Origin of the sequence: Janthinobacterium sp. KBS0711, from assembly GCF_000988085.1 — a bacterium.
Lineage (GTDB): Bacteria > Pseudomonadota > Gammaproteobacteria > Burkholderiales > Burkholderiaceae_D > Janthinobacterium > Janthinobacterium lividum_E.
The window spans coordinates 310,794-368,464 of record NZ_LBCO01000024.1 but is presented as its reverse complement, the minus strand read 5'-3'; the positions used below and the strand labels follow the sequence as shown (position 1 = coordinate 368,464).

General features: G+C 64.2%; 50 protein-coding genes (2 of these 50 cut by a window edge). 17 read left to right on the top strand and 33 right to left on the bottom strand.

Annotation, left to right across the window (positions count from 1 at the left end; genetic code table 11):
* The 13 genes from VM94_RS14265 to VM94_RS14205 form a co-directional block, all read right to left on the bottom strand.
* Positions 1-915: the 5' portion of an NAD(P)/FAD-dependent oxidoreductase gene (locus VM94_RS14265; RefSeq protein ID WP_046684048.1), read on the bottom strand. The gene continues 384 nt to the left of window position 1, outside the view; 915 of the gene's 1,299 nt are visible here — the first part of the coding sequence; its start codon is at positions 913-915; its stop codon lies beyond the left edge, outside the window.
* Between the two features lie 15 nt (positions 916-930).
* A complete protein-coding gene (locus VM94_RS14260; RefSeq protein ID WP_046684047.1) occupies positions 931-1,446 on the bottom strand; it encodes a hypothetical protein in 516 nt (171 codons plus the stop codon).
* A gap of 90 nt (positions 1,447-1,536) precedes the next feature.
* Complete coding sequence (locus tag VM94_RS14255) at positions 1,537-2,310, bottom strand: transporter (protein ID WP_235432916.1); 774 nt, start codon at positions 2,308-2,310, stop codon at positions 1,537-1,539.
* Between the two features lie 77 nt (positions 2,311-2,387).
* A complete protein-coding gene (locus VM94_RS29395; RefSeq protein WP_052755767.1) occupies positions 2,388-4,043 on the bottom strand; it encodes a methyl-accepting chemotaxis protein in 1,656 nt (551 codons plus the stop codon).
* 160 nt (positions 4,044-4,203) lie between these two features.
* Positions 4,204-5,586, bottom strand: a complete 1,383-nt coding sequence (locus VM94_RS14245; RefSeq protein WP_046684046.1) for a multicopper oxidase family protein — start codon at positions 5,584-5,586, stop codon at positions 4,204-4,206.
* 2 nt (positions 5,587-5,588) lie between these two features.
* A complete protein-coding gene (locus tag VM94_RS14240; RefSeq protein ID WP_082127712.1) occupies positions 5,589-6,962 on the bottom strand; it encodes a TolC family protein in 1,374 nt (457 codons plus the stop codon).
* Complete coding sequence (locus tag VM94_RS14235; RefSeq protein WP_046684044.1) at positions 6,949-7,311, bottom strand: hypothetical protein; 363 nt, start codon at positions 7,309-7,311, stop codon at positions 6,949-6,951. Before VM94_RS14235 ends, VM94_RS14240 begins: the two co-directional genes overlap by 14 nt.
* Positions 7,312-7,422: 111 nt before the next feature.
* Positions 7,423-7,848, bottom strand: coding sequence for a hypothetical protein (locus VM94_RS14230; protein ID WP_046684043.1), 426 nt, complete (start codon positions 7,846-7,848; stop codon positions 7,423-7,425).
* A gap of 41 nt (positions 7,849-7,889) precedes the next feature.
* Positions 7,890-8,426, bottom strand: a complete 537-nt coding sequence (locus VM94_RS14225; protein WP_046684042.1) for a hypothetical protein — start codon at positions 8,424-8,426, stop codon at positions 7,890-7,892.
* 116 nt (positions 8,427-8,542) lie between these two features.
* On the bottom strand, positions 8,543-10,117 hold the full coding sequence (locus tag VM94_RS14220) for a sensor domain-containing diguanylate cyclase (RefSeq protein ID WP_046684041.1): 1,575 nt from the start codon (positions 10,115-10,117) through the stop codon (positions 8,543-8,545).
* A gap of 142 nt (positions 10,118-10,259) precedes the next feature.
* Positions 10,260-10,817 carry an NADPH-dependent FMN reductase gene (locus VM94_RS14215; protein ID WP_046684040.1) on the bottom strand — a complete coding sequence of 186 codons (558 nt, stop codon included), beginning with the start codon at positions 10,815-10,817 and terminating at the stop codon, positions 10,260-10,262.
* A gap of 88 nt (positions 10,818-10,905) precedes the next feature.
* Positions 10,906-12,021 (bottom strand): alanine racemase, encoded by a 1,116-nt coding sequence (gene alr, locus VM94_RS14210; RefSeq protein ID WP_235432915.1) that lies wholly within the window; start codon positions 12,019-12,021, stop codon positions 10,906-10,908.
* Positions 12,022-12,034: 13 nt separating this feature from the next.
* Positions 12,035-13,324: a D-amino acid dehydrogenase gene (locus VM94_RS14205; RefSeq protein WP_046684038.1), complete on the bottom strand. Its 1,290-nt coding sequence runs from the start codon at positions 13,322-13,324 to the stop codon at positions 12,035-12,037.
* Positions 13,325-13,430: 106 nt separating this feature from the next.
* Between VM94_RS14205 and VM94_RS14200 the strand changes: the two genes are divergently transcribed.
* From VM94_RS14200 to VM94_RS27295, 3 genes are all read left to right on the top strand, one after another.
* Positions 13,431-13,931 (top strand): Lrp/AsnC ligand binding domain-containing protein, encoded by a 501-nt coding sequence (locus tag VM94_RS14200; protein ID WP_034754979.1) that lies wholly within the window; start codon positions 13,431-13,433, stop codon positions 13,929-13,931.
* A gap of 148 nt (positions 13,932-14,079) precedes the next feature.
* Complete coding sequence (locus VM94_RS14195; RefSeq protein ID WP_034754978.1) at positions 14,080-14,427, top strand: hypothetical protein; 348 nt, start codon at positions 14,080-14,082, stop codon at positions 14,425-14,427.
* 77 nt (positions 14,428-14,504) lie between these two features.
* Positions 14,505-15,365, top strand: coding sequence for a tetratricopeptide repeat protein (locus VM94_RS27295; RefSeq protein WP_052755766.1), 861 nt, complete (start codon positions 14,505-14,507; stop codon positions 15,363-15,365).
* Here the strand turns inward: VM94_RS27295 and VM94_RS14185 are convergent.
* A complete protein-coding gene (locus VM94_RS14185; RefSeq protein WP_409929628.1) occupies positions 15,342-16,310 on the bottom strand; it encodes a GlxA family transcriptional regulator in 969 nt (322 codons plus the stop codon). The genes VM94_RS27295 and VM94_RS14185 overlap by 24 nt on opposite strands.
* A gap of 142 nt (positions 16,311-16,452) precedes the next feature.
* Here VM94_RS14185 and VM94_RS14180 point away from each other — a divergent pair, with 142 nt between their 5' ends.
* A complete protein-coding gene (locus tag VM94_RS14180) occupies positions 16,453-17,085 on the top strand; it encodes a cysteine hydrolase family protein (protein WP_046684036.1) in 633 nt (210 codons plus the stop codon).
* Between the two features lie 54 nt (positions 17,086-17,139).
* Positions 17,140-17,700: a YdcF family protein gene (locus VM94_RS14175; RefSeq protein ID WP_046684035.1), complete on the top strand. Its 561-nt coding sequence runs from the start codon at positions 17,140-17,142 to the stop codon at positions 17,698-17,700.
* A 10-nt stretch (positions 17,701-17,710) separates the two neighbouring features.
* Here VM94_RS14175 and glpK read toward each other — a convergent pair whose 3' ends face one another.
* From glpK to glpD, 8 genes are all read right to left on the bottom strand, one after another.
* Positions 17,711-19,204 carry a glycerol kinase GlpK gene (gene glpK, locus VM94_RS14170; RefSeq protein ID WP_046684602.1) on the bottom strand — a complete coding sequence of 498 codons (1,494 nt, stop codon included), beginning with the start codon at positions 19,202-19,204 and terminating at the stop codon, positions 17,711-17,713.
* 75 nt (positions 19,205-19,279) lie between these two features.
* Positions 19,280-21,007 carry an ABC transporter substrate-binding protein gene (locus tag VM94_RS14165; RefSeq protein WP_034754970.1) on the bottom strand — a complete coding sequence of 576 codons (1,728 nt, stop codon included), beginning with the start codon at positions 21,005-21,007 and terminating at the stop codon, positions 19,280-19,282.
* 72 nt (positions 21,008-21,079) lie between these two features.
* The gene (locus tag VM94_RS14160; RefSeq protein WP_034755012.1) at positions 21,080-21,355 is read right to left on the bottom strand and encodes a DUF2160 domain-containing protein; all 276 of its coding nucleotides are present in this window, start codon (positions 21,353-21,355) and stop codon (positions 21,080-21,082) included.
* Positions 21,356-21,383: 28 nt separating this feature from the next.
* A complete protein-coding gene (locus tag VM94_RS14155) occupies positions 21,384-22,190 on the bottom strand; it encodes a carbohydrate ABC transporter permease (protein ID WP_034754968.1) in 807 nt (268 codons plus the stop codon).
* Complete coding sequence (locus VM94_RS14150) at positions 22,187-23,071, bottom strand: carbohydrate ABC transporter permease (protein WP_034754965.1); 885 nt, start codon at positions 23,069-23,071, stop codon at positions 22,187-22,189. Before VM94_RS14150 ends, VM94_RS14155 begins: the two co-directional genes overlap by 4 nt.
* The gene (locus VM94_RS14145; RefSeq protein ID WP_046684034.1) at positions 23,071-24,171 is read right to left on the bottom strand and encodes an ABC transporter ATP-binding protein; all 1,101 of its coding nucleotides are present in this window, start codon (positions 24,169-24,171) and stop codon (positions 23,071-23,073) included. The genes VM94_RS14150 and VM94_RS14145 overlap by 1 nt, the downstream gene beginning before the upstream one ends.
* 1 nt (position 24,172) lies before the next feature.
* A complete protein-coding gene (locus VM94_RS14140; RefSeq protein WP_046684033.1) occupies positions 24,173-25,267 on the bottom strand; it encodes an ABC transporter ATP-binding protein in 1,095 nt (364 codons plus the stop codon).
* Between the two features lie 74 nt (positions 25,268-25,341).
* Positions 25,342-26,898, bottom strand: coding sequence for a glycerol-3-phosphate dehydrogenase (gene glpD, locus VM94_RS14135; RefSeq protein ID WP_046684032.1), 1,557 nt, complete (start codon positions 26,896-26,898; stop codon positions 25,342-25,344).
* A gap of 192 nt (positions 26,899-27,090) precedes the next feature.
* Between glpD and VM94_RS14130 the strand changes: the two genes are divergently transcribed.
* From VM94_RS14130 to VM94_RS14120, 3 genes are all read left to right on the top strand, one after another.
* Positions 27,091-27,849, top strand: coding sequence for a DeoR/GlpR family DNA-binding transcription regulator (locus tag VM94_RS14130; protein WP_185982124.1), 759 nt, complete (start codon positions 27,091-27,093; stop codon positions 27,847-27,849).
* A 355-nt stretch (positions 27,850-28,204) separates the two neighbouring features.
* On the top strand, positions 28,205-28,708 hold the full coding sequence (locus VM94_RS14125) for a MarR family winged helix-turn-helix transcriptional regulator (RefSeq protein WP_046684031.1): 504 nt from the start codon (positions 28,205-28,207) through the stop codon (positions 28,706-28,708).
* A gap of 85 nt (positions 28,709-28,793) precedes the next feature.
* A complete protein-coding gene (locus VM94_RS14120; protein ID WP_046684030.1) occupies positions 28,794-29,711 on the top strand; it encodes a pyridoxal-phosphate dependent enzyme in 918 nt (305 codons plus the stop codon).
* 3 nt (positions 29,712-29,714) lie between these two features.
* Here VM94_RS14120 and VM94_RS14115 read toward each other — a convergent pair whose 3' ends face one another.
* Genes VM94_RS14115 through VM94_RS14085 form a run of 7 tightly spaced genes read right to left on the bottom strand, consistent with a single transcriptional unit; the run spans position 29,715 to position 40,480 of the window.
* Positions 29,715-31,730, bottom strand: coding sequence for a diguanylate cyclase domain-containing protein (locus tag VM94_RS14115; RefSeq protein WP_082127711.1), 2,016 nt, complete (start codon positions 31,728-31,730; stop codon positions 29,715-29,717).
* A gap of 4 nt (positions 31,731-31,734) precedes the next feature.
* On the bottom strand, positions 31,735-32,304 hold the full coding sequence (gene cysC, locus VM94_RS14110) for an adenylyl-sulfate kinase (protein WP_046684029.1): 570 nt from the start codon (positions 32,302-32,304) through the stop codon (positions 31,735-31,737).
* Between the two features lie 24 nt (positions 32,305-32,328).
* The gene (locus tag VM94_RS14105; RefSeq protein ID WP_046684028.1) at positions 32,329-34,998 is read right to left on the bottom strand and encodes a nitrate reductase; all 2,670 of its coding nucleotides are present in this window, start codon (positions 34,996-34,998) and stop codon (positions 32,329-32,331) included.
* Positions 34,999-35,020: 22 nt separating this feature from the next.
* Positions 35,021-36,259: an NAD(P)/FAD-dependent oxidoreductase gene (locus VM94_RS14100; RefSeq protein WP_052755763.1), complete on the bottom strand. Its 1,239-nt coding sequence runs from the start codon at positions 36,257-36,259 to the stop codon at positions 35,021-35,023.
* Positions 36,256-36,609: a nitrite reductase small subunit NirD gene (gene nirD, locus VM94_RS14095; RefSeq protein WP_046684027.1), complete on the bottom strand. Its 354-nt coding sequence runs from the start codon at positions 36,607-36,609 to the stop codon at positions 36,256-36,258. Before nirD ends, VM94_RS14100 begins: the two co-directional genes overlap by 4 nt.
* 12 nt (positions 36,610-36,621) lie before the next feature.
* Positions 36,622-39,174, bottom strand: a complete 2,553-nt coding sequence (nirB, locus tag VM94_RS14090; protein ID WP_046684026.1) for a nitrite reductase large subunit NirB — start codon at positions 39,172-39,174, stop codon at positions 36,622-36,624.
* A 10-nt stretch (positions 39,175-39,184) separates the two neighbouring features.
* Complete coding sequence (locus VM94_RS14085; RefSeq protein ID WP_046684025.1) at positions 39,185-40,480, bottom strand: MFS transporter; 1,296 nt, start codon at positions 40,478-40,480, stop codon at positions 39,185-39,187.
* A gap of 391 nt (positions 40,481-40,871) precedes the next feature.
* Between VM94_RS14085 and VM94_RS14080 the strand changes: the two genes are divergently transcribed.
* Positions 40,872-42,494 (top strand): CehA/McbA family metallohydrolase, encoded by a 1,623-nt coding sequence (locus tag VM94_RS14080; RefSeq protein WP_235432914.1) that lies wholly within the window; start codon positions 40,872-40,874, stop codon positions 42,492-42,494.
* Here the strand turns inward: VM94_RS14080 and VM94_RS14075 are convergent.
* A complete protein-coding gene (locus VM94_RS14075; protein ID WP_046684598.1) occupies positions 42,478-43,410 on the bottom strand; it encodes a LysR family transcriptional regulator in 933 nt (310 codons plus the stop codon). The two genes, VM94_RS14080 and VM94_RS14075, sit on opposite strands and share 17 nt — an antisense overlap.
* 128 nt (positions 43,411-43,538) lie before the next feature.
* Between VM94_RS14075 and VM94_RS14070 the strand changes: the two genes are divergently transcribed.
* The 4 genes from VM94_RS14070 to VM94_RS14055 all read left to right on the top strand — a co-directional run bounded on the left by VM94_RS14070 (position 43,539) and on the right by VM94_RS14055 (position 47,630).
* Positions 43,539-43,934 carry a RidA family protein gene (locus VM94_RS14070; protein WP_046684597.1) on the top strand — a complete coding sequence of 132 codons (396 nt, stop codon included), beginning with the start codon at positions 43,539-43,541 and terminating at the stop codon, positions 43,932-43,934.
* 125 nt (positions 43,935-44,059) lie between these two features.
* Positions 44,060-44,695 carry a DUF4304 domain-containing protein gene (locus VM94_RS14065; RefSeq protein WP_046684023.1) on the top strand — a complete coding sequence of 212 codons (636 nt, stop codon included), beginning with the start codon at positions 44,060-44,062 and terminating at the stop codon, positions 44,693-44,695.
* On the top strand, positions 44,688-45,347 hold the full coding sequence (locus VM94_RS14060) for a hypothetical protein (protein WP_046684022.1): 660 nt from the start codon (positions 44,688-44,690) through the stop codon (positions 45,345-45,347). The genes VM94_RS14065 and VM94_RS14060 overlap by 8 nt, the downstream gene beginning before the upstream one ends.
* A gap of 177 nt (positions 45,348-45,524) precedes the next feature.
* A complete protein-coding gene (locus VM94_RS14055; RefSeq protein ID WP_046684021.1) occupies positions 45,525-47,630 on the top strand; it encodes a prolyl oligopeptidase family serine peptidase in 2,106 nt (701 codons plus the stop codon).
* An 80-nt stretch (positions 47,631-47,710) separates the two neighbouring features.
* On the opposite strand, the gene VM94_RS14050 is transcribed toward VM94_RS14055, so the two are convergent.
* Entirely contained in the window at positions 47,711-48,334 is a 624-nt protein-coding gene (locus VM94_RS14050) for a glutathione S-transferase family protein (RefSeq protein ID WP_046684020.1), read from the bottom strand.
* 251 nt (positions 48,335-48,585) lie between these two features.
* On the opposite strand from VM94_RS14050, the gene VM94_RS14045 reads away from it, so the two are divergent.
* The gene (locus VM94_RS14045; RefSeq protein ID WP_046684019.1) at positions 48,586-51,285 is read left to right on the top strand and encodes a M1 family metallopeptidase; all 2,700 of its coding nucleotides are present in this window, start codon (positions 48,586-48,588) and stop codon (positions 51,283-51,285) included.
* Between the two features lie 482 nt (positions 51,286-51,767).
* On the opposite strand, the gene VM94_RS14040 is transcribed toward VM94_RS14045, so the two are convergent.
* Complete coding sequence (locus tag VM94_RS14040; RefSeq protein ID WP_082127709.1) at positions 51,768-52,649, bottom strand: LysR substrate-binding domain-containing protein; 882 nt, start codon at positions 52,647-52,649, stop codon at positions 51,768-51,770.
* 112 nt (positions 52,650-52,761) lie between these two features.
* On the opposite strand from VM94_RS14040, the gene VM94_RS14035 reads away from it, so the two are divergent.
* Complete coding sequence (locus VM94_RS14035) at positions 52,762-53,658, top strand: alpha/beta fold hydrolase (RefSeq protein WP_046684017.1); 897 nt, start codon at positions 52,762-52,764, stop codon at positions 53,656-53,658.
* 92 nt (positions 53,659-53,750) lie between these two features.
* Entirely contained in the window at positions 53,751-54,515 is a 765-nt protein-coding gene (locus VM94_RS14030) for a YceI family protein (RefSeq protein WP_235432913.1), read from the top strand.
* Here the strand turns inward: VM94_RS14030 and VM94_RS14025 are convergent.
* Positions 54,478-55,107, bottom strand: a complete 630-nt coding sequence (locus VM94_RS14025; RefSeq protein WP_046684015.1) for a LysE family translocator — start codon at positions 55,105-55,107, stop codon at positions 54,478-54,480. The two genes, VM94_RS14030 and VM94_RS14025, sit on opposite strands and share 38 nt — an antisense overlap.
* 156 nt (positions 55,108-55,263) lie before the next feature.
* On the opposite strand from VM94_RS14025, the gene VM94_RS14020 reads away from it, so the two are divergent.
* Positions 55,264-57,671, top strand: the 5' portion of a protein-coding gene (locus tag VM94_RS14020) for a hybrid sensor histidine kinase/response regulator (protein WP_235432912.1). Its footprint extends 481 nt past the window's final position; only the first 2,408 of its 2,889 coding nucleotides appear in the window; its start codon is at positions 55,264-55,266; the stop codon falls past the right edge of the window.

Sequence of the window (57,671 nt, the reverse complement as noted above, 5' to 3'; positions counted from 1 at the left end):
ATTCGCATGGCCCTGCACATTGAGCATGCCCGTCACTTCCAGCTGGCCGGAACGGTTGGTCGGCAAGCCCAGGGTAGCGAGGAATTCCGGCGCGCGAATGCCTGCGGCCCACACGCAGATGTCGGCTGCGTAACTGGTGCCGCTGGCCACCGTCACCTTGTCCGCTTCGATCGTGGTGACGCGCGTATCGGTCACCACCGTGATGCCATGCTGGTGCAGCAGTTTCCAGGCGGCAATCGAGACGCGCTCGGGCAGCGGCGCCAGAATGCGCGGCGCCCCTTCGAGCAGGGTGATGCGCACATCCTTGATGGCGTTGAGATTCTGGAAACCATACGCGGCATACACGCCGCTCGCTTCGCGCAATTCGGCCGCCAGCTCGACGCCCGTGGCGCCGCCGCCGATGATGACGATGTCGACGCCGGGATGGCCCGCGTCCCCTTGGCGCTGCTCGGCCATGGCCAGCAGTTTCAGCAGGGTCAGGCGGAAACGTTCGGCGTCTTCCGTGGCATTCAGGGAAATCGTGTTTTCCTTGGCGCCGGGCACGCCGAAGTAATTCGACGTGCTGCCCACGGCCAGCACCAGCTGGTCGTAGCTGACTTGGCGCTGCGGCAAGAGCTGCTCGTCCTTGTCGGTGGCGATGGCGCCCACGGTGAGGCTGTTCGACGCGGCGTCGAGCGCGATCAATGGACCATAGACATAGGTAAAACCATTGTCATGCGCCAGCATCTGGTACGACAGGCCCTCTTGATGAATGTCCAGGGTGCCGGCCGCCACCTCATGCAGCGACGGCTTCCAGATATGGTACAGGCGGCTGTCGACCAGGGTGACATGGCCTGGGCCGAGCTTACGGCTGAGTTTGCAGGCCAGCTCCAGGCCGCCTGCACCTCCCCCTACGATAACGATTTTACTGTGCAAAGATCCTCCTGCTTGTTAATCCCTGTGCCCGTTGCCGTTGCCATTCCCGCGGCCATTGCCGTTGCCATGGCCTTTGCCCGGATGGTCATCATGCTTGTCGCGCTTGCCTTCATGCTTGTCATAATGCTTGTCGTAATGCTTGTCATGCTTGTCGTCGTGACGGCCGCGGTCGCCGTAATCGGGACGGCCATGGTCGCCATGCTGCTGGCGGTAACGGGGCACATATTGGTTGTTATACCAACTATCTTGGACGAAATATACCTCTTGGTTGCAGGCATTATACTTGCGGCAGTGCTTGGACCAGTGTTTGGCATGGCCGGGCGGCACGCGCAGGTAGATCGGACGGGCCGAATAGTATTGCGGACGCTGCACGATGACGGGCTGGGCATAGATCAGTTGCGGCGCGGGATAGTCGCCGATGTCGAGGCGTCCGTAAAAGCCTGGCTGGCCGACGGTAACGGAGACGCCGACCTGGGCGACGGCGGCGGTGCCTGCCGACAGCAAGACAGCAGCAAGAATCAGGGTTTTCATGGTGACACTCCTTTTAGTTATGCCATCATTGTAGACCTTGTGTGACCAACTGTTTGTTCGCAAGGACACATAAGGATTGCCGTGGCAATCTCACCACAGCTTGCCCAAGGGCACGACCAGGCCGCTGAACAGGGACCAGTCCGGCGACGCCGCCGTCAAGCCGCGTGCCATGCCGATGTCGATGGCCAGCCGTGGCGTGGGACTGTAGGTGGCGGCCAGCAGCAGCTGCGCCGTGGCCGGCGCGCCGCGCAAGCGCGTGCCCGACACTTCGGCCGTCGCGCCCCAGCGCTCGCTGACGGGCGTGGAAAAGGACGTCGCCCAGCCCGTTTGCACCCTGCCGGTATTCGGGTCGGATGCCCCCAGACGCGTGGCGTTCAGGTTGGCGTCCACGTGCACGGCGCCCAGGTCGCGGCTGACGATGCCGTTCAGCGACACGTCGCTCTTGCCGCTGCCGATGCTGTCCTTGGCCGTCGGCAATTTCCACCCCAGTTCCAGGCCCAGCGCCGTGGCGCTGTCGAGCAAGAATGCGCGCTTGAGCACGACCGTCGTGTCGCCCACGCCCGTTTCGCGCCGCCCCGTGTCGTCGCGCGCACGCACGAATCCCTCGCCTTCGAGCAGCACGCCCCACTCGGGCGTGAACGCCAGCTTGAACGTGTACGGCAGGCTGGCGCGGCGCGTGTCGTCCGTTTTCGACAGCAGACCGCCGGCCTCGAATTCCAGCTGGCCCGGCACGGGCAGCTGGGCGGGGCTGGCCACCGAGGGCCGGTAAGGCAGGACGGGATCGCCCTGCTGCGCCTGCGCCAGGGGCGCCAGGGAGACCAGCAACAAGGAGAAACATAACAGCGGCAAGGAAGGAGACGGCATGGAAAACCCGGAAGTGGCAAACGCGCAATAGCGACAGCCTACCACCGCCGCGCCAATTGCGCCGGCGCCCGCCGTTGTCAGGCCAGGCGCCGCACGTCCTGCCTGGCGGCCTGCACCGACCGGCGCAGCGGCGTGACGTTGCTCGCTGCCGGCATGGCCATCTGTTGCGCTTGGGCGTGCAGGCGGAATACGCCCACCAGTTCCGTCAGGGTCTGTGCCTGGTCCTGCAGCGATTCGGCGGCCGCCGCCGCCTCTTCCACGAGGGCCGCGTTTTGCTGCGTCACCTGGTCCATCTGCAGCACGGCCTGGTTGACTTGCTCGATGCCGGCGCTTTGCTCGGCACTGGCGGCCGTGATTTCCTGCATGATGTCGGCCACCTGGCGCACGCTGGCCACGACTTCATCCATCGTCTTGCCCGCGTCATGCACGAGCTTGGAGCCGATCTCCACCTGCTCGACGGAGTCGCCGATCAGCGTCTTGATTTCCTTGGCGGCACTGGCCGAGCGTTGCGCCAGGTTGCGCACTTCGGACGCCACGACGGCGAATCCGCGCCCCTCTTCGCCCGCCCTGGCAGCTTCCACGGCCGCGTTCAAGGCCAGGATGTTCGTCTGGAAAGCGATGCTGTCGATGACGCTGATGATATCGACGATCTTGCGCGACGATGCATTGATCGATTCCATCGTCTGCACCACCTGCCCCACCACGGCGCCGCCCTTGCCGGCCACGTCGGACGCGGCGCCCGCCAGCGCATTGGCCTGGCGCGCATTGTCCGCGTTCTGCCGCACGGCCGACGTCAGTTGCTCCATCGACGACGCCGTTTCTTCCAGCGAACTGGCCTGCTCTTCCGTGCGTGACGACAAGTCGAGGTTGCCCTGCGCGATTTCGCCCGAAGCCGTGTTGATGGTGTCCGTGCCCGAGCGCACCTGGCTGACGATGCCCACAAGCTTGTCGCGCATGGTCTTCATGGCAAACAGCAGGCTGGCGCTGTCGTGGCTGGCAGTGCGGATATCGACAGTAAGGTCGCCCTCGGCGATGGCGCCGGCGATCCTGACGGCATACGCCGGTTCGCCGCCCAGCTGGCGCGTCAGGCCGCGCGTGATCAGCGCCCCCAGCGCCAGGCCGGCCGCCACACTGCCCAGCACCAGCGCGATCATGAAACTGCGGCTGGCCTGGTACACCCCGGACGCCTGCTCGGCCGCCGCCTTGGCCCGTTCTTCTTTCTGCAATGACAATTTATCGAGCACGCCGTCCAGCTCGTCGGCATGCTGGCGCGTCTTGGCCAGCAGCGCCGTCAGCTGCGCGCTGCGCTGCGCCAGCGGTTCGGCCGCCGCCAGCGCCAGCGACTGCTGCAAGGCGCTCACATATTCGGCCTCAACGGTGGCGAAGCGGGCAAACAGCTCCTTGGCGGCCGGCGTGACGAACAGCGGCTGGGCCTTGGCCAAGTTGCTCTTGTTCTGTTCCAGGTATTTGGCGATATCGGCCTGGCGCCCCGCGCGCTCTTCGCTGGTGGTGGCCAGCAGGAAATTGCTGCGCGCCCGGCCCACCTTGATGAGGGCGATATTGGCTTCCTTGATATATGACAGCCCCAGCAGCTCATGGTTGTACATCTGCCCCGCCATGGTGTCGATCTTGCCCATGTTGAAGATGCCGATGCCGGCCACGATGGCCCCCATCAGCGCCACGCAAAAGAAGGCCGCGAGCAGGCGCGTCCCCACTTTCATTTGATTCAACATGTTTCCTCCTGGACAAGACGGTAGCCAATAATTTAAGCGTATGACTTGAATATAAGGAAAAAACAGGCACTAAAATGCTCGGATTGTCACTAAGCAATAATTCCTTGATCTAAAGCAACATGTCCTGGGGCTTGCCGTGCTAGCAAGCCCCGGGTGAACGTCAATGCCCGCTGTGTCCGCCCGGCTTGCGCACCGTCATCTCCACGCCACCTTTCACCACCTGCTTGCCCGCGCCCTGCCCGCGCACCGGTTCCGGCAAGGCGCCCGTCCATTCATAGGCCACGCTGCCGGCCGGATGCTTGTACCAGCCTGGGTCGCGGTAGTCGCCCCGTTTCTGGTCCTTGCGCACCTTGACCGTGGTAAACATGCCGCCCATGCCGATGGCGCCGAACGGGCCGTCGCCGGCCATCATCGGCAAGGTGTTGTCGGGGATGGGCATCTGCATCTCGCCCATGTCGGCCATGCCCCGTTCGCCCATCACCATATAGCCGGGCACGAGCTGGTTGATCTTCGCCGCCACGCCCTGGTGGTCGACGCCGATCATGGTCGGCACGTCATGCCCCATGGCATTCATCGTGTGGTGCGACTTGTGGCAGTGGAACGCCCAGTCGCCCAGGTCCGTGGCGGTAAACTCCACGGCGCGCATCTGGCCTACGGCCACGTCCGTGGTGACTTCGGGCCAGCGCGATTCGGGGCGCGTCCAGCCGCCATCCGTGCCCGTCACCTCGAATTCATGGCCATGCATGTGGATCGGGTGGTTCGTCATGGTCAGATTGCCCACGCGCACGCGCACCTTGTCGCCCTGGCGCACGACCATGGGGTCGATGCCCGGGAAGACGCGGCTGTTGAAGGTGAACAGATTAAAATCTGTCATGGTCATGATCTTCGGCGTGTAGCTGCCGGGATCGATGTCATAGTTGCTGAGCAAGAAGACGAAATCGCGGTCCACCTTCATGAAGTTCGGGTCTTTCGGGTGCGTGACCCAGAAACCCATCATGCCCATGGCCATCTGCGTCATTTCATCGGCATGCGGGTGGTACATGAAGGTGCCGGGCCGCTTGGCGACGAATTCATAGACGAAGGTTTTACCGGGGGCGATGCCCGGCTGGGTCAGGCCCGTGACGCCATCCATGCCGTTGGGCAAACGCTGACCATGCCAGTGCACGCTTGTGTGTTCCGGCAATTTGTTGGTGACAAAGATGCGCACGCGGTCGCCCTCCACCACTTCGATGGTCGGGCCTGGCGACTGGCCGTTGTAGCCCCACAGGTTGGCCATCATGCCGGGCGCCAGTTCGCGCACGACGGGTTCGGCCACCAGATGAAATTCCTTGACGTTGTTGTTCATGCGCCAGGGCAAGGACCAGCCGTTGAGGGTGACGACGGGGTTGTACGGACGCCCGTTCGGCGGCGGTGGCGGCGCCTTGGTGTCGGCGCCAGCCATGCTGACGGCTTCCGGCAACGACGCCGCGCCGACTCGGCTGACGGCTGCGGCACTGAGGGCGACGGCGCCCGCGTTCATGAAAAAGTTTCTACGTGTAATCATTATTATTCCTTGTTGGCTGGGCCGCTGCCATTGATGGCGCCTTGCAGTTCAGTTTGCGCGATCCAGAAGTCGCGCTGGGTTTCGATGGCGCTGTTGACACTGGCGACCTGTTCGCGCGCGTCGGCCAGCAACTCGAAGACGCTGGCCAGCATGCCGTTGTAGCGCAGCAGCACCTCGTGCGAGATCGTCTTGCGCAGCGGCACGACTTCATCGCGGTAGTGACGCGCCAGGTCGTAGGCCGTGCGGTAGCTCGAATACGCCTCGCGCACTTCCGAGCGGGCTTTGACAGCCGTGCCCGCCGTGCGCTGCAGCGACTGCTCGTACAAGGCTTGCGCCTTGGCATTGCGCGCCGAGCCCCAGTCGAACAACGGCAGTTCCAGCGACACTGCATAGCCGTTTTCGCGCGGCGCCTCGCTGCTGCTCTTGTTGGTGTAGCCCACGTCGAGCACGTTGACGAAGCCCGTCACCTTGGACAAGCCCAGCGCATCGGCCGTCGCATGCGCATCAAGTTTGCTCATCTGCACGTCGAGGCGCTGCTCCATCGCCTGCGCCTCGATATTGCCGGCGTCCACCGCCTGGGCCGGCAAGTCGGGCAAGCGCGACGGTAAAGTAAAACTAGTCTGCTTGCCCCACAGGCCCAGCAAGCGCGTCAGGTGCTCGCGCGTCACCAATGCCTGGTGGCGCGCGCGCGCCAGGTCGCCGACGGCGTCCGCGTAAAACACTTGCTGGCGCGCCTGGTCGAGGCGGCTCCAGTTGCCCGCCTGCTGCAAGCGCGTGGCCAGTTCGGCGCCCGCCTCGGCCGACAACAGCGCACGCTGCATGAACGCTTCCGTCTGCACGGCGGCCACGGCGTTGAAATAGGCGCGGCGCGTATCAAGCGCCAGTTGCACGGCGCTGCTGGCGGCCTGCACCTTGGCTTGCTCGAAACGGCCCCGCTCGATGTTCACGCGCATCGGCATGGTCAGCAAGCCGGCCAGGTCAAAGCTGACGCCGCGGTCGATTTCATTGCCGTGGCTGCCGTGCGAGCGGCCGAACGACAGGCCGGGATTGCGCAAGCGCCCCGCTTGCACGAGGTCCGCTTCGGACGCACCCAGTTCGGCCAGCGCCACTTTCATGCCGTGATTGTTCATCAGGGCGATGCGCACGGCGCTGTCGGCGTCCAAGGGCTGGGCCAGCAGGCTGGCCAACTTTTCCTCGCCGCCCTTGTCCGCCAGCGCTGCGGGGGCGCCAGTGCGGGCGTCGGCCAGCGCGGACACCGTCTGCATGCCGCCATCCTGGCTGAAGCTGGCGCAGCCGCTGAGCAGCAGGACGGCCGCCAGGGCCAGCGGCGTGAGGCCGTACGAGTTCTTGAAACGCGCCATGTCAGTGTCCTTCATGCTGGTGGTGCTGATGTTGCGGGGCAGGCTTGGCATCCGGCTTGGGGCTGGGCTGAGCCATCGGCATCTTGTGTCCTTCCATTTTGTGGCCATCCATCTTGTGGCCATCCATTTTCATCATGCCCATGTGGCCGCCGGCCTTGCCGACTTTGTCGTTGACGGCGCGCCAGGTCTGGTCGGGCGTAGCCTCGTCCTCGGTGGCGGGACGGTAGCCGGCAAAGGCGGAGCGGTAAGTGGTGGCCGGCACGGATGCTTGCGCCTCTTGCGGGGAGGACGGGGACGGCGACGGGGATTGCGCTGCGGCGGCCAGCGGCAGCACGGCCAGCGCAAGGCTGAACAGGTATTTCATGGTATTCCTTGAATGACAGGGTATGACGCGGCGGGCGCGACTGGAACGCTGGCGCGGCCGGTGCAACGCGCAGGGACGTGCGACGGCGGCACCGCCAGGTTCAACGGGCGGTCAGGCGGAGCGCGTGCTTCTCGGGGGACGTTCGGGACCAGGCGGGATATGCCCGGCGAACAGGGACTCGGGCGCCAGCGCCGGAGGCGGCGCGCGCAGGGTCAAGGCGTGCAAGGCGGACATGCCTGGCGGCGCCGTGGCGCCCACGGTACACGCGCCGTGGTTGCTGCAATCGTGGCCGTGGTGCGTGGCGCCACTATCGTCCATGGCCATTTTCATCGGCTGATCCTGCATGTGCATGCCGGCCATGTCGCCCATGTCGTGGCACTGGGGCGCCTGCATTGCCTCGACGGCGACCGTGACCGTGATCGCCAGCTCATCCACGCAGCAGCTGCGCATGGCCGACGCAAAGCCCTGCAAGGGCAGCGTGACGGCTAGCAGCCAGAGCAGCGAGCGGGCGAGAAAGCGGGAAAAGGCACGGTTCATGGCACAACTATAAACCTTCCCACATGAGGAAGGTCAAGCCCCTATTTACGGACGTAGCCGTGCGTCAGCCAGATGACGTAGGTGCCGTAGTAGCCCTGCCCTTCGAATATGACCTGACCATCGGCAAAGGAGACTGTCTCCACTTCATTGACGATGAAATACGCGCGGTTGTCCGCCGCCTCCACGTCGCCCCAGTAGCGTGGAACCTGACTCCGATAGCCGCTGGCTCGCCCGATCGCGTCCATTAAATCGCTGATCATGAAGTCGTACAGCATGTCGGCCAGCAGCTGCCGGTGGCCCGCCAGCATGGCCGTGATGTCGGGGTAGCCCGCTTCCTTCAGCGCGGGCAAGTCGCTTTCCTCGTCCTGCAGGTCGTCTTCGCGGCAAGTCTGGATAAAACTGTTGAACGGTTCGTCGAGCAGTCCCGCCAGCGCCGCTTCCGGCACGCTCAGGCGGAACGGATGCAGCGGCAGCACGCTGTGCTGGCCATAGTTGAGTCCGCGGCAGCCGAGGAAGGCCAGCGGGTGCGGCTGTCCAGCGACTTCGCAGCGGATGCCAGGTGCTTGCTCAAACGTCATCAATATCCATCCCTGCCATCCCCTTGTCCTCGTTGTAGCTGATCAGGGTCACATGGTAAGCGCTGGCGGGCAAAGCGGACAGGCTCAGATGCAACAGAAAACAGCGGATCAGTTTATCAAGCAGGCTCCGTGATGCCCACGCAATTGCGCCCGTTTTCCTTGGCTACGTACAGGGCCGCATCGGCGGCCAGCAGCACGGCGTCCGTGGCGCCCGCCTCCTGTTCCGACGACACGACGCCCAGCGAGACCGTGATGGGCCCCGCGCCGGGAATCACGGCGGCAGCCACCCTGGCGCGCAAGCGCTCGGCTACCTGCAGGGCCGCGTCCAGGTCGGCGTCGGGCAGCAGCATGATGAATTCATCGCCGCCATTGCGACACAGCACGTCGGCATCGCGCGAACAGGCGCGCATCAGCTGCGCCAGGCGCAGGATGACGTCGTCGCCCACGGCATGGCCCCACTGGTCGTTGACTTGCTTGAAATGGTCGATGTCGATGGCGATGACGGAAAACGGCCGCGCCTGCGCCTGCCAGACATCGAGCGCCGCCGCCATGCCGCGCCGGTTCGACAGGCCCGTCAGCGGGTCCGTCTGCACGTCGGTCTTCAATTTGCCGATCTTGTTCTGCAATAACATCAACCCCTTCAGCAGGGCTTTCTTGATCTGCGCCGCCTCCACATACCAGGCGCGGATGGCGGCGATGTGCTCGGTCGTGCCGGGCGCATCCATGCGCCGCGCGCCGTCGGCCAGCTGCATCAGGGGGCGTGAAATCAGGCTGGCCAGCCACCAGATGAATGGCAGGCTCAGCAAGGCGATCGGCAGCGAATGCCATACCGTGTCGGCCATCAGCTGGTTCAGCGGGGCCAGAGTCATGGCCGTGGGACGCTGCGCCACGATGCCCCAGCCCGTCGACGGCATGACGGCGTAGCCGGCCAGCATGTCCACGCCCAGGCTGTTGTGCATGCGCCGGTTGCCGCCGCCCTGCTGCGCGATGATGTTGTCGATGACGTCATTCTTGCCGGCCAGGTCGCCCAGGCGCTCGGGGTCCGGGTGGTACAGCAGGCGCCGGTTCTGGTCCACCACGTACAGGTAGGAGCCGTCGCGGTAGTAATGCTGGCCCAGCATGGTGTACAGGATGTTTTTCTGTTTCAGGTAGATGCTGCCGCCCACATAGCCGAGGTAGCGGCCATCCTTGCCAAGGATGGGATGCGAAATGAAGATCACCAGGTTGCCGGCCGAGGAGACGTACGGCTGCGTCACCAGCGGTCGCCGCTCGCGTAGCGCCTGGATGGCACCGGCCGAATCGAGCGTGCGGTTTTTCAGGGCCAGGGTTTCCGGCGACACGCCCAGCACCTTGCCGTCCGCATTGACGATGAGCACGGAATTGAAGCTGTTCGTTTGCAAACGCAGCCGTTGCGCCTCGTCCGTCAGCCAGGCGTCGTCCCCCATGCGCGATGCCAGGCTGCCGGCGCTGTAGGCCAGTTGCTGGCGCGCCGACTGCAGGAAATCCTCGGCCGTGCTGGCCAGCTTGCTCGCATACGCGTGGTTCGCTTCCAGGGTGGTGTCGATCAGCAACTGGCGCTGGACGCTGTAGCTGGCATAGAAGGTATTGGCGAGGGACACCAGGGCGCTGGCAAAGGCCACGAGCACGATCAAACGGCGCAAATTCATGCGCAGAACAGGTTTAGTCCACATGGAGTCGGCAAGATTTGGAAAGTATTGCGCTAAAGAAAGAGCGCATTATACCGAGACACCCGTGCCAATATTGAAATATTGGCATCCATGGTCAAAGAAAATGTACTAGCGGCAACGCAGAACGCTGCCGCTTTGACCTGCATCAAGCGTGGATCGCGTGCTTGCGGACCCAGTCCACATAGCGCTGCATCCAGCCCTGGAAGAAACCGAGGCTGGCCGGGCCGATGCCGCCATGCTCGTCAAACAGGCCGTCCTTGGCCTGAATAAACATCTCGGGCTGTGCCAGCAGCGGCACGTCAAGGTAAGCGAGTACATTGCGCAAATGCTGCTGCGCCAGGGCCGTCCCCGTTGCGCCCACGGACACGCCGAGCACGGCGCCCGGCTTGCCGCCCCATACGCTCTGGCCATACGGACGCGAACCGTGGTCGAGGGCATTTTTCAGCACGCCGGGGATAGAGCGGTTGTATTCGGGGGTGAGGAAGAGCAAGGCTTGCGAAGCGGAAATGTCGGATTTGAGGCGCAGCACCTGCTCGGCCTGCGCGCCATCGTCATCCTGGTTATACAGCGGCAAATCGCCGATTTCGATGTGTTTGAAGGAAAATTCGGGCGGCGCCAGCTTGATGATGGCGTCAGCCAGCTTGCGGTTGAAGGAATCCTTGCGCAGGCTGCCGACGATGATAGCAACGTTATATTGACTCATATAAATCCCCGATCTTGGTAAAAGAATAGCCCTGGAGTGAAGCTCACTACAGGGCTATCTTGCCACACAATCATGGGTTTCGCGCTGTTTAGCGTGCGCCGGCCAATCCCCGATATTCGCGATAGTAGCGTCCGCCCAAATTGGTCAACACCTCGTAGCCGATGGTATTGGCCATGGCCGCCACGGCGTCGACCGGGTGTTCGGCGCAGATCAGGTCGACCAGGCTGCCCGGTGCCACGCGCTCCTCGGCGATGGCGCTCACGTCGAGCGTGATGGAATCCATCGAGATGGCGCCGATCTGCGGCACTTTCACGCCGTCGACGATGGCCAGGCCCTGGTTGCTCATGCTGCGCAGCCAGCCATCGGCATAACCGACGGAAACAGTCGCCACCTGGCGCGGCTCGCTGGCCGTATAGCGGCGGCTGTAGCCCACGTGGTCGCCGGCGGCGATCGTGCGCGTCTGTAGCACCTTGCCTTGCAGGCGCACTACCGAGCGCAGGGGATTCGGTTCGCCGCCCTGCGGCCCGATGCCGTACAGGGCCGCACCGGGGCGCACCAGGTCGAAGTGATAATCGGGCGACAAAAAGATGCCCGAGGAATTGGCCAGGCTGGCGCGGTATTGCGGCAAACGGGCGCGGATGGCGAGGAAGCGGGCCAGCTGCTCGCTATTCATCGGGTTGCTGCGTTCGTCGGCGCAAGCCAGATGGCTCATGAGGTAGCGCACTTTGATGCCATCAAGGAAGTGTTCGTCCAGCAGCCAGGCGTCGATTTCCTGCGGCGACAAGCCCATGCGCGACATGCCCGTGTCGACCTGCACATTCGCTTCCAAGGTTTTGCCCAGCGCCTTCGCATGCGCGCGCCAGCCAGCCACCTGCGGCTCGCTGTTGAGCACGGGAATCAGGCCATGGGCCGTGAATTCGCCTTCCGTGCCGACGGGCGGACCGTGCAGCACGAAGATGTCGGCGTCCTGCGCCATGTGCGGGCGCAGGCTGATGCCCTCTTCCAGGTGCGCCACAAAAAAGTGGCGGCAGCCTTCTTCGTACAGGGCCGCGCCCACTTGCGCGGCGCCCAGGCCATACGCGTCGGACTTGACGACGGCCGAGCAGGCGGCCGGGTGCGCCTTGTCGCGCAGCAAGCGGTAGTTGGCGCGCACGGCGTCCAGATCCACCGTCAGGATGGCGCCGCTACGTTCCTTTGGAGGCATGCTGGCCGCCATCTCAGGCCGCCGCGTGTTGCAGTTTGCCATGGCCCTGCGCGCCGCTGTAGCGGCTGACGGACAGGTCGTCGGCCAGGATGGCCGGCTTTTTCGACGACATCAGGTCGGCCAGCAATTGCGCCGAGCCGCAGGACATGGTCCAGCCCAGGGTGCCGTGACCCGTGTTGAGGAACAGGTTGCGCATCGGCGTGCGGCCGACGATAGGCGTGCCGTCCGGCGTCATCGGGCGCAAGCCCGTCCAGAATGTCGCTTCGGCCGTGTTGCCGCCGCCGGGGAACAGGTCGTTGACGACCATTTCCAGGGTTTCGCGGCGGCGCGGGTTCAGGTTCAGGTTGTAGCCGGCGATTTCCGCCATACCGCCCACGCGGATGCGGTCGTCGAAACGGGTGACGGCAATTTTATAAGTTTCATCGAGGATGGTCGACACGGGCGCCTTGGCCGCGTTGACGATAGGCACGGTGATCGAATAGCCCTTCAATGGATACACGGGAATGTCCAGCAGCGGCTTCATGAAGCCCGTCGAATAGGAACCGAGTGCCACCACGTAGGAGTCGGCCTTGACGATTTCCGCGCCGCATTGCACGCCGGCGATTTCATCGCCCTGCGTCAGCAGCGCGTCGATGGACACGCCGTAGCGGAACTTCACGCCCAGCGCCACGGCCATCTCGGACAGGCGCGTGGTAAACAGCTGGCAATCGCCCGTTTCATCGTTGGGCAGGCGCAAGCCGCCGAACAGTTTATCCTTGACCGCTTCCAGGGCCGGTTCGGCGCGCGACAGTTCGTTTCGCTGCAGTACTTCGTACGGCACGCCAGCGTCTTTCAACACTTCGATATCCTTGGCGGCGTCGTTGTATTGCTTTTCGGTGCGGAACAATTGCATCGTGCCTTGCTGGCGGCCTTCGTAGGTGATGCCCGCCTCGGCGCGCAGCACCTTGAAGCAGTCGCGGCTGTATTCGGCCAGGCGCACCATGCGTTCCTTGTTCACGGCATACGCTTCCGGTGTGCAATTACGCAACATCTGCCACATCCATTTCAGCTGGGCGGCGCTGCCGTCGAGCGAGATGGCCAGGGGCGCGTGGCGCTGCATCATCCACTTCACGGCTTTCAGGGGAATACCGGGCGCAGCCCATGGCGAAGCGTAGCCGGGCGAGATTTGCCCCGCATTCGCGAAGCTGGTTTCCAGTGCAGGGCCCGGCTGGCGGTCGATGACGGTCACCTCATGTCCTGCCTTGGCCAGATAGTAAGCACTGGTGACGCCGATGACGCCGCTACCCAGAATCACGATACGCATAGTTTCCTCATTATATTTTTTTAGGCTGACGCCAGATTAACCGCTATCATATTGGGAAAGAGCCAGTATTTGTTCACGTATAAATCGAGATATTCAGCAATAAATCATGAGAATCCTTAAAGAATCGGCACGTGGCCTCGACAAGCTGGATCGCCACATCCTGCGCATCCTGCAACAGGATGGCCGCATCTCGATGAAAGACCTCGGTGAACAGGTGGGCCTGTCCATCACGCCCTGCATCGAGCGGGTCAAGCGCATGGAGCGCGACGGCGTCATCACGGGCTACCATGCGAAGGTGAACCCGGCCGCGCTAGGGGCCAAGCTGCTCGTCTTTGTAGAGATTACGCTCAATCAAAAATCCGCGTCCGCCTTCGAGCAGTTCCGCCGCGAAGTGCTGCAGATTCCCGAGGTGCAGGAATGCCACCTGGTGTCGGGCGACTTCGATTACCTGATCAAGGCGCGCATCCATGAAATGGCCGAGTACCGCAAATTGCTGGGCGACATGCTGCTGCAGCTGCCCGGCGCCGCGCAATCGAAAAGCTATGTGGTGATGGAAGAAATCAAGGAAACGCTAGCGCTGTCGACCGACGTATTGCAGAGCCGGTAAAAGTACCGGCTGCCGGCACCAAAGGCATCGTTTTGTGCACCTTTGTATAATCTTGTAGCACATTGCCTGGTTCGCAAGCACACTCCTCTCCTGACATCACGCCCGTCCCCTCTGAGATTGGAAGCAGTGATGCACACTGGGAGTCCGTATGAACACATTGATAAAACTGGCAGCTTCCTGCCTCGCGGGCCTGGCCGTGGCCATGTGCACCGCCAGTGAATACAAGGTCAACCGCGCGCCGGACAATGGCGCCATCTATCAGAACATCAAGGTGGGCAAGACCACCCGCCTCGACCTCGACGCAGCCCTGGGCAACGCCACCGTCGTCAGCTTCGATCCCGGCTATGAAGTCTGGGTCTACAAGAACCAGCTGCAAGCGCCCAAGGTGACGCGGCTGATCCCCCTGCTGGGCGAAAAAGGCACGCGCGAAGTGGCCGTCATGTTCGACCAGGCTGGTATCGTCAGGAAATTCCGGATACACGAGCCGCGCAAGTAGGCCGCGCAAGCAAGCCATGGGGACGCGCCCGCCGCGTCCTCTTGTTTTACACTGGCGTTTTATCCTCCGGTGCCTCCATGCAATTACCCGCAAGCCTCGCCCACATCTCGGCGGAACCAGACTGGCAACACACGACAGCGTATCCACCGCTCGGTTTTATTCCCTTCTCTGAAGGCGCACTGGGCAATGGCGACACCTTCGGCCTGTACTGGCCCATCGGCCGCGAAGCGAGCGAGCCTATCGTCGTCGAGACGTGGCACGACGAGTGGCGCATCCAGCCGCACTTTTCCAGCCTGGCGGCGTTTCTGCAAGCCCACGCGGCCGCGGAAGACGAGTATGTCGGTACGCCAACGCTGGCCGACGACACCGCCTCGCCGCGCGCCGCCTTCCTGGAAGCCAAGGAACAGATCGCGCAGCGCAACCCAGAGGCGGCCATCGCCCTGCTGGAAGCGGCGCTCGCCATCGTTCCCGAATATACGGATGCCCTGGCCTTGCTGCACGGCCAGTATGTGCGCGCGGGAAGAACCGATGACGCCGTCAGGGTGGCCATCCAGGCCATCATCTCGCCGCCCTCATTTGGCGGCCCGCCCCTGAAAGCCTTGCAATGGCTGCGCACGCAGCCGGTGCCGGACGGAGAACCTGATCCCATCTGGCGCGCCTGCGGGCAGTTATCGTTCAACTTTGGCGGCAGCAAGGAAAATGCCGATTACCCCGTGCTGCTGGCCGCCATCGGCGACTACCTGGCCCAAGGCGACTCGATACGCGCCTCGACCCTGATGCAAACCTACGCCGAACTGATGAGCGCGGAAACCGTCTCGTTCCAGGAGCGCTACGCCTTCGAGCCGGCCGCCTTCATCGCGCGGCAAATCGCCGTCAGCGCGGGGCTGCCGCAGGGCAGCCGGGACCCGGTGGCGCTATGGTCCAACGACCTGGCCTAGCTGCTGCCGGAACAGCTTGCGATACGCCGAAGGCGACGTCTGCAAGTTCGCGCGGAAATGCTGGCGCAGCGACAGGGCCGTGCCAAAGCCGGCCTCTTGCGCCACGACGTCGATCGAAGCCGCGCTCTTTTCCAGCAAGCCTTGCGCATGCGCCAGGCGCTGGTTCAGCAGCCACTGCTTGAACGACGTGCCCATGGCCTGGCGGAAGTGGCGCGTGAAATTGCGCCGGCTCATGGCGGCCTGTTCGGCCAGCGCATCGATGCTGTGCGCCTGGCCCAGGCTGGCCGTCACGCCAGCGAGCACGTCGGCAAAGCGCCCTTCGCTGCCGGACACGGGCAGCGGGCGCTCGATGAATTGCGCCTGCCCGCCTTGGCGGTGCGGTGCCACGAGCAGTCGGCGCGCCACCCGGTTCGCCACTTCGGCGCCCGCCAGCTGGCGCAGCAGATACAGGCAGCAATCGAGGCCTGCCGCCACGCCGGCCGACGTCAGCACGGCGCCATCGTCCACGTACAGCACTTCCCGGTCCACCCTGACCTTGGGATAACGGGCCGCCAACCGGTCCGCCATGCCCCAGTGCGTGGCCGCGCTCTTGCCATCCAACAAGCCCGCCTGCGCCAAAGGAAATGCGCCCAGGCACAGGCCCACCATGCGCGCGCCGCGCCGGCTCGCCATCTGCAGCGCAGCGACCAAGGGCAGCGGCGCATCGCGGCAATCGTCGTGCCAGGCCGGCATGATGACGATATCGGCCCCGTCCAGTCCTTCCAGGCCGAACTCGGGCGTGATGCCGAAACCGGCCGCCGTGCGCAAGGGCACGGGATCGGCGGCGCACACGCGCACGTGGAAAGGCGGCAGATCGGCCTCGTCGGTCTGGGCGCCAAATACGAGGCAAGGCACGGACAAGTGAAACGGCGTCATGCCGTCGAAGGCGATCACGGCCACCGTCAACGGAGCGGGCAAGGCAAGAGAAGTAGTCATGGCCCGATTTTATCGCAGATAGTCCTTCGGGCCACTTTTTATTTGCGGCCCGCAGCCTGAAAATAGCTGTATCGAGGAGCTGTTTCCTCTTTCAACCACTCAAGGAGAACCCATGTCCAGCACCCCACGCCGTGCCCTGCTCGTCATCGACGTACAAAATGAATACTTCACGGGCGACATGCCCATCGAATATCCATCCGTCGACATTTCCCTGCCGAACATCGTCCAGGCCATGGCCGCCGCCCGCGCCGCCAGCGTGCCCGTGATCGTCGTCCAGCACGATGCGCCGGAAGCTTCCCCCATCTTCGCCAAGGGCAGCGACGGCTGGCAGCTGCATCCGCAAGTGGCAGCGTTTGCCGCCGACCACCGTATCAACAAGACCATGGGCAGCGCGTTTGCGGGCACGGACTTGCGCGCATGGCTGGCCGGCCACGGCATCGACACCCTGAGCGTGATCGGCTACATGACGCACAACTGCGACGCGGCCACCATTTACCAGGCCGCGCACGACGGCCTGCAAGTCGAGTTCCTGCAGGACGCCACTGGTACCCTGCCCTACGCCAATGCGGGCGGAACGGCCAGCGCCGAGGAAATCCACCGCGTCTTCAGCGCCGTATTCCACTCGAATTTCGCCGCCGTGGCCAGCACGCAAGACTGGCTCGATGCCGTGCGCGAAGGCAAGCCGCTGGAAATCGACAATATTTATCTGTCGAACCAGCGCGCGCGCAAGGCGCAGTCGAACTGACGCCGGCGGGAATGGACGGGTATCATGCGTCCATTCCCAACTTAATGATGAACGATGCGAAAAATAATTGTGCTCGGTTCAAGCGCTGTCGGTGTTTTCCTGCTGGCCACCGCCGCCCTGGTGCTGGCGGGCCTGAACGACAAACTTACCCCCGCCGACGTGATCGTCGTGCCCGGCAACACAATCCTGCCCGACGGCACGCCCAGCCCCCGCCTGCAGGCGCGGCTCGACGTGGCGCTGAAACAGTTCCAGGAACAGCGCGCGCCGCACATTCTCGTCAGCGGGGCAACGGGCAAGGAAGGTTTTGACGAGGCTGCTTCGATGGCCCGCTACCTGCAGTCGCGCGGCGTGCCGGCTGGCGCCATCATTGAAGATAATCAGGGCTGGACGACGGACGCCACGGCCCGCAACGCGGCGCAACTCATGCGCGCGCATGGCTGGAAGACGGCCATGGTTGCCACGCAATATTTTCACGTGCCCCGCTTCCGGCTGGCGCTGGAGCGCAGCGGCATCGCCGTCAGCGGCAACGTGCATGCGCCTTATTTTGAGATGCGCGACCTGTATTCCGTGCCCCGCGAAACGGTAGGTTATGCCGTGTATTTCATGCGCCACTGAGCACGAGCTTTCACTCGCTCCAGTCGCGCGAGCGTTCCACTGCCCGCTGCCACTTGTGCAGCCGCGTCAAGCGTTCATCGGCCGCCATGGCCGGCTCGAAACGGCGTCCCACCTGCCACTGAGCCGCGATTTCTTCCTGCGACTCCCAGTAGCCCACGGCCAGGCCCGCCAGGTAGGCGGCGCCCAGGGCCGTCGTTTCCGTCACCACGGGGCGCACCACGGGCACATTCAATATGTCGGCCTGGAACTGCATCAGCATGTCGTTGCGGGCAGCGCCGCCATCGACGCGCAGCTCGCTCAAAGCGATGCCCGCGTCGTCCTGCATGGCGGACAATACATCCACGTTCTGGTAAGCCACACCCTCCAGCGCCGCGCGCGCGATGTGGGCCTTGCCCGTGCCGCGCGTGATGCCGATCAGGGTGCCGCGCGCATACGGGTCCCAGTACGGCGCGCCCAGGCCCGCGAACGCGGGCACGAAGACCAGGCCGCCCGAATCGGGCACGCTGGTGGCCAGCGCTTCCACTTCGGACGAATCGCGGATGATGCCGATGCCGTCGCGCATCCATTGCACGGCAGCGCCCGCGATGAAGGCGCTGCCTTCGAGCAAGTAATCGGTCTTGTCGCTGCCGGCGCCCAGGCTCCAGCCTACCGTCGTCAACAGCCGGTTTTTCGATGGCAAGGGACGCTTGCCCACGTTCATCAGCATGAAGCAACCCGTACCGTAGGTATTCTTGGCCATGCCCGGCTTCAAACAGGCCTGGCCGAACGTCGCCGCCTGCTGGTCCCCCGCGATGCCGGCGATCGGTACGGAGATGCCCAGCAGATCAACGTGCGTGTGTGCGGCCACGCCACTCGAGGGCACGACGTCGGGCAGCAGCGAGGCGGGAATGCCGAGCAGCGCCAGCAGGTCCGTGTCCCATTGCAAAGTGTGAATGTTGAACAGCATGGTGCGCGACGCGTTGCTCGTGTCCGTCAAGTGGGCGCCGCTCATCTTGTAAATCAGCCAGCTGTCGACGGTGCCGAAGGCCAGCTCGCCCCGTTCGGCGCGCGCGCGGGCACCGGCAACGTTGTCGAGCAGCCATTTGAGTTTGGTGGCGGAAAAATAGGCGTCCAGCACGAGACCCGTCTTTTGCTGGATCATGTCCGCCTTGCCCTGCTCGACCAGTTGCTCGCAGTAAGCGGCGTTTCTGCGGTCTTGCCAGACGATGGCGTTGGCGACGGGTTCGCCCGTGGCGCGGTCCCACAGCACCGTCGTTTCACGCTGGTTGGTGACGCCGATGGCGGCCACGTCGGAAGCGGCCACGCCGCTGTCGCGCAGCACCTGCTGCAGCACGCCTTCTTGCGAAGCCCAGATTTCGTTCGCGTCATGCTCGACCCAGCCAGGCTGGGGGAAAATCTGGCGAAATTCGCGCTGCGCGCTGGCGTGCGGCCGGCCCGCATGGTCGAACAGGATGGCGCGCGAACTGGTGGTGCCCTGATCTAAAGCAAGTATGTATTTGGTCATTGTCTGGTGGTGCGAATCGGGTAAAAACAGGCACGGAGCCATCAAGCTCCGTGCCCTCAGCACTGCGGCGGCAGTTTACCTTACCTTGCCTTCTTTCCAGGCTTGCAGCAGCTTGTCGTAGGCTATCGTTTCACCCTTCGGCTTTTCATTCGCCAGCTTTTTCCATGGGGCGTGCTGGTCCGACAGATACTGGTTCGGATCGACCTTGGGATTGAGCTTCGGCGCGCACGCCTTCATGCCGGCACGCTGCAAACGCGCCATGACCTGGTCCATTTCCTCGGCCAGGTTATCCATGGCGGCCTGTGGCGTTTTTTCCGCCGTGATGGCCGTGGCCACGTTTTTCCACCACAGCTGCGCCAGCTTCGGATAATCGGGCACGTTGTTGCCCGTCGGCGTCCACGCCACGCGGGCGGGGCTGCGGTAGAACTCGATCAAGCCGCCGTATTCGTTCGCGTGTTTCGTGAAGTAATCGTGGCGGATGTCGGAATCGCGGATAAACGTCAGGCCGACGATCGATTTCTTCAGCGACACGGTTTTCGACGTGACGAACTGCGCGTACAGCCAGGCGGCCGCCTTGCGGTCGTCCGGCGTGGACTTGAACAGGAACCAGGAACCGACGTCCTGGTAGCCGTTCTGCATGCCCTCTTTCCAGTACGGGCCGTGCGGCGACGGCGCCATGCGCCATTTTGGCGTGCCGTCCTTGTTGACCACTGGCAAGCCCGGTTTCGTCATGCCGGCCGTAAATGCCGTGTACCAGAAGATTTGCTGGGCGATTTCGCCCTGCGCCGGCACGGGGCCCGATTCCGAGAAATTCATGCCGTTCGCCTGCGGCGGCGCGTATTTCTTCATCCAGTCGATGTATTTCGTCAGCGCAAAGACGGCCGCCGGCGAATTGGTGGCGCCGCCGCGCGACATCGAGGCGCCCACGGGCGTGCACTTGTCGGCCGCGACCTTGATGCCCCACTCATCGACAGGCATGCCGTTCGGAATGCCCTTGTCGGCCGCGCCAGCCATCGACAGCCACGCATCGGTGAAGCGCCAGCCCAGGGACGGATCTTTCTTGCCGTAATCCATGTGGCCATAGACTTTCTTGCCGTCCAGTTCCTTCACGTCATTCGTGAAAAAGTCGGCGATGTCTTCATAGGCGGACCAGTTTTGCGGCACGCCCAGCTCGTAGCCATATTTGGCCTTGAACTTGGCTTGCAAATCCTTGCGCGCGAACCAGTCTGCACGGAACCAGTACAGGTTGGCGAATTGCTGATCGGGCAACTGGTAGACCTTGCCGTCCGGCGCCGTCGTAAAGCTGATGCCGATGAAATCTTTCAGGTCCAGGCCGGGATTGGTAAATTCCTTGCCCTTGGCGGCCATGTAGTCGGACAGCGGTTCGACGGCGCCGTAGCGGTAGTGGGTGCCGATCAGGTCGGAATCGGAAATCCAGCCGTCATAGATGCTCTTGCCGGACTGCATCGACGTTTGCAGCTTTTCCACCACGTCGCCTTCCTGGATGATGTCGTGGCGCACCTTGATGCCCGTGATTTCCTCGAAGGCCTTGGCCAGGGTCTTCGATTCGTAGACGTGGGTGTCGATGGTTTCCGAGACCACGGAAATTTCCTTGATACCCTTGGCTTTCAGCTTGGCCGCCGCATCAATGAACCATTTCATTTCAGCAAGCTGCTGCTCCTTGCTCAGGCTGGATGGCTGGAATTCCTTGTCGATCCAGGTTTGCGCCTGCTTGGCGTCGGCCAGGGCCGCATTCGACACGAGCATGGCCGCAGCCGCGAAGACCGTGAACTTCAATTTCATCGTGAATCTCCTTTTATAGTTTTTACCGGCCGCCTGCTGGCGGTACGGCATCCATCAACACCGGCAAGCCGGTTATCCCCAACGCATGACAATCAACAACAACACAAAACTGATGGCAGCCCCTATCGCCTGCTGCATTTCCGTAAACCCCGCCCACGCCAAGTTCACATAGGCCGCCGTGAGCAAGCCGATGAACAGTCTGTCGCCACGCGTCGTCGGCATGGGCAAGAAACCCTTGCGTTCGATGCTGGGCGAACGGATTTGCCACACCGTCATGCCGGCCAGCATCAAGCCGATGCAAATGAAGAAGATGGCCACTTCCGGCGTCCACGCCATCCAGCCGAACAGGCTGGCTGTGCTATCGGTATTTTCCATGTCACACCCTCCCCATCGCGAAACCCTTGGCAATGTAATGCCGCACGAACCAGATCACCAGCGCGCCGGGCACGATGGTCAGCACGCCCGCGGCCGCCAGCACGCCCCAGTCCATGCCGGCCGCCGACACCGTGCGCGTCATGGTGGCGGCAATCGGCTTGGCATTGACGGAGGTCAAGGTGCGCGCCAGCAGCAATTCCACCCAGCTGAACATGAAGCAGAAGAAGGCCGTCACGCCCACGCCCGACTTAATCATCGGCAAGAAGATGCGGATGAAGAAGCGGGGAAAGCTGTAGCCGTCGATATATGCCGTCTCGTCAATTTCCTTCGGCACGCCGGACATGAAACCTTCCAGTATCCACACGGCCAGCGGCACGTTGAAGACCATGTGCGCCAGCGCCACGGCCAGGTGCGTATCCATCAGGCCGACCGTCGAATACAGCTGGAAGAAGGGCACGAGGAAGACGGCGGGCGGCGTCATGCGGTTGGTCAGCAGCCAGAAGAACAGGTGTTTATCGCCGACGAAGTTGTAGCGCGAGAAAGCATACGCGGCCGGCAAGGCCACCGTGACCGACATCACCATGTTCAAGGCCACGTAAATCATGGAATTGATGTAGCCGCTGTACCAGGACCGGTCGGTAAAAATCGTGTGGTAGTTGGCGAACGTCAGTTGCTGTGGCCAAAGGCTCAGCACGCCCACGATTTCCTCGTTGGTCTTGAGCGACATGTTGAGCATCCAGTAGATGGGCAACAGGGACGCGAGCAAGAAGACCACGAGGATGGTGCTGCTCATTTTCTTGTGCATCATTTCTGGTCTCCCGTGCCAACGCGCTGCATCCACGTGTACAGCACAAAGCAGAACAGCAGGATGATGAGGAAATAGATCAGGGAAAACGCGGATGCCGGTCCCAAGTCGAACTGGCCCACGGCCTTTTGCGTCAGGTATTGCGACAAAAAGGTGGTGGCATTGCCGGGACCGCCGCCCGTCAGCACGAACGGTTCCGTGTAGATCATGAAACTGTCCATGAAGCGCAGCAAGACAGCGATCATCAGCACATTGCGCAGTTTCGGCAGCTGGATGTAGCGGAACACGGCCAGGCGCGAGGCGCCATCGATGCGCGCCGCCTGGTAATACGCGTCGGGAATGGCGCGCAAACCCGCATAGCACAGCAGCACGACGAGCGGCGTCCAGTGCCAGATATCCATCACCATCACCGTCAGCCACGCGTCGAGCGAATTGCCGTTGTAGTTGTAGTCAAAGCCCAGCTGGTTCAGGGTATAGCCCATCAGGCCGATGTCGCCGCGGCCAAAGATTTGCCAGATGGTGCCCACCACGTTCCAGGGTATCAAGAGGGGCAGCGCGATCAGCACCAAGGCGAGGGACGCCTTCCAGCCATCGGCCGGCATGCACAGGGCAATCAAAATGCCCAGCGGAATCTGGATGGCCAGCACGGAGCCGGAAAACAGCAGTTGGCGCAGCAAGGCGCTGTGCAAGTCGCCGTCCAGCATGACCATGCGGAACCACTCCGTGCCCACGAACACCTTTTGCGTGGGACTCAGAATATCCTGCACGGAATAGTTCACCACCGTCATCAGGGGCAGGATGGCGGAAAAGGCCACGCACAGCAACACGGGCAGGATCAATAGCCAGGCGCGGCGGTTGTTATCGGTTTTACCGTTATGTATCATCAGGCCACCCGCTTATCGTTGACATAGTAAAGGGTGCGTTGCGGCGGAAAGCGCAGCCGCACAGCATTCCCGGCGACGGCATCGATGGTACGCAGCTTGGCCGCCACCGTCGCGCCGCCCAGCTGGAATTCCGCCAGGTAATGCGTGCCCATGTTGCGCACGGCCGTGACCGTCGCGTCCAGGCAATGGTCGCCACCTTCGCCGCCCTCGCCCGCCTGCACGCATTCGACGAATTCCGGCCGCACGCCCACCGTGATCTTCCCTTGCGCGCCAGACAGCGCCGCACGGGCGTCAGCGGACACGGCCAGTAGCTGTCCCGCCACGCGCACGCCGCCGTCGTCCAGGGTGCAATCGAGCAAGTTCATGCCCGGGTTGCCGATGAAATAGCCGACAAACGTGTGTTCGGGCTCCTCGAACAGCGCTTGCGCGCTGCCCGTCTGCACCACTTCGCCCTGCGTCATGACGACCACCTGGTCGGCAAAGGTCAAGGCTTCCACCTGGTCGTGCGTGACGTAGATCAATGACAATTTCAGTTCGTGGTGGATTTCCTTCAACTTTCTGCGCAACAGCCATTTCAGATGCGGGTCGATCACCGTCAGCGGTTCGTCGAACAGCACGGCCGCCACGTCGGGGCGCACGAGGCCGCGTCCCAGCGAAATCTTTTGCTTGGCGTCCACGGACAAGCCACTGGCGCGCAGCTTCAAGTCGCCCGTCAATTCCAGCATCTGCGCCACTTGCTGCACGCGCTTTTTCACCTCGATCTCTTTCCAGCCGCGATTACGCAGCGGAAACGCCAGGTTGTCGTGCACGGTCATGGTGTCGTAGATGACGGGAAACTGGAACACTTGCGCGATATTGCGCGCCTCGGTCGGCAGCTGCGTGACGTCCTTGCCGTCGAACAGCACCTTGCCATGCGACGGCTTTACCAGGCCGGAAATAATGTTGAGCAAGGTCGTCTTGCCGCAGCCGGACGGCCCCAGCAAGGCGTAGGCGCCGCCGTCATGCCACGCCATGCTCATCGGCCGCAGCGCATAGTCGGCGGGGGCCGTCGGGTTCGGTTTGTAGGCGTGGGCCAGGTCGACCAGTTCGATGCGCGCCATATCATGCCCCTCCTTGCGCAGGAGCGAACAGCAGGCCGCCGTCTTGTGCGAAGATCAGCAAGGCATGCGGCTGGCAATACACGGTGCAGGCGCTGCCGATCTCCAGGTTGTGCACGCCGCCCAGCTGCGCCACCAGGGCCAGGTCGCCCCGGCGCGCATGCACATAGGTTTCCGAGCCGCTGATTTCCGCCAGATCCACCGTAGCTGCGATGGCCACGTCGCCATCGGACTGCGGTGACAAATGCAGGCTGTGCGCGCGCACGCCGAGGATCACGTCGTGATTGCCGCCCAGGCGGGCGCGCTGCGCGCCGCTCAGGCGGATCGACAGGCCATCGGCCGCCTGCGCCACACCGGCAGCATCCACGCGGGCGGGGATCAGGTTGATGGGCGGATCGCTGAAGGTGCGCGCCACGTCGATGGAGTTGGGGGCGTTGAAGACGTCCAGGGTCGGCCCCTGCTGCAGCAAGCGTCCCTCGTGCAGCACGGCCACGTGGCCGCCCAGCTGCAGCGCTTCCAGCGGTTCCGTGGTGGCGTACACAACCGTCGTGCTGCCGCTGGAAAACAGTTCCGTCAATTCGCGGCGCAATTCCTCGCGCAGCTTGTAGTCGAGATTGACGAGTGGTTCGTCGAGCAGCAGCAAGGATGCATCCTTGATCAGCGCGCGCCCCAGCGCCGTGCGCTGCTGCTGGCCGCCGGACAATTCGCCCGGCGTGCGCTGCAGGTAGGGCGTGATGTGCAGGCGCTCGGCCAGCGCCAGCACTTTCGTGCGTATCTGCTCCTCTGGCTCCTTGCGCAAGCGCAAGGGCGAGGCGATATTGTCATAGACGGTGAAAGCCGGATAATTGATGAATTGCTGGTACACCATGGCCAGGTTGCGTTTACTGACGGGCACGCCCGTCACGTCGACGCCATCGGCCGTCACGGTGCCCCCGCTGGGCTTGTCCAGGCCCGCCATCACGCGCATCAGGGTCGTCTTGCCGGCACGCGTGGTGCCCAGCAAAACGTTGATGGCGCCCGGCACCAAGGCCAGCGACATCGGATATAAAAAGTCGTCAGCCCCCTGCTTCCTGCTGATCTTGTCCAGTACCAGTTGCACGCGCTTCTCCTCCAGTGATGGTTTCTTATTCTTCGCCGCACCCTCTGCGGGGAGCGGTCGCCAACGTTTTGTGCTTACGGCAAAGGGTGCTGCAACAGCCAGGCGTCGAGCGTGTCCGCCGTCTCGCGCGGCAGGTGCAAGCCCAGCTTGGAGCGCCGCCACAGGATGTCGGCCGCGCCGACGGCCCATTCATGGCGCCGCAAATAGTCCACTTCCGCCGCGTACAGGCCGGCGGCAATTTCCTCGCCCATGGCCGCCACGTCCGCCCTGCCATCGAGCAGCACATGGATGCGCGTGCCGTAGGCGCGTGCATAGCGCGCTACCAGCGCCGCCGGCAGCCACGCATATTCGCGCTGCAAGCCTTGCACGAACTGGCCGAACTCGCGCACGGACCGGTTCTGCGGCACGGCGCCATACACGTCGCCGCCGGGCAGGCAAGCCTGCTGCGTCCAGGCCGGACGCGCGTTGCCCAGCAAGGGCGCCAGCATGTCCATCGCTTCCTCGGCCAGCTTGCGGAAAGTCGTGATCTTGCCGCCGAAAATGCTCAGCAGCGGCGCACCTTCCCGGTCCAGCTCGAAACGATAATCGCGCGTGACGGCCTTGGCGTCGGCCGCCGCGTCTTCCACCAGCGGGCGCACGCCCGCATACGTCCAGACCACATCGGCCGGCACGATTGGCTTGCTGAAATAGTAACTGGAAAGCTCGCACAAGTAACGAATTTCCTCATCATCGATTTCCACCTTGCCACGGTCGCCTTGGTAGTCAAGGTCGGTGGTGCCGATCAGGGTGAAATCGTGCTGATACGGAATGGCAAACACGATGCGCCCGTCCGGATGCTGGAAGATATACGCGTGATCATGCTCGAACAGGCGCTTGACGACGATATGGCTGCCCTTGATCAGACGCAAATGCCGGCCCTGGCCGCCCGGCGCCGCCTGCTGCAGGAACTCGGCCGTCCACGGCCCGGCCGCATTGACGACGCTGCGCGCACGCACGGTCGTCTGCCTGCCGCTGGCGTGCTGCAAGGTGGCCAGCCAAGAAGCGCCCTCCCCCTCGCCTTCGCGCGCCAGCATCGTGCAGCGCGTGCGCGTCAGCACGTGCGCCCCGTTGTCGGCCGCGTCGATGGCGTTCAGCACCACCAGGCGCGCATCGTCGACCCAACCGTCGGAATACACGAAACCGCGCTTGAATTCGGGTTTCAAGGGTTTGCCGGCCGCATGGCGCGTCAGGTCGATGCCGCTGGAGGCCGGCAGGATTTCCCGCTTCGCCAGCATGTCGTAGAGGAACAGGCCGGCGCGTATCAGCCAGGCCGGGCGCTGGCCCTTGGCGTGCGGCATGACGAAGCGCAGCGGCCACATGATGTGCGGCGCCGAGCGCAGCAGCACTTCGCGCTCGATCAGCGCCTTGCGCACGAGGCCGAATTCATAGTATTCGAGGTAGCGCAGGCCGCCATGTATCAGCTTGGTGGAAGCGGACGAGGTGTGGGAAGCCAGGTCGTCCTTTTCGCACAGCACCACGGACAAGCCCCGTCCCGCCGCGTCGCGCGCGATGCCGGCGCCATTGATGCCGCCGCCGACCACCAGCACGTCGCATTTGATCGCTGTCTCCACACCCTGTTGTGCTGCGGCCATCGGGACTCCATGTCTGTCGGGGACACGCCGGCGCGGAAAGACTAGGCATCGCCGGCGACTGTCGTTAAGATCACCATTTCGTAATACGCATGCAATATGAATAAGGTTACGCCAGAATACGAACCCATAGCAACATATTTTTAGTACTATTTGTTCGTTTCTGTTCGTTTTGTGATTTTTAAAGAGAGCACCATGATCTTGAATCCCCGCCAGCGCCGCCTGCTCGAAGTGGTGCGCCAGAAGGTCACCATGTCCGTCGAAGAGCTGGCCCAGCAGCTGGACGTGACGCCGCAAACCGTGCGCCGCGACGTCAAGCAGATGGAAGAAGCGCGCCTGCTGGCCCGCTACCACGGCGGCGTGGGCTTGCCCTCGTCCGTGGAAAACATCGATTACAGCCAGCGGCAAGTGTTCAACAGCGACGCCAAGCGGCGCATCGCGGCCGCCGTCGCCGCGCAAGTGCCGCACGGCTGTTCGTTGCTGATCAATATCGGCACGACGACCGAGGAAGTGGCCCGCGCGCTGGGCCGGCACACGGGCTTGCACGTGGTGACGAACAACCTGAACGTGGCCGCCATCCTGGCCGACAACGCGGCCTGCGAAGTCATCGTGGCCGGCGGCGTGGTGCGCGGGCGCGACCGCGGCATCGTGGGCGAAGCCACCATCGACTTCATCCGCCAGTTCAAGGTCGACATCGGCATCATCGGCATTTCCAGCATCGACGAGGACGGCAGCCTGCGCGACTTCGACGCGCGCGAAGTGAAAGTGGCGCAAGCCATCATCGAACAGTCGCGCGAAGTGTGGCTGGTGGCCGACCAGCATAAATTCGGCCGCAAGGCACTCGTGCGCCTGGCCGACCTGGCGCAAGTCGACATCTTGTTTACGGATGCGCCACCGCCGCCCCGCTTTGCCGAAGTGCTGCGCGAAGCGGGCGTGAAAGTGGTGCTGGGCTGAGCGGGCTGCATTTCTGCGGGAAAACCTCGCCCTGTCGCGTGGGCAATACGTCTTGTGTGGGCCAGCATACAGAATGATATGAAATGTTTATCAATTCGGCAAAAATGCTGTTACCATTGATGCAACATGAGTTATTTTTTTAATCTTCCTCTCTAGCAATACGATTATTTGCTTGATATTGCTTTTTATGCACCTAGAGCAAGAAAAAAGGAAAAACTCTTTGCCGCTGAGTGTTTTCCTGTGAAAACAGTGTTAAAAATACCTCAAGTACGATGATTGTTCCCAAACAAACCACTCGACAGCAAGCGTGAAGGCCTTAACCATGCCGGCAACGCCGCCCAGTGAAGGAAGAGAAATGAGCCATAATTTTGAATCGGCCGCCATGCCGCAAGCCGCCCATCCCAACAGCGTCCCCGTCAGCGAGCTGGAAGCCCACCTCGGTTACTGGCTGCGTTTCGTTTCCAACCACGTTTCCCACAGCTTCCAGAAGAAGGCCGAAGCCAATGGCGTGACCGTGTCCGAATGGGTGGTGCTGCGCGAAATGTTCCGCCTGGGCTGCACCTCGCCCACGGTGCTGGCGCAAGTGTCCGGCATGAGCAAGGGCGCCGTCTCGAAACTGATCGACCGCCTGGAAAGCAAGGGCATGGTCAGCAAATCGATCCTGCTGGCCGACCGCCGCCAGCACTCGATCGAACTGACGACGGAAGGCGAAGCGCTGGTACCTGTGCTGGCCGAGATGGCCGACCAGAACGACGAGGAATTCTTCGGCAAGCTGCCGCGCCAGCTGCGCGACGACCTGCTCGAAGCGATGAAGGAAGTGGCGCGCACGCACCAGCTCAAGAGCGCCCCGCTGAACTGACAGCAGTAACACATACGGCAAGGGTGACGCGGCGGCGCGCGCGCTTCGGCTATGATGCTGGCCTGACTGTTTACCAGGAACACGCATGGCCCTGCACATCGAAACTCCCTTGCTCAACTCGCGCGCGCTGAGCCTGCACAGCGAACGCGCCATCTGGCTCAAGCTCGAAGCCTTGCAGCCGCCCGGCTCCTTCAAGATCCGCGGCATCGGCCTGGCCTGCGAAGAATACGCGCGGCGCGGCGCCAGCCGTTTCATCTCCTCTTCCGGCGGCAATGCCGGCATCGCCGTCGCCTATGCGGGACGCCAGCTGGGCATTCCCGTCATCGTCGTCGTACCGGAAACGACCAGCGAACGGGCCAAGGCCCTGATCGCGCAGGAGGGCGCCGAAGTCATCGTGCACGGCGCCGCCTGGCAGGAAGCGAACGCGCTGGCCCAATCGATGCTCACACCGCAGGACGCCTTTTTGCATCCGTTCGACGACCCGCTGCTGTGGCAGGGCCATGCCGGCATGATCGATGAAGTGGCCAGCGCGGGCCTGAAACCGGACGCGGTGGTGCTGTCGGTGGGCGGCGGCGGCCTGCTGGCGGGCGTGGCCGAAGGCTTGCAGCGCAACGGCTGGGATGACGTGGCCATCGTGGCCGTGGAAACGCAAGGCGCCGCCTCGCTGGCGGCGGCCGTGGCCGCGCGCGAACACGTGGCCCTGCCCGCCGTGAGCAGCATCGCCACGTCGCTGGCCGCGCGCCAGGTGTGCGCGCAGGCATACGCCATCAGCCAGACGCGCCGGCTGCACAGCGTGGTGGTGTCGGACCGGGCCGCCGTCGACGCCTGCCAGCGTTTTATCAGCGACCAGCGCCTGGTGGTGGAGCCGGCCTGCGGCGCGGCCCTGGCGGCCGTCTACGGCAAGGCGCCGGAGCTGGCGCCCTACCGCAATGTACTCGTCATCGTGTGCGGCGGCGTGACGGCCACCACGCAGCAGCTCGACCACTGGACTGCCACCCTGTAGTCGCTACGGCGCCGCCTCGAGCAGCGCCACGCCATCGCGGCCCTGTCCCTTGGCGGCGTACAGGGCCTGGTCGGCCAGGTCCAGCAACTGCGCCGCCGTCAGCCCGCCTTCGCGGAAGATGGCGATGCCGATGCTGGTCGTCACCGGCAGCGGGCCGCTGGCCAGCTCGAAGGGCTGGCGGATGGCGTCGATGATCTTGGCGCCAACCTGGCGCACTTCGGCCGCGCCGTTCACGCCTTCGAGAATGATCACGAATTCATCGCCTGCCAGGCGCGCCACCAGGTCGCTGGCGCGCACGCTGCGCACCAGGCGCGCGGCGAATTCTTTCAGCACCTCGTCGCCCGCCTTGTGTCCCAGGCTGTCATTGATGGCCTTGAAACGGTCGATATCGAGATAGGCCAGCGCCATCGGCGCGCGCGCGGTCCGCGTGCGCTGCATGCTTTGCGCCAGCTGCTCGTCGAAGCGGCGGCGGTTGGCGATGCCCGTCAGGGTGTCGGTGGCGGCGGCAAACTGCAGCGCCGTGTGCATCGCCTTGGTCTTCGTGATTTCGTGAATCAGGCCATACACGCCTTCCACTGCGCCGCTCTCGCCCACGTCGGGCACGTAACTGGTCTGGAAGGCGCGCCGGCCGGCGTCCCCCTCGCCATCGATGGTAAATTCATACTCGACCTCCTCGCCCGCGAAGGCGCGCAGCAGGTATTGCTCGCGCAGCTGGTAGGCTTCCTCGCCCAGCACCTCGCGCATCGACTGCATCAGGCTTTCCTGCTGCGACGTGCCGAACCATTTTTCAAACGTCGCGTTGATGAACTGGTAGCGGTGCTCGCGGTCGATGTAGACGATCACCACGGGCACGTGGTCCGTCAGCAGCTTCAGGCGCCGCTCGCTGTCGCGCGTCTGCGCCTCGGCCATTTCGCGCTCGGCCACCAGTGAGTAAAAATCGCGGCTCAAGTCGCCGATCTCGTCGCGCCGCTCGATTTGCAGCACGTCGATACCCAGGCGATGGCGGCGGATCTCATGCACCTGGTGGCGCAAGCGCGCCAACGGCTGCAACAGGCGCAGCACCACGCGCCAGCCGGCCAGGCCCGCCAGCGCGGCCAGCAGCACGGCGGCCAGCAGGATCTTGCTGCGGATGGCGTGCAGCGGCGCGAAGGCTTCGCTCATCGGATACACGGACGCCAGTATCCAGCCCGTCGAGGCGATGCGATGGTAGGCGAACAGGGCATCGATGCCTTGCGTGGTGGTGCCCGTCATCCAGCCCTCGTAGCCCTGCATGGCGCGCCGCGTGGGCACGCTGACGGGGCCATGGGCTTCGATATGCTGCATGATGCGCGACTTGTCGGGGTGCTCGACGATGACGCCCTCGCTGGTCATGATGTACAGGTAGCCGCCCGGGCCAGGCTTGAGCGAACCGAGACGGCCGAGGAAATCGGGCTGGCGCAGGTTGACGCTGGCCGCCAGCACATAGCGCACGCCGCCCTGCGCGTCGAACACGGGCTGCGTCACCACCACGATGGGCATGCCGGAAATACTGCCGTTGAGCGGCGCGGAGATCACGGAGCGCCGCGTCGCCAGCGTCTGTTCAAAGTAGGGACGCCCCTTCACGTTCAACCCCGCCTGCGGCTTGAAGGGACTCACGCTGGCCAGCACAAAACCGTCGACACCGACCACGCCGGCCGAATAGAACTCCTTGCTCAGCACTGTTTGCGCGGCCAGGAAGCGCTGCAGGCTGGCGCCGTCGTGCGCGCCGCCGGCCGCCAGGCTGTCCGCCATCGCGCGTAGCACATTGCGCTTCGCGCCGAGTTCCTCGTCGATGAAGACGGCGGCGCTGGCCAGGGACACGTACTGCTGGCGCCCCATCACGTCGCGCATGCCGCGCTCGGCCACGGCCAGGGTGGCCAGCGCCAGCGAAGCGACCGCGCCCAGCACGAGCAGGAAGACGACCATGCTCATGCGCGCTTTCAGGCTGGCTGGCAGGCGCCGGCGCAGCCATTTACGCAATGTATCCCTTGTCGCCGTCATGCCGTCACATCCGCCGCTGCAAATGCCGGCACAGGCGCTCGACCGATTCGTCCAGCACCAGGACGCCTGTGTCCAGGGTCAGTGCGGCCGCCAGCGGCGCTTCGTAAGGCGAGGAAACGCCCGTGAATTGCGCGAGCTGCCCCGCGCGCGCCTTTGCATACAGGCCCTTGGGGTCGCGCGCCTCGCATGTGGCCAGCGGCGTGCTGACGTGGACTTCAATGAAATGCGCCGCGCCGATGATGGCGGCGGCCATGGCACGGTCGACGCGGTACGGGGAAATGAAGGCGGCGATGACGGTCAGGCCCGCGCCGTTCATCAGGCGCGCCACTTCGGCCGCGCGGCGGATGTTTTCATGCCGGTCTTCCGGCGTAAAACCGAGGTCGCGGTTCAAGCCGTGGCGCAGCTGGTCGCCGTCGAGCACCGCCACGGCGCGGCCCTGCGCCTTGAGCCGGCGCGCCAGCGCGTCGGCGATGCTGGACTTGCCGGCGCCGCTCAAGCCCGTCAGCCAGACCGTGTCGTGTTGTCCTGCTGTCATCACACTGTCTCTCTCCTTGTAGAGCTGGCAATATAACAAAGCCGCGCAGGAAAGGACAGATGATCAGGCAGCGCTGCGCGCCTCAAGCAGCAACTGTCGTATCTCCGGCACGCAGGAGCCGCAATTGCCGCCCGCCTTGACGCAGGCCGTCACCTGCGCCGTCGTCGTCAATTTTTGTTCCCGGATGGCGGCGCAAATGGTGTTGCGCCCCACGCCAAAGCACGAGCACACGGTAGGACCGGCGTCCACGCCCTTGCCGATGGGCTGGCCCAGCAGCACGCCGGCGCGGTCCGCCGCATCCATTTGCGCATGCGCAAACAGGCCCGCCAGCCAGCTGCGCGACGGCAGGTCTGGCCGCGGCGAGACATACACGCATTGCACGATGCGTCCCTCGTCCAGGTGCACGGCGCGGTACACGCCGGCGCTGGCGTCCGCGTAATCGAGCCAGTCCGCGTTGTCGTCCGAGACGCCGAGCAGCGCGCGCGCCCAGGCGCCCAGGTCTTCGATGCGCTGGCGGCCGGCCAGCTCGTAGCGCAAGAACTGCTCGCCCTGGATGCGCGTCCAATGCGCCACGCCGTCCAGGTTCAAGGGCGTGCGGCTCAACACGAACGCATGCCAGTGTACGCGGAACTGCTCGATGCGCACGGGCGTATGCTTGAATTCGGGTTCGCCCGAGACGGGGTCGACGACGGGATTGACGACGGCGCCCACGCGCGCGTCCGATGCATTCGCGTCGCTCCAGTGGATCGGCACGAAGACTTGGCCGCGCGCGATGCCGCCGCCATGCACGACCCTGGCCACCATCGCGCCCCAGGCGCTGGACACGCGCGCCAGCTCGCCTTCGCGCACGCTGTACAGCAGCGCATCCTGCGGGTGGATATCGATGAACGCTTCGGCGACGTGGCCCGACAGTTTCGCCGCCTTGCCCGTGCGCGTCATCGTATGCCACTGGTCGCGCACCCGGCCCGTATTCAGGATAAGCGGGTAGTCCTCGTCGGGCACGTTGCGCGGCGCGCGCGGCGCCGTCGGCACGAAGCGCGCGCGGCCGTCCGCATGTGCGAAGCGGCCGTCGCCGAACAGGCGCGCCTGGTCCTGCGGCCACTGCTGCGGCACCAGGGCATCGTAACGCGCCGCATCCAGGCCGGTCAGGTGGCCCAGGTTGAACAGGCGCTTTGTGGCACCTTCGTTGCGGAAGGCGGACAGGCGCGCGTGTTCGTCGAAGATGGCTTGCGGCGCCGTGAAATCGAAGCCGGGATAACCCATGCGGCGCGCCACGTCGCACAGTACGTCCCAGTCGGCGCGCGCTTCGCCGGGCGCCGGCAAAAAGGCCCGCTGGCGCGAGATGCGGCGCTCGGAATTGGTCACCGTGCCATCCTTTTCACTCCAGCCCAGGGCCGGCAGCAGCACGTCGGCATGGGCATTCGTGTCCGAGCCGGCGCTGATGTCCGACACCACCACCAGCTCGCACTTGGCCAGCGCGCGGCGCACCTGGTCGGCGTCCGGCATGCTGACCAGCGGATTGGTGGCGATGATCCACACGGCCTTGACCTTGCCCGCCTCGATGGCGTGGAACAGCTCCACCGCCTTCAGGCCAGGCTTGTCGGCCATGCGCGGAGAGTCCCAGAAGGTTTGCACGGTCTCGCGGTGCGCCGGCTTGTCGAGATCCAGGTGCGCCGCCAGCATGTTGGCCAGGCCGCCCACTTCGCGCCCGCCCATGGCGTTCGGCTGGCCCGTGAGGGAAAACGGTCCCATGCCGGGCTGGCCGATGCGCCCCGTCGCCAGGTGGCAGTTGATGATGCTGTTGACCTTGTCCGTGCCGGAAGACGACTGATTCACGCCCTGCGAAAAGGCCGTGACGACCTTGCGCGTGGCGGCAAACGCCTGGTAGAACGCCAGCAAGGCTTGCGGGTCGACCTTGCAGATTTTCGCCACCTGCAAGGGATCGGAGCAGTCGACATGGGCGGCTGCCAGCGCGTCATCGAGGCCGCTGCTGTGGCGCGTGACGAAAGCATCGTCGATCACGCCTTCCTTCGCCAGATAGCACAATAGCCCGTTGAACAACCACACGTCGGTGCCCGGTTTCACGGGCAGGTGCAGGTCGGCCAGGTCGCAGGTGGCCGTGCGGCGCGGGTCGATCACCACCAGTTTCATCTCCGGCCGGGTTTCGCGGATGCGGGCGATGCGCTGGAACAGGATCGGGTGGCACCACGCCGTGTTCGAGCCCACCAGCACCACCATGTCAGCCAGTTCCAGGTCTTCATAGCAGCCCGGCACGATATCCTCGCCGAACGCGCGCTTGTGGCCGGCCACGGCCGACGACATGCACAGGCGCGAATTGGTGTCGATATTCGCGCTGCCCACATAACCCTTCATGAATTTGTTGGCGATGTAATAGTCTTCCGTCAGCAGCTGGCCCGAGACGTACAGGGCGACGGCGTCGGGGCCGTGCTTGTCGATGGTGGCGCGCAAGCCGCCGGCCACCTGGTTCAGCGCGGCATCCCAGGAGGACGGCTGCAAGACGCCATCGACGCGTACCTGCGGCTGCAGCAAACGCTTGTCGAGGTCCAGCGTGTCGCCGAGGGCCGAGCCTTTCACGCACAGCTTGCCCAGGTTGGCAGGGTGAGTGGCATCGCCGGCAATGCGGATGGCGCCGTCGGGCAGGCGTGTCGCTTCCACGCCGCAGCCGACGCCGCAATACGGGCAAGTGGTTTTCACGGGCGTGCAGCTTGTCATGGGCGTATCCTGTTGGTCGCTGTCAGGCGGCCTGGGCGCACAGCGCCTGGCCAAACAATAAATGGGCGCGCAGCTTGCTGATGTCGCGGCGCTGCTGAATCAGGTCGAAATACCAGGGACCGTCCTGCACGTCGCCATACAGCACGGCGCCGGCCAGGCGGCTGCCCTGCACCACCAGGCGCTTGTAGACGCCGCGGCGCGGATCGCGCAGCACCAGGTCTTCGCTGCCCTCGCCGCCAATGATGTCGCCGGCCGAATACAGGTCGATGCCCGTCACTTTCAATTTGGTGGCGCTGGCCTGCTGCACGTAGCGGCGGTGCCCCGCGCCGGCCAGGTGCGCGCCGCACACGCGCGCCTGCTCCCAGATGGGCGCAACGAGGCCGAAGGTGGCGCGCCGGTGCTGCACGCATTCGCCCACGGCGTACACGCGCGGGTCGTAGCTTTGCAGGCAGTCGTCGACGACGATGGCCCGTTCGCAATGCAGGCCGGCCGCTTGCGCCAGCGCGATATTCGGGCGCACGCCGGCCGTCATCACCACCAGGTCGGCGGGGATGCTGCTGCCGTCCGCAAACTGCACGCCTTCCACGCGGGTGCTGCCGATGACGGCGGACGTTTGCGCGTGCATCAGGAAACGCAGGCCGCGCGCTTCCAGCGCCGTTTTCAGCAGCATCGATGCGGGTGCGTCCAGCTGCTGGTTCATCAGGGCGCCGCTCATGTGCACGACGGTGACGTCCATGCCCTGGCGCTGCAAGCCGTTGGCCGCTTCCAGTCCCAGCAAGCCGCCGCCGATGACCACCGCATGGCGGTGCGTGCGCGCCGCCTGCAGCATGGTGTCGACGTCGCTGATATCGCGAAAACCGATCACGCCCGGCAGATCATGCCCGGGCACGGGCACGATGAAGGGCGTGGAACCGGTGGCCAGCAGCAGGCGGTCATAGGCCACCGTGATGCCCGACAGCGCCTCTACCTTGCGCGCCTTGCGGTCGATGCGCACGACGGGGTCGCCCGCGTGCAGGGTGATGCCGTGCTGCGCATACCAGTCGCGCGTGTGCAGCATGATGTCGTCCACCGACTTTTCGCCTGCCAGCACGGGAGACAGCAGGATGCGGTTGTAATTGCCGTGCGGTTCGGCGCCGAACACGGTGATGTCGTACAGGTCCGGCGCCAGTTTCAAGAGTTCCTCGACCGTGCGCATGCCGGCCATGCCGTTGCCGACCACCACGAGCGAGGGACGCGCAGTGGCCTTGACTGGCGGATTCACAGGGCCACCCACACCATGTCGGCAAACACGCGCGCCGGCCATGCGGCAACCGAATGCTCGGGCGCTTCGATGCACTCGCCGCTGGCCAGGTCGAAGTGCTGTTTGTAGATCGGCGAGGCGACGACGACGCGCTCGCCGATGCTGCCGACCAGGCCCCGCGACAGCACGGAGGCACCCGCATTCGGGTCGATATTGTCGATGGCGTACACGCGCGGCGCCGCATCGCCGACGCGGAACACGGCCACGTGGCGGCCACCCAGCAACGCGCACACGCCCGTGTCGGGCACGATATCGGTCAAGGGACAGATGGCCACCCAGTTGTCGGCGGTGGCGCCGGAAAGTTCATTCATCGCATTCATGGCTCACGCCTCCACGGCAAGGATGGGGATCACGGTGCTGCGGCGTTCCATCTCGGTGGCGGGCCGGATCTGGCCCCGCTCTTCGACGAACACCACGTTTTCATCGCTCTTCTCGCTGTTGACGAAATGGCGGAAGCGCTGGCGCACGGCGGGATTGGAAACGGCTTCCTTCCACTCGCAGGCGTAGGTGTCGACCACGTGCTGCATGTCCGCTTCCAGCTCGTGGGCGATGCCCAGGCTGTCGTCGATGATGACGTGCTTGAGGTAATCGAGACCCCCTTCCAGGTTGTCGCGCCACACGCTGGTGCGCTGCAGGCGGTCGGCCGTGCGCACGTAAAACATCAGGAAGCGGTCGACATAGCGCACCAGCGTGGCTTCATCGAGATCGGAGGCGATCAGTTCCGCATGGCGCGGCTTCATGCCGCCATTGCCGCACACGTACAAGTTCCAGCCCTTTTCCGTGGCGATCAAGCCAATGTCCTTGCCCTGCGCCTCGGCGCATTCGCGCGTGCAGCCGGAGACGCCGAACTTGATCTTGTGCGGCGTGCGCAAGCCCTTGTAGCGGTTTTCCAGCTGGATCGCAAAGCCCACGCTGTCGGCCACGCCATAGCGGCACCACGTGGAGCCGACACACGATTTCACCGTACGCAGCGACTTGCCGTAGGCGTGGCCCGACTCGAAACCGGCCGCGATCAGTTCTTCCCAGATGGCCGGCAATTGATCGACGCGCGCGCCGAACAGGTCGACCCGCTGGCCGCCCGTGATCTTCGTATAGAGACCATATTTTTTCGCCACCATGCCCACGGCGATCAAGCCATCGGCCGTCACTTCGCCGCCCGGCATGCGCGGCACCACGGAATACGTGCCATCCTTCTGGATATTGCCGAGGAAATAATCATTACTGTCCTGCAGGCTGGCGTGTACGGGAGACAGCACGAAATCGTTCCAGCACGAGGCGAGGATATTTGCCGCCACAGGCTTGCACACGTCGCAACCGAGACCCTGGCCATGCGCGCCCAGGAGTTCGCCGAAGCTGCGGATTTTGCCCACGCGCACCAGGTGGTGCAATTCCTGGCGCGAGTACGCAAAGTGTTCGCACACGTGGTTGTTCACTGTCAGGCCCTGCTTCTGCATTTCCGCCTTCATGATCTGCGTGACCAGCGGCACGCAGCCGCCGCACGCGGTGCCCGCCTTGGTGCAGCTTTTCAGGGCGCCGATAGTCGTCGCACCTTCGGCGACGGCCGCGCACAGCGCGCCTTTCGACACATCGTTGCACGAGCAGATTTGCGCCGCCTCGGGCAAGGCGTCCACGCCCAGGCCCACCTTTTGCTGGCCATCGGCCTGCGGCAGGATCAGGAATTCGGGGGATGCCGGCAGCTCGATCTTATTGAGCATCATCTGCAGCAAGGTGCCGTACTCGCTGGCGTCGCCCACCATCACGCCGCCCAGCAGGTATTTTCCGCAATCGGAGACGACGATTTTCTTGTAGATCTGCTTGCGTTCATCCATGAACTGGTAGGACCGGCTGCCCGGCGCATTGCCGTGCGGGTCGCCCAGGCTGGCCACATCCACGCCCATCAGTTTGAGCTTGGTGCTCATGTCGGCGCCCTTGAACGAGGCTTCGCCCTCTTCCTGCAGCACATGGCGCGCCGCGATGCGGGCCATTTCGTAGCCGGGCGCCACCAGCCCGAACACCAGGCCGCCCCACAGCGCGCATTCGCCGATCGCGTAAATGTCCGGATCGGACGTGACGCAGCTGTCGTCGATGGCGATGCCGCCGCGCGGTCCCACGTCCAGGCCGCAGGCGCGCGCCACTTCATCGCGCGGGCGGATGCCGGCCGAAAAGACGATCATGTCCGCTTCCAGATGGCTGCCGTCGGCGAACTGCATGCGGTGCGTGGCCGATTCGCCGTCGACGATGGCCAGGGTGTTCTTTTGCGTGTGCACGGTCACGCCCAGTTCCTCGATCTTGCGGCGCAGGACGCGCGCGCCGCCCTCGTCGACTTGGACGGCCATCAGGCGCGGCGCGAATTCCACCACGTGGGTGTCCAGCTTCAAATCGCGCAAGGCTTTCGCGCATTCGAGGCCCAACAGTCCGCCGCCGATCACCACGCCCGTTTTTGACTTTCCGCCCCAGGCCAGCATGGCTTCCAGGTCTTCGATGGTGCGGTAGACGAAGCAGCCGTCGCGCTCCTTGCCCGGCAGCGGCGGCACGAATGGCGTCGAGCCGGTGGCGAACACCAGCTTGTCGTAGGCCAGCACTTCGCCCGTGCTGGCCGTGACGGTTTTCGCCGCGCGGTCGATGGAGACGGCGCGCGCATTGAGTTTCAGGACAACGTTGCCCTTGTCGAAAAAGCCGGGCGCCACCAGAGACAGGTCGTCGGCCGATTTGCCGCTGAAAAATTCGGACAGGTGCACCCTGTCGTAGGCGGGGCGCGGCTCTTCGCACAAGACCGTCACTGACAGGTGCGGCGCGTTTTCCAATGCCAGGCGTTCAAGGAATTTATGCCCGACCATGCCATGGCCAAGGACGACGATGTTCAAAGGGTGAGTCATTACTGTCTCCTCAGGCCGCGGCCATGTTCGGTTCGGCCGCTTCTCGGGTAAAACGCACGGCGATGGCGCACAGGGCCGAGATCACCACCAGCGCGCTCAGGATGATCAGAGTCTGGCGGATGTCGCCCGTGCCCTTCATCAGGAATCCGGCCGCCACGGCGCCCACGTTGCCGCCGGCGCCGATGATGCCGGCCACGCCGCCCAGTGCCTTGCTGTCGATGAAAGGCACCAGCGCGTAGGTGGCGCCGCACGCCATGTGGGTGAACAGGCCGAAGACCAGCATGGCGATGACGGCCCAGGTGACGCTGTCGACCTTGGCAAACCACAGCAGGCCAACGCCTTCGCCGATCATCAGCATGAACAGCAGGGTCACGCGGCTATTCAGGTTGCCGCGCAAGGCCAGCTTGTCGGACATCCAGCCGCCCAGGGCGCGGGCAAACAGGGCCAGCAAGCCGAAGCTGCCGGCGGCCAGGCCCGCCGATTTCAAGGACAGGCCGAAATGGTCGACGTAGTACACGGCAGCGATGTTGTGAATGAAAATCTCGATGCCGAAGCAGGCGCCGTAGGTGACGAACAGCAGCCACACGCGGTAGTTGGAGCTGGCCGCCTTGAAGCTGTCCCAGCCACCCTTCTTGCCACCTTCGATGGCCACGCCGGCGGCGCGCAAGTCCGAGTAATTGCCTTCAGGGCAATCCTGCGTATAGCGCCAGTAGAGAACGGCCATCACCAGCATCAGCACGCCCGGCACCAGCAGGGCCACGCGCCAGCCCAGCGATTCGGACACGCCCAGCATGACTACGGCACCGAGCAGCAGTGGCATCAGCGCCTGCGCTGCGCCGCCGCCCGCATTGCCCCAGCCGGCGGCGGCGGCATTCGCCGTCCCCACGACGCGGGGAGCGAACATCACGGAGGTGTGATATTGCGTGATGACAAAGCTGGCGCCGACGGCGCCGATGCCCAGGCGGAAGAACAGAAAGCTTTCATAGCTTTGCGACGCGGCCACGCCCAGCACGGGAATGGCGCCCAGCAACAGCAAGCCCGTGTAGGTCTTGCGCGGGCCGTAGCGGTCGCACAAGGGACCCACGATCAGGCGCACGAGGATGGTGATGGCGACGGCCGCGATATTGATGTTCGCCACTTGCGCCAGGGACAGGCCGAACTCGCCCTTGATGACGGGCATCAGTGGGGCGCAGGCGAACCAGGCGAAGAAACACACGAAAAATGCCATCCACGTCAGGTGGAATGCACGCATGGGCGGCGTGGCGAGGGAGAAGAGCGCGATGCGCGTTGCTTTTTGGCTGGCCATGATAGGTTCCCGAAGTATCCCGTTATAAAACAAAACGGCGCCCGCCCCCGCCGATGAAAAATCAGCCTGGGCGGACGCCGTTGTCCATGTGGTCCGTCGTTGGACCGTTGTGCGTTTATTCAGGGGATCGCCGTTGATCCGTATCTCCTTTGTAGCAAACGCCGTGCCAGCTTGCCGCAGGGGTAAATGTCCTTGTCGATACGAGGTTTGCGCCAGATCATGGCCAATCACGGTGCAAGCACGCCACTTGCTGGTGCATGCGGGAACCAGCAAGTGGCAACTCTTGTCTAACTACCATCTGAAGCAGTAGCGGGAGGCCACGATGGTCAAGACACTGCGGCGTCGCTTGCGACCGCCATGGCTGGCATGTGCGTGCGCCGGACTGTTGCTGATGGCATGGAGCAACACTGCGGCCGCGCAAGAGACTAAGGAGCACAGCGAGCTCGATGCCACCGTTGTCGCACCCTTCCGCGCCGCGCGCGGCGAGCGGGTCACGCAGGCGCGCACCTTTCTTGTTCGCCTTACCTATCCCGACGAAGGGCGCGCGCATGCCGTGCGCTGGACCTTGACCTTGTCCGGCCCCGGCCCGCAAGGCCCCGTGCTGCGGCGCTGGTCGGGCACGGAACAGGTGGGGGTCAACGGCAAGAACGTGAACTTGCATTGGGATGGCCGCGCCGATGCCGATGCCCGCGAACGGCGCGTGCTGGCGCCGGACGGCTTGTACGAACTGCGCTTGCTGGCCGTGGCCGATGCGGGCTCGCCGCAGGAAGCGCAGGTGGAACAGCAGTGGCCCATCCAGGTGCAGCGGGGCGCAAGCACGGCGCCCACGGTACCCGCCTTCCAGGCCGGCCTGCGACAGCTGACCAGCCTGGAAGGCCAGCCCGGCTACCGCGTCGTCTACGCCAACCTGCACAGCCAGACGCGCCACAGCGACGGCGGCGCCCCGCTCGACGCCTGCCATGGCGCGCAAGACCCGCAAACAGGGGCCTACGGCCCCATCGATGCCTATAAATATGCGCAAGACCACGGACTCGACGCCCTGCTGACGTCCGAGCACAACCATATGTATGACGGCTCCGACGGCACCAACAGTGCGGCGGTCGCAGCGGAAGCCAAAGCGCTGTACCAGACGGGACTGGCCGAAGCGGCTGCGTATTCGGCCGCCCATCCCGGTTTCCTGGCCCTGTACGGCATGGAATGGGGCGTCATCAACAAGGGCGGCCACCTGAATATCTTCAATAGCGAACAGTTGCTGGGCTGGGAAAAAAATGCCCAGGGTGAATTGCTGGCCGATATCGAGACGCCGAAGGGCGATTACGCGGCCCTGTACGCGCTGATGCGCGAGCGGGGCTGGATAGGCCAGTTCAACCATCCTGCCTATGCGGGCCAGTTCCTCGTCAACGGCCAGCCGCTCGGCTACACGGCGGACGGCGACGCGGCCATGGTGCTGTGCGAAGTGATGAATACGTCCGCCTTTTCCACGAACGACGAGGAAACGGAAACCCGGCGCAGCAATTACGAGGCGGCATGCAACCGGGCCCTGGCGGCCGGCTACCACGTGGCTTTCAGCAGCAACCAGGACAACCACTGCGCCAACTGGGGCGCCTCGTATGGCAACCGCACGGCCGTGCTGGTGACAAACAAGGCTGCCGATACATCATTGTCGCGCGACAGCTTGCTCGAAGCGCTGCGCGCGCGCCGCGTGTTTGCCACCATGGACAAGCATGCGCAACTGCTGTTCACGGCCAACGGCAAGCTGATGGGCGAGCGTTTCGACAACCACGGTCCCTTGCACCTGGCCACCAGTTTCAGCAACGGCGCCGGGCGGCAGGCGGCCGCCGTCGCCATCTTCCACGGCGTGCCGGGCGGCAATGGCTCCGTGACACCCATCACGGACCAGGCCGATGTCACCGTCACACCCGCACCCGGCCCCCATTTCTATTACGCGCGGCTGACGCAGGACGATGGCAATATCGTCTGGTCGGCACCCTTGTGGGTCAATCAACTGCCGTGACGGCGACTGGGTGGGAGGAATGCCGGGCCATCAATTCGACCACCCAATCGATAAAGACGCGCAGTTTCTTGCTGACATGGCGGTTTGGCGGATAGGCAAGATAGAGCGGCATGGGATCGACCGTCCATGTTTCGAACAGCGGCAGCAGCTCGCCCCTGGCCACGTGCGGCCGCGCCATGTAATCGGGCAGCCACAGCACGCCCAGCCCCGCTACCCCGGCCGCCAGGTAGGCGTTGCCGTCGTCGATCGACAGCACGTACTGGCCATGGATCTTGACGCTCTGGCCCTCGCGGTGCATCACATACGGAAAGCCGTTGCCGCTGCTGGCCCAGCGAAAGCGCACGATGCGGTGCGCGCTGTCCTGCAAGTCCAGCGGATGCAAGGGCGTGCCCACCCTTTGCAGGTAGGCCGGCGCCGCATACACGCCCAGTGGCAGGTCGGCCAGCTTACGCGCCATCAGCGACTGGTCGGTGATGTCACCGCCGCGTATCACGCAATCGACATTGTCGGCGATCACGTCGACCATGCGGTCGCTGGCGCCCATGTCGAGCACGATATCGGGATACAGCGCATGAAACGTGGGCAGCGCTGGCACCAGCAGCAAAGCGGCAAGCGGACTGGGCACGTCCACCCGCAACTGGCCCCGCGGCAAGGCGGCGGCATGCGGCAAGCTCGTTTCGATTTCTTCCAGTGTATCGAGCACCTGCACGATGCGCTCGTAATAGGCCGCGCCATCGGCCGTCACATTGACCTTGCGCGTGGTGCGGTTCAGCAGTTTCAGGCGCAGGCGCGTTTCGAGCTGCTGCACCAGTTGCGTCACCGTGGTGCGGCTCATGTGCAAGGTCGCGGCCGCCCGCGTAAAACTGCCCGTCTCGACCACCCGCACGAACGCCTTCATCGCATCAAACCTGTCCATCCACGCCTCCGCCATTCGATTGTTTGGATTATACAAATAGTCCAGTCCGATCTGGCCGCTTTATCCGCAGGTTGGTAGCAGATAAAGTGTTCTCCAGGCAGCAACTTCGCTGCATCAACAAAGGAAAGCTGATGAAACGCGACGTCGTATTCCCTCCGGGCCGCCAGGCCCTGTATGAACAGAACCGCTATTCCCCTGCCGTCCGTGCCAACGGCCTGCTGTTTGTGTCGGGGCAGGTCGGCAGCCGCGAAGACGGCACGCCCGAACCCGGGCTCGAAGCCCAGGTCCGGCGCGCCTTCGACAACCTGAACGCCATCTTGCAAGCCGCCGGCTGTACCTTCGACGATGTGCAGGACGTAACCATCTTTATCGTCGATCCACAATCGCACTTCCAGCGCATCTGGGATATCGTGCAGGCAGAGTATTGGGGCCAGGCGCCGCACCCGACGGTCACGGCCGTTGGCGTGACGTGGCTGTATGGTTTCCAGTTCGAAATCAAGGTGGTGGCCAAGCTGCCGGGCTAGGACACGGCGTCCGGAAGCGTGCAGGGAAGTGGCAACAGGCTTTCCCTCGCACGATTGCCCGCCGCAAGGTGCGTTGACACTGATCTATGGCAACATTGCGCAACCGACCCATGCCAGGAAACGGAATGAAACCAAAAGCGCTGATCATCGCCAATATTGAAGCGTACTTGCTGGAACCGCTGAGCGCAGCGGGCTTCAAGTTCTCGCCTAGCCAGCTGACTTTCAAGCGCACGCAGAACGAATTTGTCCAGGCCATCCATTTCCAGGCCAACCGCCATAACGAAGAGGATGTCTGCGTGGCATTCTGGAGCCACTATCAAGTCTCGTCCAGATCCTATGCAACATGGCACACGGCGCGCTACGGCTGTGAACCGGGCAACAATGTCGTTGGCGGCGTGGCGGACTGGAATATCAGAAACTGGCAATTCCCTGTCATCGATGGCAAGCAGGACAAAGAACACCAGCTCGCCGACCCATCCCATCGGGCAACGGTCATGGCCTGCCTGCGGGACAATCTGCTGGAGTTGGCCGTCCCCTGGCTTGAGCGCCTTTCCAATTGGGAAAATGCAGCCCTGGCTCTCGTCGAAGCGCAAGAATCGCATGCCAGGGCCTGCGATTTTTATCTGATGGCGGGCAAGCAGGAAAGAGCCCTGTGGGCACTGAACGAGGGCCTTGCCTATTGGCAGAAAAATCCCGCAGCCTCTTTTCCGGAGGAAAAAGAAGAGATCGCTTTGCGGATGGAGAAATACGCCTATGCTTGACATCACTTGCCCCTACGATGGCGACTGCGGACGCCACTTCGACAGCAGCGCAATGGATGCCTCGGATGGCGCGTTCTTGAAAACGGCCATCGGCAAAAGTATGACCTTCATGTTCCTGCACTGCCCCGCATGTGCAAGGATGTTCCAGTTTAATCCAGTCGCCTGGACAGCGCAGGCGTGCGAAGCCGTCGCGCCCAAGGCCGCCCGGCCAGCGAAGAAAAGCGGCAAGCAGCTGGAAAAATTGCTGACCAGGGAAAAAGTGGCCCTGCCCCAGGCCTATCTCGCTCACCTCCGCAGCGCAAAGCCACGTCCCGACATGGCGATTTTCACCGATGAAGCCCCCTTCACGCTGTACAGCCTGGACGCGCTGTGCAAAGACGTCGAGGTGGATGGAACAAGCTATCTGGCAGTCAGGCAACTGGCTGGCTTTGCGCAGGCGCTGGCACAAGCGGCGGGAACGGGGTCGAAGCAGGCTGCACCGTTCAGTCCTGCCGAGCTGGCGGAGTGCCTGGCCATCGGCGAGGAAAACACGCGCATCCTGTTCATCGACAGCCGCGACAACGATGCCTTATGGATTTATCACTGCGACGGCGGCGATGTCGAAAAGACGGGGCTCACCGTGACCTCGCTGATGGGGCCTGGCGCCCCCTGAAGAGCCAACACGCCGCAGATTCTGCGGCCAGCTTCCATTCCAGCAAACAATATTGGAAAAATAATTATTTTTTAAGTAGCCGTCCATAGACACTGGTTCCTCATGGCAATCCATGGCACCATGGCTGCGCCGTTTTGCCTGCAACGCGGCCTCCATCGGACCAACCAGGAACCCTCTATGTCGTCATATCGCATTCTCGCCGGCAGCATGCTGCTCGGCCTGGCCACCGCGGGCATCGCCCATGCGCAAGCCCCCGCCCCTGCCGCCGCCAACACCGATCCCCATTTGTGGCTGGAAGAAGTCCTCGGCGACAAGCCGCTGGCCTGGGTCAAGCAGCACAATGACGTCACCACCAGGGAACTGGAAGCCCAGCCCGGCTTCCCCGTCCTGCAGGCGCGCCTGAAAACCATCCTCAACTCGAAGGAACGCATTCCCTACGTGAGCAAGGAAGGCGAGTTTTACTACAATTTCTGGCGCGACGCCCAGCACGTGCGCGGCATCTGGCGCCGCACTACCCTGGCGCAATACCAGTTGGCCGAACCCGTCTGGGAAACCGTGATCGACCTCGACCAGCTGGCCGCCGGCGAGAGTGAAAACTGGGTCTGGGGCGGCGCCTCCTGCCTGTATCCGAAGGGTGAACGCTGCCTCATTTCCCTGTCACGCGGCGGCGGCGACGCCAAGGTGGTGCGCGAATACGACGTGGCCAAGCGCGCCTTCGTCGAAGGCGGCTTCACCCTGCCCGAAGCGAAGGGCAGCGCCAGCTGGATCGACCAGGATACCCTGTTCGTCTCCACCGATTTCGGCCCCGGCTCGATGACCAGCTCGGGCTACCCGCGCATCATCAAGCAGTGGCAGCGCGGCACGCCGCTGGCGCAGGCGCAAACCTTGTACGAAGCCAAGCCCGACGACCTGAGCGCCGGCGCCTACAAGGATTTCACGCCCGGCCATGAACACCAGTTCATCGAGCGGCAGATCGATTTTTACAGCGGCGAGATGTTCCTGCGCGACGGCGCCGAGTTGAAGAAAGTACCGAAGCCGGACGACGCTACGGCCTTCACCGTGCGCGACCAGCTGGTCATCACCTTGCGCTCGGACTGGAAAGTCAACGGCAAGACCTACCTGCAAGGCTCCTTGCTGGCCACCGATTTCAAGGCCTTCATGCAGGGCAAGCAGGAGCTGGAAGTGCTATACGCGCCGACGGCCACGTCGTCGCTGGACAATGTCACGGCAACCAAGTCCGCCATCCTCGTCACCACCCTGGACAAGGTCAAGAACCGCCTGACGGAACTGCGCCACGTGAACGGCAAGTGGCAGCGCCGCGCCGTCGATGCGCCGAAGCTGGGCACCCTGGCCGTCAGCGCGCTCGATTCCGTCGACTCGGACCAGTACTTCCTGACGGTGACCGACTTCCTTAACCCGACCACCCTGTACCTGGCCACGGCGCAAAGCGACAAGCGCACGAAAATCAAGTCGCTGCCCGCCTACTACGACGCCACACCGTACAAAGTGGAGCAGTTCGAATCGACGTCGAAGGATGGCACCAAGGTGCCGTATTTCGCCATCATGGGCAAGCAGACGAAGTTCGACGGCAGCAACCCCACCGTGCTGTATGGCTATGGCGGCTTTGAAGTGTCGCTGAAACCCAGCTACAGCGGCACCACCGGCGTGGCGTGGCTGGAAAAAGGCGGCGTGTATGTGCTGGCAAATATCCGCGGCGGCGGCGAATTCGGTCCCCGCTGGCACCAGGCGGCGCTGAAGGAAAACCGCCAGCGCGCGTATGACGATTTCATCTCGGTGGCGCAAGACCTGATCAAGCGCAAGATCACCAGCCCGCGCCACCTGGGCATCATGGGCGGAAGCAATGGCGGCCTGCTGACGGGCGCCGTGCTGGTGCAGCGTCCCGATTTGTTCAACGCCGTCGTCAGCCAGGTGCCGCTGCTCGACATGCGCCGCTATAACAAGATGCTGGCGGGCGCCTCGTGGATGGGAGAGTACGGCGACCCGGACGTGCCGGAACAATGGGCGTACATCAGCAAGTACTCGCCGTACCAGAACGTCTTCAAGGACAAGAAATATCCGCGCGTGCTGTTTACCACCTCGACACGCGACGACCGGGTCCACCCCGGCCATGCGCGCAAGATGGTGGCAAAGATGGAAGAGCAAGGCCACGACGTGCTGTACTGGGAAAACACGGAAGGCGGCCATGCGGGCGCGGCCAACAACGACCAGCAGGCGCTGATGTGGGCGCTGACCTACACCTTCCTGTGGGAGCAGCTGAAGTAAAGTGGTGGTGTCGGATTACGCGCTCACGCGCCTCGGCGGCCCCGCTAATCCGACCTACCCAACCTGCCCGGCCTACCCGGCTACTTGGCCTGTGCGCTGGGGCGTTCCGCGATGCGGTCGCGGTAGGCCTGCAAGTTCTGCAACCCTTCCGCGCCGGGCCGGTACTTCATCAGGCCGCGCACGAATTCCAGCGCGCAGAAGGCCGTGATGTCGGCAATCGTGAAGCGGTCGCCGGCGATGTATGGCTGGTGGGCCAGCACCTGGTCCAGCCATTGCGCCGTCTCGCGCAGCTTGCCCGCCTGCGCCGTGGCGAAGTCGGGAAACTGCGGATTTTCCAGCGCCACCAGGGCCGGATGGCCGTGGCGCACCCAGTTGGCGGCGGCGCTGAACAAATGCAGTTCCACGCGGCGGTCGGCCATCTCGATAAACGCGCGCTCCTCGTACCCCTCGCCCATCAGGTTCGGCTGCGGCTGCAAGCCTTCCAGGTAAGTGCAGATGGCGCGCGTCTCGGTCAGCACGCGCCCATCGTCGAGCTCCAGCACGGGCACGCGGCCCAGCGGGTTTTTCGCCAGGAAGGCGGGATCGCGGTGATGGCCCGCCATCAGGTCGAGCGCCACTTCCTCGATGCCGGTGATGCCCTTCTCGGCGATGAACATGGTGACGCGGCGTGGATTGGGCGTGCGGGGGCTGATAATCAGTTTCATGTGCTTGGGTCTCGTCTCGTTATGGGGGGACAATCCGCTGCGGGGCTGGCCTGCGGCAGTACGGTCACGCGTCCATCATACCAGCGCACCGTCATGGTGCGGCGCCCCTGGCGCGTTGACTTTGCCCCGGTTTCGCCTTAGATTGCTGTAGGGGAACGCTGGCCGCCAGTTCCAGCATGTCCCCCACACGTCATCAACGCCCGCAGCCTATCCGGCTGGCGGGCGTTTTATCCATGAAACTAGGGCATACCATGCATCGCACACCGACTCCGCGCTTCCGCCGCAGCCAACTGGCCGCCGCCGTCCTGGCACTGGCTTCCATCACGGCCGCCCATGCGGGCCACGCAGCTCCCGCCGCAGCACCCAAATACGCCTCGGCCAGCCACGCCATTGGCACCACCACGCAGCTGCCGCGCGGCGTCACGCCCTTGCACTACATCCTGTCGATCACGCCGGACGCCGCCGCCCCCACCTTCAAGGGCACAGCCGCCATCAAGGTGGCCGTCGACAAGCCAACGGCGAGCATCACCTTCAACGCCTTGAACCTGACGTTTGCGGCCGCCGCCATCGAAGGCCCGGGCGGCAGCAAGCAGGTGACGCGCAAGATCGATTTCGACGCGGACAAGCAGACGGCCACCGTGCATTTTGCCCAGCCGCTGGCCAAGGGCGAGTACCTGCTGCGCATCGACTACAGCGGCAAGATCGGCACGCAGGCCACGGGCCTGTTTTCGCTCGATTACGACACGCCGCAAGGGCGCCAGCGCGCGCTGTACACGCAGTTCGAAAATTCGGATGCGCGCAGCATGCTGCCGTCGTGGGATGAGCCGGACTACAAGGCCACCTTCGCGCTGGACGTGGTCGTGCCGAGCAGCCAGATGGCCGTCGGTAACATGCCGATCGTCCGCAGCGAGGAACTGGGCAATGGCATGAAGCATGTGTATTTCGCCACCACGCCGCGCATGTCGACGTATCTGCTGTTCTTCGGCCTGGGCGACTTCGAACGGGCCACGGCCATGAGCGAGGGCACGGAAATAGGCGTCATCACGAAGCGGGGCGCGCTGGCGCAAAGCCGCTTCGCGCTCGACGAGTCGGCCGCCCTGCTGCGCGAATACAACGATTATTTCGGCGTGCGCTACCCGCTGCCCAAGCTCGACAACATTGCCGCGCCGGGCCGCAGCCAGTTCTTTGGCGCCATGGAAAACTGGGGCGCCGTGTTCACCTTCGAGTACGGCCTGCTGCTCGATCCGGCCATCTCGACGCAGGCCGACAAGGAAAACATCTACACCACGCTGTCGCATGAAATGGCGCACCAGTGGTTCGGCGACCTGGTCACCATGCGCTGGTGGGACGACCTGTGGCTCAACGAAGGTTTCGCCTCGTGGATGGAAGGCCGCACCACGGAGCGTTTGCACCCGGAATGGAACACGGCCCTGTCCAGCGTCGGCGGACGCGAGTCGGCCATGAGCCAGGATGCGCTGCGCACCACGCACCCGGTGGTGCAGCGCATCGCCACCGTGGAGCAGGCCAGCCAGGCTTTCGACGGCATCACCTACCAAAAAGGCGAAGCGGTGATCCGCATGCTCGAAGCGTATGTGGGCGCCGATACGTGGCGCACGGCCGTGCGCAACTACATGCGCAAGCATGCGTATGGCAATACCGTGTCCGACGACCTGTGGCGCGAAGTCGATGCGGCCGCCGGCAAGCCTGTCAGCGCCATCGCCCATGATTTCACCCTGCAGCCGGGCGTGCCGATGATCAAGGTGGGCGACGCCGTGTGCAGAAACGGCAATACGCGCGTGCGCCTGACGCAGACGGAATTTTCCAAGGACCAGCCAAATAAAAAACCGCTGTCGTGGAAAGTGCCGGTGATCGCCGCGACGGTGGGCAACGGCAAGCTGGCCACGGTGCTGGTCAAGAATGGCAAGGCGACCCTGAACGTGCCCGGCTGCGGCGCCCTGCTCGTGAACGCGGGCCAGAGCGGCTACTACCGCACCATGTACGCGCCGGCCAACACGCGCGCGCTGGCGGGCAGCTTTGCGCGCCTGGCGCCGATCGACCAGCTGGGCTTGCTGGCGGACAGCCAGTCGCTGGGCCTGGCCGGTGCGCAAAACCTGGCCGATTTCCTGGAACTGGTGCAAGCGACGCCGCTGTCGGCCGATCCGCAGGTGCTGGGCAAGGTGGCCGGCTCCCTGGGCAGCCTGTACCAACAGTATGCTGGCGACGCCGTACGCCAGCAGGCTTTCGGCCGCTTTGCCGTGGCGCGCCTGGCGCCGATGATGGCGCAGACGGGCTGGGAAGCGCGCGCGGGCGAAGCGTCCAGCGTGGCGACCCTGCGCGGACAACTGATCGCCATCCTCGGCGACATGGGCGAACCGGGCGTGATCGCCGAGGCACGCCGCCGTTACGCGGCCAGTGAGCAAGATCCCGCCGCCATGCCGGCGCCGCTGCGCCGCACCATCCTGGGCGTGGTGGCGCAGCATGCGGACGCGACCACCTGGGAGCAGCTGCATGCCAAGGCGCGACAGGAACAGACGCCGCTGGTCAAGAACCAGCTGTACGACCTGCTGGCCTCAAGCGACGATCCCGCCCTGGCGCAGCGCGCATTGGCCCTGGCGCTGACGGACGAGCCGGGCGTGACCAACAGCCCCGCCATGATCTCGCGCGTGTCGCGCACGCATCCGGAACTGGCTTTCGACTTCGCGCTGGCGCACCTGGAACAAGTCAATGCGCGCATCGACGCCAGCTCGCGCAGCCGCTACTTCCCGCGCCTGGCCGCCGGCTCGGCGCAGGCGGACATGATCGCCAAGCTGGAAGCGTACGCGCAAGCGCATCTGCCGGCCAGCGCGCGCGGCGACGCCGACAGTTCCGTGGCCGGCATCAAGTACCGCATCAAGCTGCGCGCCGAACGGCTGCCGGCCGTCGATGCGTGGCTGGCGAAACAGGCGGGCTAAGAGGGGAACAAACAAGCCTCCCGGCGCCTGGCGCCGGGAGCAAGAAAACGCAGGCAAAAAAAACCGGCTTCGCAAGGTGCGGTAGCCGGTTGAAACGCTGTTTCAGAGCGCAGGGATAAAACGGGAAACACATGAAAAAGTGGAAATCGTGCCGGTCATTGAGGTGTCCGGCAACCTTGCGCCCGGGGTTTCCGTGCGCCATGTGTCCACTATGCCAGCCCTTCATGAAGACAGGCTTAGGACTTCATTAAATCCCCGCCCGATTCCCGTTTTTCCCCTGCCCCACCCTGCAATCATTACTACAAAACAAATTTTACGTGTCTGGTGCCGATGGTTGAGCTCACCGGCTAAGCTGTTGAGTCATGCCTGCATCCTATCGCTCCCGGAGCGTAGTGATCTGCGCATCGCATGCTGTGTGCCAACAAAAGCATCATAACAGCGCGATATGACCGCTTTATGACGCAGGCTAAACATTGGCGTGGTCACGCGGCATGAAACTGGTGCCGCTGGCCCGCGCCGCGCACCGCATCGACGAGCGCCAGCACGGCAGGCGTCTTGTTGCGAGGAAACGCGTAAAAGCGGGCATCGGGCAGCACCGGCAGACCTTCCGCCGCACCCAGGATGCGCAAGCCGTCGCGCATCTGGCTGCGGGCCACCGGCGTCACGGCAAAACCGGCCAGCGCCGCCGCCAAGCAGCCGGCCATGCTGGCGCTGTCAAACGCCAGCCGCCAGGGATGCTCCGCTTGCGCCAGCGCGGTGATGGCCGCCTCGCGGTAGACGCAGGGCGCGGGAAACAGCGCCAGCGGCAAGGCCTGGCCTGCGTCGGGCAGGCGGCCAGCCGCGTACGCCCACACCAGCGGCTCAGCCCACAACAATTCACCGATCCCTTCCGTACGGCTGCATTGCTTGCCGAAGACGACATCGATCTGCTCGTGCGCCTGGCGCCGCAGCAATTCGGCCGTAATGCCCACCTTCAATTCGATCGACGCTTGCGGATGCCAGCGCTGGAAGGTGTGCAGCACCTGCGGCAGCCACGTGCCGGCGAAATCTTCCGACGCGCCCAGGACCAGTCGGCCCTGCATGGATGCGCCGCTGAGCCTGGCACGCGCCTCGCGTTCCAGGTCGACGATATTGCGCGCATACATATACAGCAGTTCGCCGGCCGCCGTCAGCTCCAGGCTGCGCGTCGTGCGCGCCAGCAATTGCTTGCCGGCGCTGTGTTCGAGACGCTTGATATGGCCGCTGACGGCCGATGGCGTCAAGGCCAGGTTTTGCGCGGCCAGCGCGAAACCGCCCGCGTCCACCACTTCAAGCAGGCTGCGCAGCAGGACGATATCGAGTGTCAGCGCGGCGGAATCAGGCATGTGCCCTCCCATTCATCAAGATACAAACATAATATCGTCGAATTACTCACGAATCAAATTGATTGCTGGCGCTACGATAGACACTTCTCCCTCACCTTCGTCAGGAAATGCCATGCAAGACTATCAACACATCGCCACGCCCTTGCTGGACGTGGCTTACCTGGAATGGAATCCGGCCGGCCAGCGCTGCGCCGTGCTCGTGCACGGCTGGCCCGACAGTCCCGAAAGCTGGGCCGGCACGGCCGCGGTGCTGGCCGCCGCCGGCTACCGCGTGCTGGCGCCGGCCCTGCGCGGCTTCGCACCCACGCGTTTTCGCCATGCGGACACGCCGCGCAGCGGCCAGCTGGCCGCGCTGGGACGCGATTTGCTCGATTTTATCGACGCCATGCAACTGGATAAGCCTTTGCTGGTGGGCCATGACTGGGGCGCGCGCGCCGTGGCGAACGCCAGCGGCTTGCGCCACGATGCGGCGTGCGGCCTGGTCATGCTGTCGGTCGGCTATGGCACGAATGACCCGCAGCAAGAATTGTCGTATCAGCAAGCGCGCAATTACTGGTACCATTGGTTCATGGCCACGCCCCGGGGCCGGCATGCCCTCGAACATGACCGCCATGCGTTCGCCCGCATGATGTGGGATAGCTGGTCGCCGGCCGGCTGGTATGGCGAGGCCGATTTCGCACAGGCGCGCCGCGCCTTCGATGGTCCCGACTGGGCCGAGGTGGTGCTGCATTCCTACCGCCACCGCTGGGCCTTTGCCGAAGGCGACCCCGCATATGCGGCCGACGAAGCGCTGCTCCAGTCGGCGCCCGTGCTGCACCTGCCGACCTTGGTGCTGCACGGCGCGGCCGACACATGCAACCACCCGGACAGCTCGGCCGGACGCGAACACCATTTCAGCGGCGCGTACCAGCGCGTGCTGTTAGAGGGCGTTGGGCACTTCCCGCAGCGCGAAGCGCCCCAAGTAATCGCCAGCGCCATCCTGATGTTTGTCGACGGTAATCCACAATAACGCCAGTCCGCGCGGCGCACGGGAGGTTCCCCTAGCAGGCCGGATCGCTTACTATGGCCGTATCGCGCCTTGCGCCCATACAAGCTCCGACCATGCTCCGCCAAGAATGCTCACCGATCCCTCCCATGCGCCGCCGCGCGCTGCTGGCCTGCACCTGCGCCTTGCTGGCCGCCTGTTCGCCATTCTCCGCGCCGCCCGCCATCCAGCTCCCCGGCCCACCCGCGCCGGCCGGCAGTCCCGCCATGGCTATTCCCGCCTGGCAGCGGCAGGGCATGCAGCTGCTGCAGATCGCGCCCGACGAATCCCTGCTGACCATCACCGTGCGCCGCGGCGGCGCGCTGGCGCGGCTCGGGCATGACCACGTGGTGGCCAGCCATACCCTGCAGGGCGTCGTGGCGCCCGCAGTGGGACGCGCGCAGTTCCGCTTCCGGCTCGACGAGATGAGTGTGGATGAAGAAAGCCTGCGCCAGACGGCCGGCTTGACGACGACGCCGTCGGCCGACGCCATCGCCGGCACGCGCCACAACATGCTGGTGCGCGTGCTCGAGGCGGAACGCTATCCGTGGGTCAGCATCGCCGCGCGCCGCACGGGGAACAAGCAGGTGTTTGATGCCGACATCACCCTGCATGGCGTGACGCGCACGGTGCAGCTGCCGGTGCGCATCGAGGAAGCGGCCGATGGGCGCCGCCTGCAGGCCAGCGGCAGCCTGCTATTGAAACAGAGCGACTTCGGCATCGTGCCGTTCGCCGTCCTGGGCGGCGCCATGGCCGTGCAGGATCAGATGGAATTGGCGTTTCGCATTACCGCCCGGCAAGAACTCAGCGTGCCAGGATCAGGCGCAAACCCAGACCGATGAAGATGGTGCCGGCCACCCGGTCCAGCCACAGGCCGGCGCGCGGGCGGCGGTTTAGCCACAGGCCGACGGCGCCGGAAAAATAGCCGAGCAGGCCGAACAGCACGCACGCCTGCGCCGTGAAGACGAGGCCCAGCTGCGCCGTCTGCCAGCTGGCATTGCCCTGGCCCGCGACGATGAACTGCGGCAGGAACGAGAGGAAGAACAGCACGACTTTCGGATTGATACTGTTGGCAAACAAACCCTTGCCGAACAGGCGCAGCAAGGATTCGTCGGGCAAGGCCGCCGCGCCATCGACTCTGGCGCCGCCACGGCTGCGCAAGGCGCCGATGCCCAGCCACACGAGATACAGCCCGCCGGCCACTTTCAGCATGGTAAATGCCGTGGGCGAGGCGGCCAGCAGGGCCGACACGCCGATGGTCGCCAGCACGGTGTGCGTGAGGCAGCCAAGGGCGCAGCCCAGGCCGAACGCCATGCCCTGGCGGCGCCCGCGTGACATGCCCACGCCCAGCACCATCAGGTTGTCGGGGCCGGGACTGGCGGTAATCAACACGGCGGCGGCCAGGAAGGCCAGGAACTGGTCGGGACTGAGCATGAATATCTCGCGGGCAAAGGCGCCATGATACCGGAGCGGGCGCCAGGCGGGCAGGACATGAAATTGCCCGTGTGTCACCGAGAGTCGATTAAAATGGGCATTCAATAGCAAACGGCGTTGCCGCCCATTCCCGCGCGATCATCACCAAGCCCATCGATGCCAGCCCACCCGCCCCCATTCCGCCACCGCGCTTCCAGCTCCCGCGTCAGCGCCTGGCTATGCGGCTGGCTGCTCCTGCTCGGCTTGCTGTTCGGCTTGCTGGGCCTGGCGGGCGCGGCGCAGGCGGTTCCCCTTCCCCTGAGCAAGCAAGGCATCCAGCACCTGGGCGATGGCGGGCAACTGTTTCTATCTGACAATGAAGCCGCGCCCGCCGATGCCACCGCCCTGTCCGCCTGGCTGGCGCGCCAGCGCCCTGCCGGCAAGGTCGACCTGTTCGGCGGCGCCTATTGGCTGCATGCGCAGGTGCGCAACGACAGCGCCGAAAGCGCCTGGGTCATCGACCCGAACGACACCCTGATCGACCTGGTCGACGTGTACGTGTATGGCCCCGGGCCGCACACGGCGCCGCAAACCTTGCTGACCGGCTACCAGCGTCCGCACGAGTATTTGCTGCACTACGGCGGGAACGTGCAGCTGGCGCCGGGCGCCACCTACGATATCCTGATCCGCTTTTCCAGCCCGTATTACGCGCGCGCGCCGATGTTCGGCGTCAAGACGCAGCAGGATTACCGCAAGCTGGTGGGCAAGGAAAACTTCCTGATGGTGGCGTCCATCGGCGCCCTGCTGGCGCTGGGCCTGTTCAATTTCTTCATCTTTTCCATCACTCTGGAAAAAGCTTCGGCCTATTACGCGCTGTACGTGCTGACGTACGGCCTGGCGTGGGCCATGACTTTCCACGTCTTTGCCGACCTGTTCGACTGGCACATGCTGCAGCTGCACTACGTGCCGTTTTTCCTGCTGCCCGTCTTCAGCACCCTGTTCTACATGCATTTCCTGCGCCTGCGCGACTACTCGCCCCGGCTGCACAGCATCAGCAAGGTCAACCTGGTGCTGCCCTTGCTGCTGCTGCCGAGCTGCTTCTTCGCCCTGTCGTATGCGCATACCCTGGCCACCATCGCCATCAGCATCTGGATGCTGATGGCGCTCATCTGCGGCATCGTCGTCTGGCGCCGCGGCTACCAGCCGGCGCGCTTCTTCGTGCTGGCCTTCGTCGCCCTGATGCTGCCCGGCTTTCTGATCCTGCCTGCCAACCTGGGCCTGATGCCGGCCATGGTGGCCAACGCCCAGCTGGTGACCTTGTTGGGCGGCACCTTCGACGGCTTGCTGCTGGCCTTTGCCCTGGCCGACCAGATCCGTTTGCTGCGCAACAACCTGGAACAGCGGGTGCAGGAACGCACCCTGGCGCTCACCCTCAGCAACGACGCCCTGCTGAAGGCCAAGGAACACGCGGAAGTCGTCAGCCGCCACCGCATCGATTTCCTGTCCGCCATGAGCCACGACATCCGCACGCCGCTGGCCGGCGTGATCGGCATGCTGAAATTCGCCCTGCGCGACCAGTCCGTACGCGGCCGCACGCAGGAATACCTGCGCATCGGCCTGCACAACGGCGTATCGCTCTTGACCATCCTTAACGACATCCTCGATTTCTCGAAGATCGACGCGGGCAAGCTGACCCTGGAAACCGTGGACTTCGACTTGCTGGCGCTGATCGGAGACGCGGCCGGCATCGTGCAGGGCCAGGCCGACGCCAAAAGCCTGCTGCTGCGCCGCGAACTGGCGCTGGACTTGCCGCGCTACGTGCGCGCCGACCCCACGCGGCTGCGGCAAATCCTCATCAACCTGCTGGGGAATGCGCTGAAATTCACGGCCAATGGCGAAGTGCTGCTGGAAGTGCGGCGCGCCCGCACGCCGCCGCGCCAGGACGGCCGCAGCGCCATCGAATTCATCATCAGCGATACGGGGCCCGGCATCGACGCGGATACCTTGCCGCGTTTGTTCCAGAAATTCGAGCAGGCCGACCATTCCACCACGCGCCGCTACGGCGGCACGGGCCTGGGCCTGGCCATCTGCAAGGAGCTGGTCGAACTGATGAAAGGCACGATCGGCGTGGAAAGCCGGGTCGGCATCGGTTCGCGCTTCCATTTCACCTTGCCGCTGGAAGACGGCAGCGCTCCCGCGGCCGATGCGCGCCGGCCCGCACGCCACGCGCGCCACGCCTGCCGCCTGCGCATCCTGTGCGCCGAAGACGTGCGCACCAACCAGATCATCATCGGCACCCTGCTCGAAGGCATGGGGCATGAGGTCACCATCGTGGAAAACGGCGAACAGGCGCTGCGCGCGCTGGGCTCCGGCTCCTACGATTGCGTGCTGATGGATGGCCGCATGCCGGAGATGGATGGCGAACAGGCCGCGCGCCTGATTCGCGCAGGGGGCAACGCGCAATTCCCCATTGCCGACGCGCAGATTCCCATCCTTGCGCTGACGGCCAACGCCAGCGAACATGACCGGCAGCGCTACCTGGCGGCCGGCATGGACGACTTCCTCAGCAAACCCGTCGACGAAGC

Excerpts from the sequence above, each read along its gene's own strand:
- VM94_RS14260 (WP_046684047.1), bottom strand. The coding sequence starts at position 1,446 with ATGAAAACCCTGATTCTTGCTGCTGTCTTGCTGTCGGCAGGCACCGCC.
- VM94_RS14255 (WP_235432916.1), bottom strand. The coding sequence starts at position 2,310 with ATGCCGTCTCCTTCCTTGCCGCTGTTATGTTTCTCCTTGTTGCTGGTC.
- VM94_RS29395 (WP_052755767.1), bottom strand. The coding sequence starts at position 4,043 with ATGTTGAATCAAATGAAAGTGGGGACGCGCCTGCTCGCGGCCTTCTTT.
- VM94_RS14245 (WP_046684046.1), bottom strand. The coding sequence starts at position 5,586 with ATGATTACACGTAGAAACTTTTTCATGAACGCGGGCGCCGTCGCCCTC.
- VM94_RS14240 (WP_082127712.1), bottom strand. The coding sequence starts at position 6,962 with ATGAAGGACACTGACATGGCGCGTTTCAAGAACTCGTACGGCCTCACG.
- VM94_RS14235 (WP_046684044.1), bottom strand. The coding sequence starts at position 7,311 with ATGAAATACCTGTTCAGCCTTGCGCTGGCCGTGCTGCCGCTGGCCGCC.
- VM94_RS14230 (WP_046684043.1), bottom strand. The coding sequence starts at position 7,848 with ATGAACCGTGCCTTTTCCCGCTTTCTCGCCCGCTCGCTGCTCTGGCTG.
- VM94_RS14225 (WP_046684042.1), bottom strand. The coding sequence starts at position 8,426 with ATGACGTTTGAGCAAGCACCTGGCATCCGCTGCGAAGTCGCTGGACAG.
- VM94_RS14220 (WP_046684041.1), bottom strand. The coding sequence starts at position 10,117 with ATGTGGACTAAACCTGTTCTGCGCATGAATTTGCGCCGTTTGATCGTG.
- VM94_RS14215 (WP_046684040.1), bottom strand. The coding sequence starts at position 10,817 with ATGAGTCAATATAACGTTGCTATCATCGTCGGCAGCCTGCGCAAGGAT.
- alr (WP_235432915.1), bottom strand. The coding sequence starts at position 12,021 with ATGCCTCCAAAGGAACGTAGCGGCGCCATCCTGACGGTGGATCTGGAC.
- VM94_RS14205 (WP_046684038.1), bottom strand. The coding sequence starts at position 13,324 with ATGCGTATCGTGATTCTGGGTAGCGGCGTCATCGGCGTCACCAGTGCT.
- VM94_RS14200 (WP_034754979.1), top strand. The coding sequence starts at position 13,431 with ATGAGAATCCTTAAAGAATCGGCACGTGGCCTCGACAAGCTGGATCGC.
- VM94_RS14195 (WP_034754978.1), top strand. The coding sequence starts at position 14,080 with ATGAACACATTGATAAAACTGGCAGCTTCCTGCCTCGCGGGCCTGGCC.
- VM94_RS27295 (WP_052755766.1), top strand. The coding sequence starts at position 14,505 with ATGCAATTACCCGCAAGCCTCGCCCACATCTCGGCGGAACCAGACTGG.
- VM94_RS14180 (WP_046684036.1), top strand. The coding sequence starts at position 16,453 with ATGTCCAGCACCCCACGCCGTGCCCTGCTCGTCATCGACGTACAAAAT.
- VM94_RS14175 (WP_046684035.1), top strand. The coding sequence starts at position 17,140 with ATGCGAAAAATAATTGTGCTCGGTTCAAGCGCTGTCGGTGTTTTCCTG.
- glpK (WP_046684602.1), bottom strand. The coding sequence starts at position 19,204 with ATGACCAAATACATACTTGCTTTAGATCAGGGCACCACCAGTTCGCGC.
- VM94_RS14165 (WP_034754970.1), bottom strand. The coding sequence starts at position 21,007 with ATGAAATTGAAGTTCACGGTCTTCGCGGCTGCGGCCATGCTCGTGTCG.
- VM94_RS14155 (WP_034754968.1), bottom strand. The coding sequence starts at position 22,190 with ATGATGCACAAGAAAATGAGCAGCACCATCCTCGTGGTCTTCTTGCTC.
- VM94_RS14150 (WP_034754965.1), bottom strand. The coding sequence starts at position 23,071 with ATGATACATAACGGTAAAACCGATAACAACCGCCGCGCCTGGCTATTG.
- VM94_RS14145 (WP_046684034.1), bottom strand. The coding sequence starts at position 24,171 with ATGGCGCGCATCGAACTGGTCGACCTGGCCCACGCCTACAAACCGAAC.
- glpD (WP_046684032.1), bottom strand. The coding sequence starts at position 26,898 with ATGGCCGCAGCACAACAGGGTGTGGAGACAGCGATCAAATGCGACGTG.
- VM94_RS14130 (WP_185982124.1), top strand. The coding sequence starts at position 27,091 with ATGATCTTGAATCCCCGCCAGCGCCGCCTGCTCGAAGTGGTGCGCCAG.
- VM94_RS14125 (WP_046684031.1), top strand. The coding sequence starts at position 28,205 with ATGAGCCATAATTTTGAATCGGCCGCCATGCCGCAAGCCGCCCATCCC.
- VM94_RS14120 (WP_046684030.1), top strand. The coding sequence starts at position 28,794 with ATGGCCCTGCACATCGAAACTCCCTTGCTCAACTCGCGCGCGCTGAGC.
- VM94_RS14115 (WP_082127711.1), bottom strand. The coding sequence starts at position 31,730 with ATGACGGCGACAAGGGATACATTGCGTAAATGGCTGCGCCGGCGCCTG.
- VM94_RS14105 (WP_046684028.1), bottom strand. The coding sequence starts at position 34,998 with ATGACAAGCTGCACGCCCGTGAAAACCACTTGCCCGTATTGCGGCGTC.
- nirD (WP_046684027.1), bottom strand. The coding sequence starts at position 36,609 with ATGAATGAACTTTCCGGCGCCACCGCCGACAACTGGGTGGCCATCTGT.
- nirB (WP_046684026.1), bottom strand. The coding sequence starts at position 39,174 with ATGACTCACCCTTTGAACATCGTCGTCCTTGGCCATGGCATGGTCGGG.
- VM94_RS14085 (WP_046684025.1), bottom strand. The coding sequence starts at position 40,480 with ATGGCCAGCCAAAAAGCAACGCGCATCGCGCTCTTCTCCCTCGCCACG.
- VM94_RS14080 (WP_235432914.1), top strand. The coding sequence starts at position 40,872 with ATGGCATGGAGCAACACTGCGGCCGCGCAAGAGACTAAGGAGCACAGC.
- VM94_RS14075 (WP_046684598.1), bottom strand. The coding sequence starts at position 43,410 with ATGGACAGGTTTGATGCGATGAAGGCGTTCGTGCGGGTGGTCGAGACG.
- VM94_RS14065 (WP_046684023.1), top strand. The coding sequence starts at position 44,060 with ATGAAACCAAAAGCGCTGATCATCGCCAATATTGAAGCGTACTTGCTG.
- VM94_RS14060 (WP_046684022.1), top strand. The coding sequence starts at position 44,688 with ATGCTTGACATCACTTGCCCCTACGATGGCGACTGCGGACGCCACTTC.
- VM94_RS14055 (WP_046684021.1), top strand. The coding sequence starts at position 45,525 with ATGTCGTCATATCGCATTCTCGCCGGCAGCATGCTGCTCGGCCTGGCC.
- VM94_RS14050 (WP_046684020.1), bottom strand. The coding sequence starts at position 48,334 with ATGAAACTGATTATCAGCCCCCGCACGCCCAATCCACGCCGCGTCACC.
- VM94_RS14045 (WP_046684019.1), top strand. The coding sequence starts at position 48,586 with ATGCATCGCACACCGACTCCGCGCTTCCGCCGCAGCCAACTGGCCGCC.
- VM94_RS14040 (WP_082127709.1), bottom strand. The coding sequence starts at position 52,649 with ATGCCTGATTCCGCCGCGCTGACACTCGATATCGTCCTGCTGCGCAGC.
- VM94_RS14035 (WP_046684017.1), top strand. The coding sequence starts at position 52,762 with ATGCAAGACTATCAACACATCGCCACGCCCTTGCTGGACGTGGCTTAC.
- VM94_RS14030 (WP_235432913.1), top strand. The coding sequence starts at position 53,751 with ATGCTCCGCCAAGAATGCTCACCGATCCCTCCCATGCGCCGCCGCGCG.
- VM94_RS14025 (WP_046684015.1), bottom strand. The coding sequence starts at position 55,107 with ATGCTCAGTCCCGACCAGTTCCTGGCCTTCCTGGCCGCCGCCGTGTTG.